This is a genomic window from Verrucomicrobiota bacterium, assembly GCA_038744685.1.
Classification (GTDB): domain Bacteria; phylum Verrucomicrobiota; class Verrucomicrobiia; order Opitutales; family Puniceicoccaceae; genus Puniceicoccus.
This window is the reverse complement of the sequence record JBCDMB010000005.1, coordinates 1-57,671: the sequence shown is the minus strand read 5'-3', so window position 1 is coordinate 57,671 and position 57,671 is coordinate 1. Positions and strand designations below refer to the sequence as shown.

Genomic DNA, 57,671 nt, shown 5'->3' with positions numbered 1-57,671 from the left:
GAAACGACCGTCGAGCCATACGATGGCCCGCTGGTTGTCGTTCAGGTCAATGAAACTGGCGTGATCGTCGATCCCGCTGGTTTCGCGAAGCTGCCGGAGCTGCGCCTTGGAAGCTTCGATCCACGGCTCACCCTGCCAAACAATGTTGACAGCAATGCGGCCGAACGGATCGAAGATCCATTGACGCCCTGCCTCGAGCAGTTCGACGAATTGACCATCACGGAATTTCAAACCTACATGCTCATACGGAATGTAGATGCGTTTGATGATGCGCATGATGTTTCCTTCGTTGTGGTTGTGGTTGATGCGCCGATGAGTCCATCAGCGCGTGAGAGTGTTACTACCTCGACATTGCACGAGGTGTTGAAAAGAGGTGCCCGCAGGGATTTCAGACGAGACGATCAACCACACAAACCGGCCACGGGGAAGAGCTTGAGGAGCTGGGCAGATGAGTCTGCATCTTCCCGAGGGCATGCCAAAGGCTCGCACCGAAGTGCAAAGTCCAAGGCAAATCCCCCGCTCCGAGCAGGTCTCATCCTTCCAGAACCGGTATCCACAATTCCGCAGGTGGTGTTTATGCTGAAGTTCCGGAACCGACGGGAGTCGGTCCGGCCCTTCGGGTTGTCACGAGTCGCCCTCAATCCCTTTGGGCGGTTTGGTCTAGCGTTGGAGGCTAGGAGGCCTTTAAGGCGGGCCAGGCCATGATCAGTGGGAGTCGAACCCACACGCCCTTGCGGGCATCGGTTCCTGAGACCGGTGCGTATACCTTTTCGCCATGATCGCTACTGTCCGGGAGTTGAACCCGGGACTAGTTGATTATCAGTCAACAGCTCTACCCATCTGAGCTAACAGTAAGGCGCAACCAGCCGGATTCGAACCGGCGTTCTCCTGTCTAGCAGGATGCTGTGTCCACTCAGCTATGATTGCGTGGATTTCCGTTTAGAACGTCGATGCGGAACGCGAAAACCCAACAGGAAGCCTGGGGTTCCCGCGCCGCCGACCGGAAAGTCTGATGTGGGTGTGGGAGGACTCGAACCTCCATCCTGTCCTTCGTAAAGACAGATGCTTCCTTTACACCACACACCCATCGAAAATTGCGGGAAAAGGACTCGAACCTTTTCCGGCGGAGTCAAAGTCCGCAGTGCCCCCCTTACACCATCCCGCAGGTAAGATTACCCGCAGCCGGACTTGCACCGGCGCCATCGCGTAGAAAGCGCGATATCCTAGCTGCTAGACGATACGGGCATAAATAGAGTCGCAGAGGTGGGAATCGCACCCACAACCTCGGGCGTATGAGACCCGTGCTCTCACTCATTGAGCTACTCTGCTGAAACTGGTGACCAAGAGAGGACTCGAACCTCTACTACGCTGTTTCTGGGACAGCCGCCTCTGCCAATTGGGCTACTTGGTCAAAATGGTGCCGCATCCCGGGTTCGAACCAGGCTCTACCGGGTAAAAACCGGTTGTTCTTCCTAATGAACTAATGAGGCAATCCGATTGTATGGTGGGAGCACATGGAATCGCACCATGACCTCCTGATCTTCAATCAAGCGTGCAGACTCCCTACACTATACTCCCCGTAAATTGGCTCAGCGGGCAGGCTCCGACCCTGCAACATTAGCCTTAACAGGGCTACGTTCTACCAGTTGAACTACCGCTGAAGAAATGCGCCCCTGACGGGAATCAAACCCGCATCCCCCAATCGACAATCGGGAATCCTATCATTGGAAGACAGAGGCAAAAGAATGGGGTAAATGGTATTCGGCTACACGGAGACGGCGAAAGACCAGATTGTAGCATTGGTCGTCAGACCGATGACTCGACCTGGCCGACCGGCGCAAACCCTGAAGTTTTTCATCCGCTTCACGGACTTCAGCTCTTCGACAGGCTCAGGGCCGTGAGCTTCGTCGAACCGCGAGCTCAGTCGAGTCCCGTGATGCTACCAGTCTCAGCCCTTTAGTGAGCCTTTAGGAAAGCGATGGTTACCATAAATAATCTTGTTTCCACCATACCGCGTTTTTCGCCCCTCTCATAAAACTGGTTTTATGGTTTGGACGCCATTTACGTGACGTTTCACCTTCACTTGCGGCTGAAGGGAGACCAAGGGACTGTCGATTGGTGGAAACAAAAAACCCAGGTGCTGGATTCGCGGCCTGGGTTTCGTGAAAGAGTGTTCGGTCCTTCATTTAGATCGGGTGATCTCTATGCGCATCTGAGTGCGGGAAGAACTTTCGCTGATTCACAACCCCTGCCGAATTCTCCGAGCAGAGCGGGTGATCGCCTGTCTTGAAAACCGGAAGATTATCTGAGCCGTTCGGCATCAAAAATCGGCTTCTCCAATTCCAAGAGGGCTGAAAAGTCTGTTGAGTGATTGTTTGCATGGTTTTTAACGATGAATAGTCGAAGCATTCCTTTAGCGAATCGAAAAGTCAAATAAAAAATTACATAAATTATTGTATAACAATATTTTATGAATCAATAAATATTTGGCTAAGCTCCGCCCGAGCACAGGCTTTTGAACGTTTCATCTGCCTGCACCTCTTAAGCGTGCGAACAAAAAAACCCGGACGCATGTCACTATCCGGGCTCATTCGAAATGGTTATTACGGTTTCTATTTATCGTGGTTTTTTCGTTGGAATGAATCGTCCCCATATACCATGAGCCTCGGATCTTGGAGCACAAAAGGCTCCTGTCGGATCTTCATTTCTGAGATCCAACATCAACCGGGTACTTATCTGGATTGTATAGGACATAGTAGGAATGTGCAGGACGGTGATCTCGGACGAGCAGGGATCTGTCAACCGATTATTGCTGCCAAGGTGTCACTTTATGTCCGGGGTTCTTTCTTAATCCTAATCGTGCTCATAATCTTAATCGGAGCAGTGGAAATAGGATTTTGATTTAGATTCAACTACAGCCAACCTTGTTGAGGAATGCGCCTTCGATTCATATGCTGGGGAATACAAGCCATCATCTTCCTCACGCTGAACTGTGGAGCCGCCGACAAAACCCCGTTAATGCCCTCTGGTCGGCGACTGAAGTCACCGCTCCTTTTCTGGTTTTTTTATCCCCGAGGGAACACCTTCCCATTCGCCAGTGACTCCTTAGAATCAGTCAGAAGACGACTGCTCTTCCGGGAAGAGTAATTTCGCCAAATAAGTAAACTCCAAAGCGGTTCGCCTCGCTCGTTCCAATTGGTTCGCAGCGGCAGAATGCCCGCCATCAATGTTTTCGTAGTAGTAGAAGGGTAACTCCGCGTCCTCGAAGAGCTTTGCCATCTTTCGTGCATGCCCCGGGTGAACCCGGTCGTCCTTGGTAGAGGTCACGAAGAACGGGACCGGGTATTCCTGTTCATCCGGACGAAAGTTGTGATAGGGGGAAATCCCTTCCAAAAACGATCGCTCCTCCGGGTCGTCCGGGGAGCCGTATTCATCCACCCATGACGCACCTGCGAGGAGCAGGTGATAGCGCAACATATCGAGCAAGGGCACTTGAACGACAGCCGCTTTCCATAAATCCGGACGCTGATTGAGCATGACTCCCATGAGAAGACCCCCATTGGATCCTCCTATAATTCCGAGATGACTCGGGCTGGTCAATCCACTGTCGATCAAGTCTTCGGCGACGGCGATGAAATCGTCGTAGATCCGTTGTCGATCGGTCTTCAATCCCGCCTGATGCCAAGCCGGACCAAACTCCCCGCCACCACGGATATTGGCCAAGACGAAAGCTCCGCCATTTTCGAGCCAAAGCTTGCCCGTGGTGCTCCGGTAACCGGGCAGCAATGGAATCGCAAACCCTCCATAGCCATTGAGCAGAGTTGGAATAGAACCGTCGAAAGCGACATCGTTGCGCCGAACGACAAAATAAGGAACTTCCGTGCCGTCTTTCGATTCTGCAAACCGCTGTTCGACCACTAATCCTTCTGGATCGAACTTTTCGGGCAAGCTCTTGAGCGTATCTATTCGGTTAGTTCCCGAATCGTAAAGAAGGAGCGAGTCGGGAGTCAGGAAATTCTCGTAAGTGAGAAAAACCAGTGGCTCTGTGCGACGGGCAAAAGCGATTCCGGCACGACCATTTTCAGGAAGATCCAGTTCCTCCATTTCCCAAGTGACTCGTCCGTCCTCCACCTCGGTTGGTTCAAGACGAAGAATCTTCGTAGTCACATTGTCATTGATCGATAGCAACGCGGCCCCTTTCGCAACCGACACCCAATTCACTGCCTGACGAGCGTTGGGGCGAAAGACCAAATGAACCGGAGGCAGTTCTCGCGTTTCCAAAAACTCGCTCAATCGGAAGGCAACCAGATCACCGTTTACAAACGTTTCCCCCTGCCCCTCCGGTTGCCAGTCCTGCTCGAGAGTTACAAACATCCAGTCACGGAAGTGAGAGCCGAAACTCGACTTCGGCGGCAGAGGCCACTGCACCGCCTCCTCTTCGCCGTCAGGAAACCACCAATCCTGTGACGTGAAAAATGTATCCGCCTCGCTGGCACAGGCCAGAACGGACCCATCGTCCATCTCGATACCGAATGGACGAACCAATACGTCCTGAGGTTGACCACGAATCAGTTCACGGGCTTCCGATAATGGCGTTCCCCGTTTCCAGCTCTTCACGACAAAAGGATAGCCGGACTCGGTCAAGGTGTTCGGACCAAAATCGGTTGCTACCATCAAGTGGTTTTCGTCAATCCATGCCGTATACTGTTTGGCCTCGGGCAGAAAAAAGCCGTCTTCGACAAACTCTCTCTTCTCGATATCGAACTCCCTGACGGTAACCGCGTCTTTACCTCCATCGGAAATACGAACGAGGCACACGTAGCCCCCGCCGCTCTCGATCTCTTTTACACTTACTCCTTTGAATACCCAGTTTCTACCTTCCGCCTCCGCCAGTTCATCAAAATCGATCAACACTTCCCATTCCGGGTTCTCCGTCTGGTAACTTTCGAGTTTCGCGCGTCTCCAAAGGCCACGGACATGAACTTCATCCTGCCAGAAATTATACACCCAGCCATCCCGGATCGAGCCGTAGGGAATGCGTTCTTTGGAGGTCAGTAACTCAATCGCTTCCTCCTCAAAAACAGCGTAGCGAGGGTCCGATTGGAGTTCCTGGAGGGTTGTTTTGTTCTGTTCCCGCACCCAATTTAGGGCCCGCTCACCCTCAATCTCTTCCAGCCAAAGATGAGAATCACCGTCTGCAGCAGATATAGTCATGCTCAGACTCACTCCTGCTATTGAGGCCCACTGATGTAGCTTGTGCAAACGCATAGGCATGACTGGGTTAATACCAAATTCAAGGAGGATTGATAGTTCTGGCGGGATGGAGGATGAGTCTGACCTCTTCTTACTTGATTTGGGTGATCAAGGGAACAAGGTCATTCAAGGTCCCACCGATACGGTTACCCGTGAAAATATGCGTAACGATCACGAGGGACTCTCTGCTGGGGATATCGACGCTTTCCTGAACAACTTTGCTGATGGGTTCCTCTTTCACTGGAAAGATCGCCGCCGGTTTCTCGGAGGAGTCGCCGGTTGGAGGCTGTTTCATCAGTTCGACTAACTGGGCGAAAGCTCCATTGATGCGGGCATCAAGATCTTTGACCGTGGTGCGGATTGCCGTTGGAAGATCATCTAGGCTAAGTAGTTGGCGCCCGGATTCGAACAAGCCAATATAGGATACAAGAACATCGAGGAGAGACAGAGTCTCGGAGATATTTCTGCGTCGTTCGCCTGCAGACATTTGCTCCGCTTCAATTTCCGGCGCTTCGTCGACTATCGCCTGCAGTCTGGTGGCAAGAGGTACGGAAAAAGTACTGTGCTTCGTGTTTGTTCCGGAGATCTGCTTGAACGCCTCAGCTGTGTCTTTCAAGAACGCGGATAGTTTTCTGTGCAGGAAATCCGAGGTAAAGGTAGGGACGATCAGTAGTGTGGCGAGCAACGCAACGCCGACTCCAATGAAGGTCTCGTAGATCCGAGCGAACATGGTAGCGATGTCCGCTCCAAGAGCGAAATGAACGAGGAGCGGGACCAGTATCCCGATTCCTGTTGAGGCAATACCGTATTTCGTCTGGAGGGTCACTATCGTCAGGACCAGCGCAATCATGATCATAATGACCTGCGGCACGATTGCGCTTCCGAACACGTAGACAACCGCGATTGCTATTACAACACCTATGGCTGTGCCCAGCGCACGGCGCCCGGTGCGCAGAATCGTTTGCCCGACGGTGGCAGTGAGCACATACGCGACGGTGAGGGTCGCCCAATACGCGTGGTTTAGGTCAAACAGAAACTGAAGACTGGTCGTGATCGTGGTTGCGACCAAGGCCTGCAATCCGAGGCGGGTAGCGGCTCTGGCGGCATCCCGCTTCGTCTCGTCTTTGAACTCAGTGGCTTTATCGTGAATCGCAGCGTTCTCGATCTCTGAATGGCCTCGAAAGTAGTCATTGAGGGCTTTCTCAAACCGTTGTAGACCAATGACGATCCGCATGGGCTGGAGCTTTTGATCGGGTGGTGAGACTTGGTCGGTCAACACCTCGTCGAGCAAGGCTTCGAGCTGCGGGTCGGCAGCCGATTCGGACGGGAAGCCAATTGTGACTGGATGGGAGAGTTTGTCGCGAATCCTGTCGAGAGTGTTCAGGAGCCGGTCAGCACCTGCCCAGTCCTTAAATGCATTAGGGCCAAGCTGGGAAAAAGCGTCAGACATGACTTCAAAGGCCATGACCATCCGGTAGAGCGCGACCACTTGCGCCCGTAGTCTGGACTCGAGTTTCGGACTCTCGAGGGTCGCTTGCTCGAGAGAAGCCTGGACGAGGTGCCAATCATGACGGAGTTTAGGGTTCAAGGCCTTGAAAACCTCGCTGGCATTCGAAGCTTTCTTTTGGCCGTCTCCAACGGCGGTCGACCGCGTCCGAAAGTGGTCGTCGGAAACGGTTGCCAGAGCTTCATTCAGTGACCCGAGAAACCGGTTGGAAAGAACCCGAAAGGCATTGACTGCAGATGGGCGGAGAATCAGGAAGCGAAAGAAAAAGGTCACTAGGGCCGCGATAAGGATTGTCGGGGCGAACCAGAGTCCCTCTGCTTTTGTTGGGTTTAGGATGACCGCAAACAGGCCCATATTTACGACAATAATCCCGAAGGAGCCTGCTGTTGGGCCCCACCTGCGAAGGTAGAGGCCAAAGCCGATCAGAGGCACCCAGAGAATGGTTAACACTTGCCCGCCATAGCTGAAGTCGCCGGGACCGATCAGAGAGACAGGAAAGAGGACCGCAAGGGAGATCGCAGCCGCAATGCACACTCGGCGGAACTCCAACGCCCACCCGGCTCCTTGGACGAGAAAGAAATAATTCAGGGTCATTCCCGCTCCGAGGATAGTGAGGGTGGTGGGTAAGCCTTTGGCCTCCCGAGCGGCCTCAAACGTCTTGGAAAACCATGGGATACTCTTGGCAAAGTCTGGCAGCGACAATGAAGGAACCAAACTTCCGAAGCCGTAGCACAAAAACCCCGTGACGACGACCGCGACGATGGTTTTTGCAGCAAGAGCAAACTTTATCCCGCCCGGATCCAGATCAACCAAGGCACCAAACCATCGGGAAGCGAGCGAGACAAACAAACCGCGGTTTCTCTCTCCCTTGGGCTGGGTCTTTACTTTGGGCACTTCGAAAATCGTGGATGTGTATGTTGGTTCGCTAGCAAAGATTGTCTGATTTCAAAGACCTAACCGTCAAGACCCCACAGTTACACCGAATGATTTCCAACAGATCCCCTTAGTGGAAAAATCCGTTGTCCACTCCCATTTGAGAGAATGCACGTCAGGTGTTCGACCTTTCCATTGGTGTCTCGCCTCGTAGATAAAGGTCGACTGCAGAGTGAATTTTCGGAACTCTTTTTGGAACACGGGCAGTGATCGATGGCAAGGATGTGCTAAATCCCTGACAAACCGTGGACACACCCAGAAATAACATGCAAGTGATTCGACTAATGATCGAGATTCCATCAACTGAGGGGCCGTGCCCGGAGCCTCGGAGACCATTGATGGTCGATCCGGAATCTCAGGAACTGAATTTCCACCCCCAAAGGTGTCTCCGAAAAGAACGTCATCAACAATCAAGACAGCGCAGCTTCGATCTATGATACAACCACCTGACTGGACTTACGATCAATCAAAGGGAATTCTAGGAGCCCTTTGCAGCATTGCTTCGCTGCATGCAACGGCACCGATTTCCCCTGCGGAAAAGGAACTCATTGAGGGTGTTCGAATCATTATTCTCGGACATCCGGAAATCGAGCACGATGACGAGGAAGTTCATATCAAACCAGCTGAACTGGCGGCACTTTTTTCAGACAGCGACCACAAGGCCCGTGCTGCCGAGTTGATTGCGATGATGCCTTATGTCGTTCGACCGTTTTCCGACTCAAAGACCTACATTTCTGAGAAGTTCCTCGAGCAACTTGGCGAAAACACGCACCGGATCGAAGATTTTCTTGGCGCCCGCGAAAAACACATGCGCAACCAAGAATACTGTGCTCTGAGAAAGCTCGGACGGGATGTATTTCCCTATGAGGATCCCGAGGGCCGATACAAAGAGGTTTTGAAACTTCTCAAAGAGGCGGAAGGTGACCCCGAAGAACTTGAGCGCTACCAATCGCTCGAATCCTATCCAGCTGGATCGCTGGGGCGGGGTTACTTCGATTTCTATGCCCAGTTTGATTGGCCACTCCCCGGCGACCCACTTTGGATCAGTGAAGATCTTACGGTCCGTCATGACCTGGTTCATGTCCTCGGACCCTATGACATCTCAATCAACGGAGAATTCCAAGTGGCCGGTTTCTCTGCTGGCAATAGCACGACTTTCAACTGGATGGTCGCGATGCTAGGCTTCTGCCCTCCTTATGTTTCAACGGGACAACAGTGTTGTCCTCAGGATTTTGTAGAAGCCTATCTCCGCGGAAAAAACGCTAAGGCCAGCTTCGTCGACCAATGGGATTTTTGGCCCTACATGGAACAACAAATAAGCGATATCCAAAACGAATTCGGAATCTAGTCCTCCAGCATCATACGGATCTGTGGATCTTCTGGCACTCAATCCACTTGCCTCAAACACCTCCAGAATTGACTAAAAGCGACAAAAAATGACTGACGAAGAAAGAACTTTCTTACTCGCGGCGGTGAAAAAGGCCAGCGAGCAATGGAAAACTGCATTCAACTCAGGCGATGCTCCAGGTTGTGCCTCGCACTACGAAGCGGAAGCCGTCATGACTGCCGAACCGTTTGGTGAGTTTCGCGGGAAAGAAACGATTCAAGCCTTTTGGCAGAAACTCATAGAAGATGGATTTTCCGATGTGGAGTATGTGGATCCACGTATAGACGTGATCGACCCAAAGAGCGCCGTCTTGGAGTCCGCGTGGAAAATGAATAAAGCCAAAGGCGTCATCTACCGCGAGCTATGGGTGCTCCAGGACGATCGTTCGGTGAAGCTAAGAGAAGACCACTTTGCCGCGCTGTAGAGCAAGCACTTTGCGATTGGGTTGAAACCTCAGCAATCCCGTGGAAGGCTTTTCCGGCGAGCCGTAAACAACGGCAGCTTGGCTTGCATAAAATCATAAAATCTGATTTTATGATTTTATGGACACAAAACTATCTGTCACGGAGGGAAGCCGGAACTTTTCGGATTTGGTCAATCGCATCGTGTATCGAGGCGAAACCGCGGTTTTGACCCGAGGAGGCCGAGAAGTGGTTCGGCTCACCCCTATCCATTCGCTATCAGTCACCGGCGAAGCACTTGCGAAAAAGATTCGTTCCCGACAAACGCATTTGGCAGCTGATGAGGCAGAACTTTTCGCTAACGAATTGACCAGAATCAGGTCTGCAGGCAATCGGGCGGAAAAGGATCCTTGGGCAGAGTGATAGGAGTGCTTCTCGATACATCGGTTCTCATCGCCGATGAACGAAAAATATGGGATCTCGCTGCTTTTTTGGAAAAGCACGTAAGAAAAGCCCAAGTCGGAATATCTGCTATTACAGCCTCAGAATTTGAAGAAGGGGTTCACCGAGCACCCCCCGGGAAACGCCGGGAACAAAGACGTGAGTTCTACAAGTTTATCGTCGAGAATTATCCTGTAATGCCTTTCGACCTCGAAACGGCCTCGACTCATGCACAGCTACGCCCTGAGTTGAGAAAGACCGGAATTCTGATTGGCCCTCACGATTTGATGATTGCTGCTACGGCACTACATCTCGGCTGGGAGATAGCTACGCTGAATACCTCAGAGTTCTCCCGAGTTCCGGGCTTAACACTTTCGCCAGTCGAACCTTATTGGGTCTAAAATCTGGATCGTTTCCGCGTTAAAGCAGGAAAACCTATATTCTCTCTCCCATCACTAACCAGCTCTTCTATCCCGCTGCCTTCTCATCCAATGCGGACGGTCGTCCAGGTCTTTAGGCTCTACCGCCGAGACGCGAAGGCCGACGACTCCGGGGTGCTTGCGTAGCTTATGGATCAACGGCCAGCTCGGTGGCAAACGTAGACTTTCTGAAACGGTTGCGAGGAAGGCTCTTTCCTCCTCGGCGAGAACTGCTATGCAAACCTCGATGCCACTCTCGTCAAAGGTCAATTCATTGCGAAGGGTCGTAAGAAAGGAAGTTCCCTCTGCAGTCGGCCGGATCACCCACGAAATTTTTTTGAGGAGACGAGGCAGAGCACTCTCCAGTGACCGAACAGACATTCCATGAAGGTCGACGCCTTCGTCGCGGCGAGCCGCCCGCCCTTCGACGACGACGATGCTATTGGCCAAGATGGCATTGCGACACTTCTCAAAATTTTTGGGAAAGACAGTCACCGGAAGACTCTGGGAGCGGGTGAGTAGACTAAACTTTGCCCAGGGCTCACCGCTCTTGCGGGTCATCCGCTGTTCGAGGCCGGAGACTACACCAACCAGCCGGAAGGTTTCGTCATCGTCCAGCTGCTGGTACTCCGCCGGATCCAGGGAGAGGATGGCGTCTGCCAATAAACCGTATTCATCCAGTGGATGCCCGGAAAGATAGAAGCCCAGCAGTTCTTTTTCGTGGGTCAGCATCTCCTTGCGGCCCATAGGACTGACCGCGATCCTCGCCGTCCCATTCGTGGAAGGTTCGCCTTTCTCTGGTTCCGCCATCAGATCGAAGAGTGATTTCTGTCCCGCTTCGCGGTCCTTCCGCTCGGCTTGAGCAACGCTAAGCAGCGAATCTAGATTAGCCAACAAGCCTGCCCGCTCTTCCCCAAACGAATCAAACGTTCCGGTCCGGATCAGATTCTCCAGGGTGCGGCGGTTGACGGCCTTAAGGTCAGTGCGTGCGACAAAATCTGTGAAGTCTTTATAAGGTCCGTTTTTATCCCGCTCTTCGACAATGGTTGCGGTGGCTGCATCCCCAACTCCCTTGATGGCACTCATCCCGAAACGGATTCGCCCGGCGTCACCTGCATTTTCTCCTGGCACCGGTGTAAAATTGTGGCGAGACTCATTGATGTCCGGTCCAAGGACGGGAATTCCGAGAGAGAGTGCCTCGGTGACGTAGTGCGCTACCTTGTCGGCATTGCCCAGCTCGGCAGAGAGGAGAGCTGCCATGAACTCCACTGGAAAGTTCGCTTTCAGGTAGGCGGTCCGGTAACTGATCATCGCATAAGCCGCAGAGTGCGACTTATTGAATCCGTACTCCGCAAACTTCTCGAGGATCGCAAAAATTTCTTCCGCCTCCCGGCTGGAGATCCCGTTCGTTTTCTTGGCTCCGTCGATAAAGGCGACCTTCTGCTGCGCCATGACGTCCTTTTTCTTTTTACCCATCGCCCGGCGAAGGATGTCCGCGTTGCCAAGCGTAAACCCTGCGATGATCCTCGCTGCCTGCATTACCTGCTCCTGATAAACGAGAACCCCGTAGGTTTCCTCGACTAATTCCTTCAGCAATGGATGCGGGACGAGGATTTTAGACGGGTCTTTTTTGCCCTCGATGAACTGCGGGATGAACTGCATCGGTCCCGGTCGGTAGAGGGCAATGAGAGCGATGATTTCCTCGAACGAGCTTAGACCGATCTGGCGCGAAAGCCCCTGCATCCCATCCGATTCCAGCTGGAAGACGCCGATAGTCTTCCCGTCGTTGAGCAGATCAAAGGTCGCCTGGTCGTCTAGGGGAACCCCTTCGATGGAAAAGTCCGGCAGCTCGCGGGAGGTCCGGATAAACTCCTCGGCGTCCGCAATTACCGTGAGGTTCTTCAACCCGAGAAAGTCCATCTTAAGAAGACCGAGATCTTCGACAGGGCCTTTAGCGTACTGCGTAGTGAGATCGCCTTCCTGCAAACAGACGGGGACGAGGTCGGTCAAACGGCGGTCAGAGATGATAATTCCACAGGCATGTTTACCCGTATTGCGGACCATACCCTCGATCACCTTCCCTTGGTCCACGATCTTGCGCGCGATAGCATCAGTCTTAATCGCCTCCTGCAGCTCGGGAGACTTCTTAATCGCATCCTTCATCGTGATGCCAAGATCGTCCGGAACCATCTTCGCCAGACGATCGGCATCCTTGTATTCCACTCCGTTTACCCTCGCCAGATCCCGAACCACCATCTTTGGACCAAACTTACCGTAGGTCACGATGTTCGCTACGGAGTCCGAGCCATACTTCTCGCGCACGTAGTTCACCACTTCGTCCCTGCGCCTCATGCAGAAATCGACGTCGAAATCTGGAGGCGACACCCGCTCGAGGTTCAGCATCCGCTCGAAGAGAAGGCCGAAGCGGAGCGGATCGATATCCGTAATTTTCAGGACATAGGCGACGACGCAGCCCGCGCCCGAACCCCGGCCCGGCCCAACCGGAATCCCCCGCTGCCGCGCCCAATCAATAAAGTCCCAGACAATCAGGAAGTAGTCGGCAAACCCTGCTCCGGAAATGATCGCCAACTCGTAATCGAGCTGACGACAGACCTTTTCGGCATAGTCCTTTGCCTGACCGGGGCCCGGCACAAAACTGGCGGGATCGTCATAGTCGATTCCATAACGCTCCCTGATCCCCTTTTTGCAGAGATCATAAAGCACCTGACCATTTACCTTGAGCTCCTTCCGTTTCTCCGCAGGAAGCACCTCACCGACTTCGACCTCGTTCTGCCGATTCACCTTTTCCTGCTCTTCGACGAAGATATCGAGAATCGCGTCAAAGTCGTCTGCCTTCGTTTCGATCACGAGCGTTTCGGGTTTTTCGAAAACCGGGTAGTGATTCACTCCAAAGTGAAGCTGCAAATCCACCCGATCCGCAACTTCTAGAGTGTTGGTGAGGCTCTCTGGAATCTCTTTAAACACCTGCGCCATCTCCGCCTCGCTTTTCAAGTAGAACTGGCGTGATGGGTAGCGCATTCGGTTTTCGTCAGCGATGACCTTTCCCGTCTGGATGCAAAGCAGGGCATCATGGGTTTCCCAATCTTCTTTCCGGACATAGTGCACGTCGTTTGCGCAGACCACCTTCAGGTCGAACTCCTTCGCAATCTTAAGAAGACCGGGGATGATCCGCCGCTGCGCCGGCATGCCATGGTCCTGAATCTCAATGAAATAGTCGTCCTTGCCAAAAATATCGACGAACTCGGCGGTCGCCTCGCGGGCTTTCGCGTAATCCGAGTAAATCAGGTATTGAGAAGCCACGCCATTGATGCAGCCGGAGAGCCCGATAATTCCTTCGGAGTGTTTCGCCAACTGCTCCATGTCGGTTCGCGGACGGTAATAAGTACCTCGCGTATGGGCATCCGAGACCAGTTTCACGAGGTTCTGGTATCCCGTGAAATTTTTGGCGATGAGGGTTTTGTGGTGAATCTGATACTTCGGAAAATTCTCCGGCCCCAGCTCCTCTTCGGGCACATCGACCATGTCATCCGACCGCTTTCGCTCCCGTTTGGGTCGTTCGTCCATGGTATGGTCATGAACAAGGTAAATCTCGCAGCCGATCAGCGGCTTGACCCCGACTTTGGTCATCTGCCGGTAGAATTCGATCGCCCCAAACAGGTTGCCGTGGTCGGTCATGGCGATTGCTGGCATATTCAACTCCGCCGCCCGTGCGGCAAGAGAGTCTATCCGACAGCAACCATCGAGGAGACTTCGGTCGGTATGGACGTGCAAATGGACAAAAGGATTCTGCACGTCGGACATGGTTTTGAGATTCGGGGCAAAGATTCACCCGTGCAAGAACTGATCGTGAAAAATGCTGTCGAGGGACGGAAACGGTCGATTCGGTTTCTCGGACCAACTGCCGAAACGGATCCGCCAAGAAACAAATCGTCGTCGAAATTCCTCCACAGGGAGCCTCTGTGCGGAGCGGCGACTTCAGTCGCCGAAGGACCCAATTGAGGTGTGGGAAGAACCTAATCAATCAGTTCCCAGTCCAAGCCCGCATATCGGGAAAAACCCTTATCGAAGGTAGACAGCCGGTATTCCCCCGCCGATGCAAAGGCCGCAAGGTAAGCATCGGTCTCGGCACACTGGCCTGCAGGCAAGGAACTAGTGGTTTCACGCCAGACAACCTCCAAGCGACTGGGCTCGGGGACTGAAAAAAACCTGCCGTCCTCCATTAGCACCGACCATCCTTTCCAGAAATCTGCGGGTGCGAGAACATCCTCTCCCATAATCGAGGGACGAGTAAGAATCCGCAAAACCCCCATCTGAACGATCCGCGCAATGGCTACTGAATCATTCGATTCGCGATTCCCGAGCCAAGCCGTCGCCTCCTCCGAAAAAAGATGGCGTTCGTGGAGAAGGGCCAGAAGGACGTTTACGTCAACGAGTGAGACCGTCTTGGCTTTCATCTTCCTCGCGTTCGGCTTCCCGGACCACTTCCGGTGTCAGAAGGCCCTTTGCCTTTGACTGGAAAATGGGGAACTGCGCCCGACGAACCGGATGCTCCGGTGTGTGGATCAATTCCCGGTTCAAGGCTCTGACCACTATTTCGCGTAAAGTGATGCCCCGCTCAACCGCAGCAATCTTCGCCTTACGGAAGGTTTCATCTGGGATATCCAAGGTGGTTCTCATAAAACCATAAAAACATATTTATTATATCAGCGCAATCATTATCTCTTCGTCTACTCATTGGAGACCTCCCAATCCGAGCCGTCGCAGAAATCGCTGTCGCAATTCCTCCGCTGGTAGCCTCTGTGCTGAACGGCGATTTCAGTCGCCGATGCGTTTCTGCAATCCAACAACTAACCTCTCCATCTCCAAAAATCCGGCCTCCTCCAAAACTTCACGCAACAACCGTAGTGCCTCCGGAATTTTCTCCCGGAAAAACGCTACTTCCCCACCGATTCCAAACCTACCAAATGCCCCAAGCGCCTGCATCAGTCGTTGCGCGCTGGCGGAGAGATAGGCACTCCGCACCTCCTTGGGGTCTTTCTCAGACCTCCGGCAGTAGTAACAGTAGTGGTCCTCCCGTTCCTCGCGGGGCAGACCGACGTAGGGGTCGAAAAGAAGACTCCCAAGATCGTAAAAGCAATTCCCCAGCCGGATCCCCTGATAATCTACGATTCGGATTTCCTCTTTCGCATCGATCATCAAGTTTTTGCTCTGATAATCCCGATGAACCCAAGACTGGTGATTTTCGAGAAGAATCCTACTCAGATGATCTCCCTCCTCCTCAAGCTCTGGGTAAGGCTTCCAGTCCGAATCCACCCGCGCTACTAGCTCTTTCAGAAAGTACTGTCGCTCAAACAGGTAGAGATCAGCGTCAAATGCAGGCAAGGTCTCTGTTTCTGCCTCAAAAAACACCGTCTGCGACAGACTCTGGATGTGCAGGAGTTCGTCGATGGCTTTCCGGTAAAATGAGCGTCTTTGACCGGGACTGTCGCGCATCGAGAACAAATCCTTATCGCCCAGATCTTCGAGCCAGATCAAACCTTTGCTAGGATCATCTCGCAAGATACGGGGAACCGGAACACAAGCATCCCGGAGAGCTCTGCCTATCGGTGCAAAGAGCCCATTTTCCGCCGGTGTGGGAGGATAAGCCATCAGGATGCGGGTGCGATTCGGACGGAGGATTCGAAAAAAGCGACGCCCCGAAGCACCGGCAGGAACAGTCTCGACGCGCACCGGGCCCGGATCATCTTCGTAGGCAGTGGAATCCACCCGCGCTGCCTCTTCCTTAGTCAGTGAAGCGGCTGGGTTTTCCGGGCCCAACGGCCTTTCCAGCAAAAGAGCTGCTGAGGAGAACCCAATTTCGCGCGATGCCTCGTAAGCCTCTATCGTTCCGATATCCTGCCACTTCCCCTTCGTAACTTCGGCCACACGAATTGCGCCCGGACAGTCTGCAAGAGCTCGTCTCCAGCCCTCAACCACCGACTCCGGTTCATCCTTCTGGAGGAAGTCCATCAATCGCGATTCAACGACTGCAATTCCGAGAAATTGAAACCGCATCTCGTCACCCAGAGCAGAATCGCGGTCCACCTTGAGGAGACGCCCCATCAAATCGACCACCAAATGCTGCGCTGGCCCATTTCGCGAAGCGGCAAGAGTCGCCACAGGCCTTCCAAAATCCCGATGGGTCCGAATCAACTCATCCAGAGGAAGGTCGGTGAGAATATCGCTATTATAGATCAGGAGACTTTCGGCTTTATCGAGAAGAGGCTCGATGTTCTTTAAACCGGCTCCCGTCTCTAACCGAAGAAACTCATGAACCAGATGGACTGGCAGACCCTCCCACTCTCCATTAGGGAAAGTGCTCTCAAAAAGTCCTGGCAGATGATGGGTATTTATGATGAACCGCTTGATCCCTGCGTCGCGGCAATGCCGCATCACATGAAAGATCATCGGTTCTCCCCGGACTGGGAGAAGAGGCTTGGGAAGAGTTTCCGTCAGAGGCCTTAGACGCGACCCGAGTCCAGCAGAGGGCAAAAAGGCCGTTCGGATCACCTAGAGCGAACTAGATTTGGAAGTCTTGCCCACCCGTCAACTCGTGCAGGCCACACTCCCTTTTCCTGCCACCGAACCGGGTAGCTTCCTCGGAAAGTCCTTCAGTCAACTTTGCCGAACTATGCCAGTCCCCTACCGTGGCATATCCCTGCTCCCAGAGTGGATGGTAAGGGAGATCGTGCTCAGTGAGGTATTGATAGATATCCCGATCCGTCCAATCGAGGATCGGATAGATTTTGTAGGTCTTATTCTGAAGCTCGACAAAAGAACGCTTGCTCCGATCTTCACTTTGGGCACGACGGAGGCCTGAGATCCAAGCACTAGCCCCGAGCTCGCGAAGCGCCCGATTCATCGGTTCAATTTTAGTATCTTTATTATAGGCGTCTAAATCATCAAGGCTTCCCTCCCAACGCTTCCCAAATAGGGCTTCCTGCTGGGCAGCCGTAGCAACCGGTGTGTAGGTGCGCAGGTCCAGATCCAGTTCTCTGGTCAACCGATCTGCGAACCGGTAGGTTTCCGGGAAAAGGTATCCCGTATCCACAAAAACGACCGGGACCTTCGGCACCCGTGTCCCGACCATGTGAAGCAAGACTGCTGATTGAACGCCGAAACTAGTCGAGAGAATGACTTCCCCCGGAAACTGGGCAACCGCCCAGTCAACCCGCTCTTCGGCCGACAGGTCTGCCAAATCCAAGCCCGTGCTTTCAAGTAGAAGTTCATTCATGGTCGGGAGGAGGATGCAGCAGAATCACCTAAGATCAACCTTCGTGTGAGTGCCAAAGGACGTCTCCCAGCACTGCCCACGACGTTCACCAGCCAGAGGGGAATATTCGAAAACGGTTGGCATGGCACGTGCTCAACCGTCTCCCGTTCGAAAAAAATCCGGACCGGTCCAGGTCGCACGCTTGGATTCGCATCTTCTACCAAACTATCCAAACCATAGATATGAAAAACAAACTCAAGAAACTAGGACTCTCCTGGATGTCTGTCGCGCTGTTTGCGGGCATCGCTGGGTTCGCCGGGGTGGTATCCGCTCAGGACGAAGACTCGGTTGAGACCGCCATTGAGGCGACAGCAGAGGGAATTCCTTTCGAAGATGGATATGCCGCGTTTTTGGAAACCGGAGACGCTACCTCTTTCTTCACAATCAGTAACCTGTGGCTACTACTTGCTGCTGCCCTCGTGTTTGTAATGCACCTAGGCTTCGCAACTCTGGAGTCGGGACTTACCCAGTCGAAGAACACAGTGAACGTTTTGTTCAAAAACGTGTTCATCATCACGATGGGTATTCTCACCTACGCATTTTATGGCTTCAATGCCATGTATCCTGCGGAGTGGACCGCCGAAGGCATTTTCGCATTTGGATCGTGGTTCGACTCTGACGGCGCAACCGTCGGGCTAATGACTGCAGAATATAACAGCTACACATGGTATACCGACTTTATCTTCCAGGCGATGTTTGCTGCAACCGCCGCGACCATCGTTTCCGGTGCAGTTGCTGAACGTGTCAAGCTTCCAAGCTTCATGATCTTTGCAACGCTTCTCGTGTGCTTTGCCTACCCAGTCACCGGTTCGTGGCAGTGGGGCGGAGGATGGCTCGCAGAGCGGGGCTTCTACGATTTCGCAGGTTCGTCCCTCGTTCACGGCTTTGGTGGTTTCGCCGCACTTGGCTGTGTGATCATTCTCGGCGCCCGCCGTGGAAAGTATGTGGACGGTAAGATCAAACCGATCCTTCCCCACAGCGTTCCGCTGGCAACGATAGGGGTCTTCCTCCTCTTCCTCGGGTGGTTCGGATTCAACGGAGGTTCGGTTCTGAATGCTGATCCATATCTCGTGTCTTTGGTGTTTGTGACCACAGCACTCTCCGCCGCCGCTGGAGCTATCGGAGCTATCTTCCTGTCATGGGTTCTCCTACGGAAGCCTGACATCACGATGGCACTCAACGGCATCTTGGCCGGACTAGTCGGTATCACAGCTGGTGCAGACTCAATTATGCCAGCCCAGTCAATCATCGTCGGGTTTATCTCCGGGCTCATCGTTGTCGTCTCCATTATCATCTTCGACAAAATCAAGGTGGACGACCCCGTTGGCGCGATCTCTGTCCACGGAGTCTGCGGTATCTTCGGAACGCTCGCCGTTGCACTTTTCAGCACAGCGGCTCCGTTCGGGATCCAGCTGATTGGAACTCTCTCGATCTGCGCCTTTGCGTTCGTCGTCTCGGTGATCGTTTTCGGCATTCTGAAGTTCACCATTGGTGTCAGAGTTTCCGCAGAGGAAGAAGAAGTCGGACTGGACATCGGCGAACACGGGCAGGATTCCTACGCAATCAAGCCTGGCTCACTAGTTCCTTGATCTGACGTCCTGAAACCATCATCCTAAGTATAAGGAAAAATCTATGAAACTCATCAAAGCCATCATCAAGCCCTTCAAACTGGAAGAGGTGAAGGAAGCTCTGGCCGAAATCGGCATCGAAGGCATGACCGTGACTGAAGTGAAAGGCTTTGGTCGTCAGAAGGGTCACACTGAAATCTATCGCGGTAGCGAGTATACAGTGGACTTCCTTCCCAAGGTTGAGCTCGAGGTAGCAGTAGCCGAGGAACTCGCACCCAAGACGGTCGAAACCATCGTCAAGGCAGCCAAAACCGGTAAGATCGGTGACGGTAAAGTCTTCGTCATACCGATCGAAGAGTGCGTTCGGATCCGAACTGACGAGACCGGCGAAGCTGCTCTCTAGGTCCTGACCAGTTACTTGAATTCAGGCGCCTCCCGGGACACTCCGGGAGGCGCTTCTTTTTATTTCACGATAGTCCGCGGGTTCATTCGGAGCCAACAATTCGTATCCGAACCGGATCGAGGTCTGGATTCCCCAGATCAAGGCTCTCTCCATAGCGGAAAAAGAGAGGCTCGGGAGTGATCGGCTCGAAATTGCGATTGAGGCGACTAGCGTTTAGAGCGGCCAGCGCGTAGCGGTCGAGCAGAAGCGGGTCGCTGCTGAGGAGCAGCTCCGGCCGTGACTCTGTGTAGTGTTCGTTGTACCGGGGACCTCCAATAAACTGAAACTTCTCCAGACTGAGAAGGGAGAAGAGCCATGTGCGCTGGAGCTCTGGGATCGCGGCGATCTCGACTGCAGAACTGGCGGCGCTTACCGGTCGCGTAAAGAAGCGCGATTGATTGCTGACCGCCCAGACTCCAGCATTTGCCAACGCACCACTGATTCCCAGAATTGGATGCTCGACGGCTACCGGCAGATTGATCCAAAAATCCAGGTCGAATAGGAGCGGTGTTGGAAGAAAGCTTTTGCGATCCTCATCTCCCTCCAAAAGTTCGCGACTTGCTTCCGTTTCCCCTACGCCGAGAAGAGGATCGGGCGGCAAAGGGCTTTCATAAAACCAATCGGCTAGATGCTTTGAAGGATCGTCGAGAGCGATCACAGGGATTCCCTGAAAGAGATCCCCACCCTCGCTCAGCGGCGGCAAGTAACCAGCCGCTCGCAAACGCCTTCTATCAAGGTCGGCAATCGCCAAATTCTCCCTCAGAAATCCCCGATCTTCCAAAGCTTCTGCGAGTGCGAGAACCAACCCCTGAGGCGTGCGGAGTCCAAGCCCAGAATTCGTGTATACTTTCATGACTACTTTTCCAGTTGGACCCGGCTGTATGGGTCCATAGGCCTCCTCCCATTCCGCAAGAAGGAGCGGAACCGCGGTTTGGTAATCCAGCTTCTGGGAGTCCTCTTCGCCCACGTAAAGAAAAGCCTCCTCTGAGACGGAAAGTGTGGAGGATAGTGAAACCGGGACCGAAGCAACTGTTAGAGCGCTGCAAAGAACAGCTTTGCCTATCGAAATCACAACACACCGGTAGCAAGCCCAATCAATTCTGTCGATAGCAGGGATTCGAGAACCGATTGTCTTTCACGAAGGCAAGCCCTCCCTTTTAAAAACAATCTCACCCCGCGTGAAGCTTGCAAAGCCTCGGGAAGCGTCCAAGCATAGCCCACCATGTCGCCGAATTCCCGCACCACCCTTTCTCTGTGGATCGGTTTGTGCCTCTTTCTGGGCGGCTGTGCTGATCCTGAAGCTCAGTTCCTTCGAAGCGTCGAAAACGCTCAAACCCTGATCGATCAAGGAAGTTACGAAGAGGCTATTGAAATCCTCAATCAACTGAACCTCGATTTCCCTGACCGCGGGGTTGTTTTATTCGAGATCGGCCGAGCTTACGAGGGCGCGGAAAACGGATTCTTCGCAGCCCTTTTCTACGAGCAGGCTGGACAGACCGATCCGCAATTTGCGGAAGCCCTTTACCCCGCAGCCGTTTTTTTTGTTGCAGAGGGTGAAGCGGAACGGGCACTCCGCGTCCTGAATGAGTATCTCGAGTTGTATCCAGATGACGAAGACGCTTGGCGTTTGTCTGCCGATCTGCTTGCGCAAGCCAATCGATTCCAGTCCGCTCTCAGTGCCCACTTGCGGGCAGAAGGACTAGACGGGCCCTCGCGTAATCCCGAGTTCGCGGCTTCGGTCGGAGAACTTTACTGGGAGGCCGGTAACGCAGCACAAGCTGAAATTTATTTCGAAACCGCACTCGAAGAATCTCCCGAAGATCGTTTCCGCGCCTTAATGGGATTACTACTCGTCACCTACAGCAGCGAAGATTACGAATCGGCAGAAGAAATTCTCAACACTCTCGATGAAGAGTTTCCCGGTGCTGTCGAAGCGAGCCGCGTTGCCGCCGCAAGGGAGCAAATTCTTCTGTGGCGAGCGACTCAGGATGCCCTCGCAGAACAAATCGCTATGCTGGAAAACCGTGCTGATCCAATCTTGGACGAGGCAAATGATTCAACTGATCTTGGAGAAGCTGGGGATCTTTCGGACGAGGCTGGCGAGGCGACCCAGGGAAGAGAATCAGGAGAAGACATGTCTGTCTCTGAGAAAGATGGAGAAGAACTAGTCGGTAACCAGCTTCTCGGAAAATTGTTGGCGATTGATCCGGTTGAAACATTCCTTCCAGAAGTTGATCCGCTTCCTCCTCCTCCGCCGCCACCACCGACAACGGCGGAAAAAGCTTTCGAAGCACGTCAAGCCGGAGTTCTAGAGGAAGCGATCCAGCTCTTTTGGATGGCTGTCCAAGAAGACTCTGAAGACGCAGAGCTTTGGGCAGAATTGTCAGCTACTTACCTGATGGCCAATCAGCCAGAGAATGCAGAGATTACCATTCTGGAAGCCCGGAGACGCGATCCAGATAGCTTGCAGTTCATTCTCTCCTATTTGGACGTCATCCAAAAATCCCGTTCGCGAGCCCGCTTTGTTGAAGAATTGGAGAACGCCTACCAACAGATTCCGAACAGTCCCGACATTGTCCTTTCACTCGCTAGGGTTTACGCCCAACCGGGAGGGAACCAAATGAATGCGGCCTATTTCTACAACGAATTCATCGAAATGGCTCCCGACCACCCAGAGGTTCCGGCCGCCCGCCGCGAGCTCAACGCCCTCCCCTAAACACCCGCATCATGCCGGTGATCGCGAGACACACGATCGACGAGGTGCGTCGACGGGCCAACTTGGTTGAAATTGCCGGACGCTACACAGCGCTGAAGCGAGCGGGTCGGGAATACAAAGGGTTGAGCCCCTTCACCGAGGAGAAAACCCCTTCCTTTTTTGTGAATCCGGAAAAGAACGTCTTCTACTGCTACAGCACCCAAGAGGCAGGAGACGTCTTTGGATTTGTGCAAAGACTCGAGAACCTGAACTTTCAGGAAGCGGTCGAGCACCTTGCTGAAAAAGCTGGAGTGGTGGTGGAATACGAAGCCGGAGGGCCAAGTCGCCGTGAAATGTCGATGCGCAAACAGCTTTTCGAGATCAATGCGCAGGCAGCGGCCTATTTCGCATTGCAATTCTCCGCCAACAACGATGCCGGCAAGGCAATTCGGCATTACTGGTCAGAGGAGCGGCAGTTTCGGCTCGAAACCGCGACCGATGTCGGGATTGGCCTAGCACCTACCGATCCAGAGAGTTTAATCGATGCGCTCCGAAAAAAAGGATTTGCCGAAGAGGTCCTCGATGCGTCGGGACTCTTCTACGACCGCCATGGCCCAAAGGCTCGTTTCTTCCCCCGATTCAGAGGGCGCCTAATGGTACCCGTCCGAGACATTCAGGACCGCGTCATAGGGTTCACCGCAAGGGTAACGCCGCTGCTCCCAAGCGATGATCGCACCGCGGATGCCAAGTATGTGAACTCTCCGGAAACACCTCTTTTCCAAAAACGGCGAATCGTTTTCGGGTTGGACCGAGCTGGATCCGTCGTGAGGGGCAGTGGCCAGTTTCTTCTGATGGAAGGGCAACTGGATGTCATCCGGTGCTGGGAAAACGGTGTCCGAGAGGCAATTGCTTTGCAGGGCACCGCAGCAGGAGAGGAACAGTTCCTTCTCCTCAAACGATTCTCTAACCGGGTAAATGTCCTTTTGGACGGAGACCGAGCTGGACGAGGTGCGGCTTACAAGCTTCTCCCTATCGGTTTCAGAACGGGTGTAGACTTGCAGTTCTCTCCTCTTCCCGAAGGCTCCGACCCCGATGACCTACTCCGCAAAGAAGGCCCTCAAGCTCTAGAAGCCATCCGAGAAAAAACCTATTCACCCATCCAATTCGCCCTGAGTCACGTTGCACCCAATCAAGGTCATATGGATGTATCCGCGAGAACCGCTGCGCTCGAAGAGATCTTCGGCCTTCTCCGGTTGCTTGAGTCAGAAGTGACGAGACGTGACTACCTTGACGAAGTCGCAAAGTATTTTCGAACGGACGCACAAGCAGTATCCAATGATTATGAACGGTTTACGCAAAAAGCGTATACTCCATTGGCCCGCGCAGAAGAAGGAAAGGCTCCCCCCTCTGATCTTCGGTTGACAGGGGACGTGGAGGTGCTACTGTTTCTGGCTTTGCAATTTCCAAATATCCGTGTTTTACTTACGCAAATATCTATCTGTGAATGGATTACAGAAGATTCAAGAGAGGCAAAAATCTTGCGTCGTCTTGCTTCTGAACTGTTCGAAGGCTCTTTCGAGACAATCGAAAGGTTTAAAGATGACTGTGAGGAAGACGAAGAACGAACGGTTATCGCACGACTTCTGGTCCATCCAGAGGAGCTGGAAGCACCAGAAAAACTCGCTCAGGACGCTTTCAACGGACTCGTCCGGAAGTTTGCCACTGCGGAGATTGCCCGTCTTGTAGACATCATCAACTCCCTCCCTGTCGGTGCTTCAGAAATACAAGCTTTGCAAGCCCGCAGGAGAGACCTCAGAAAACTCAGCCAACATCCACCTTCCCTCGCCACCACGCCCGATTAAACCTGATGCCAGCGAAAGCTTCACAAAAAAAGAGCGCTAAAAAAACGGCCGCCACTAAAAAGACTGCCAAAAAAGCGGCTTCGAAAAAAGTAGTCAAAAAAGCGACTGCCAAAAAAGCGGCGACTAAATCGAAAGCGGCCACCAAAGCTATCTCCAAAAAAGCGCCTAGCCCCAAAAAGGCCACGAAGGGCTCGGTCAAAACTACATCCCGAAAAGTAGTAGCAGCCAAAAAAGCGGCTAAAAAGGTCGACCTGGCCAAATCTGCCCGGGAAGCAGAGGTGTCTGCAGCCGTCAAGGAGATGAAAAAGCAAAGCGCCTCCGGCAACATTGATCCGACTGAGAAGGGTGAACTCAATGACCGGATTCGCGAGTTAATCGGCAAGGGAAGAAGCCAAGGTTACCTCACCTACAAGAACTTGAATGAGGGACTTCCGGAAAGCCTGAACAACCCGGAAGAAATCGACAATGTGATCCAAATCCTCGCCAACCTTGAGATCGAAATTCTGGATAACGAGGAAGTTGAGAAGTTTAAGGAGAGGAAAGAAAAGAACGAAACGACTGAGGCCCGCGAATCACAATACGACATTCTTGACGACCCGGTTCGTATGTATCTCAAGCAGATGGGGCAGGTGCCGCTGCTCACCCGCGAAGAGGAAGTTGCCATTTCGAAACGAATTGAGAACGCCGAGCAGAAAGCACAGGAACTTCTTTTCGCTACCGGGCTTTCCAACTCTTTCCAGATTCGTCTTGCCGAGAGGCTCCTTTCCCGGGAAGAGCGATTCGACCAAATCGTGCTGGATAAACGAATCGATAGCCGTGAGAACTATTTCAAAGGCCTACCCAACTGGATCGAGAAAGCGAAGAATTTGGACAACAAGCTCGACCGCTCCTGGGTTGACTCGTTCACCGGAAGCACCCCGGCAAACTGCAAACGTGCCCGCACCCGCTTCAAAAAATATCTGGCCGAGCTAAAACCGTTTCATCGGAAATTCTGCTTCAAACTGAAGGTATTTGAAGAGTTTCTCAAAGACATCGAACCAGCTGTTCGCGAAGCAGAAGATCTGATCGAGAGCATTGAAGTCGCTGAAAGATCTACGATCCGCAGAAAGAAGGCTGTCGATTTCAGCAAGGTAGAAAAACGGCTGGACGAGATCTCAAGAGAGCGCCGAATTGAGGCTCGCGATCTTGTGACCGAGATTTCGGCCGTCCGAAAAGCTGTCCGCGAAGCACACAAAGCGAAAACCGAGATGGTCGAGGCGAACCTCAGACTCGTCATCAGCATAGCGAAAAAATATACCAATCGGGGCCTCTCCTTTCTGGACTTAATTCAGGAAGGCAACATGGGCCTGATGAAAGCCGTTGAGAAATTCGAGTATCGCCGCGGTTACAAGTTTTCGACCTACGCGACGTGGTGGATTCGTCAGGCAATCACGCGGTCAATCGCTGACCAGGCGAGGACTATCCGAATCCCGGTCCATATGATCGAGACTCTGAACAAAGTGCTGCAGATTCAAAAGCTCCTCCTCCAGGACCTTGGGCACGAACCGACTCCTGAGGAAGTGGCTTCAGAAATGAATATGCCCGTAGAAAAGGTGAGCCAAATTCTGAAGATGGCTCAGCAACCCGTCAGTCTTCAAAGCCCGGTCGGGGACTCTGACGATACAAATTTCGGGGATTTCATTGAAGATAAAACGGCGGAGAATCCTTATGACCAGACCGCTTACTCACTCCTCCGCGAGAAAATCGTCGATGTGCTCGACAGTTTGAGCGAGCGGGAGAAAAAGGTCCTATCACTACGCTTTGGATTGGTCGATGGCTACAGCCGCACTCTGGAGGAAGTGGGACGCCAGTTCGAGGTGACCCGAGAGCGGATTCGTCAGATCGAGGCCAAAGCGCTGAGAAAGATGCGGCATCCGACCCGAATCCGTCAGCTCCACGGATTCTTCGATTCCGATCAGGCTCAGGAAGGATCGGGCACGAACGAGTTTATGGTGGGAGCCGAACAAGACGCCCGCGGGCAATGATCCGAAAAGATCGAATCCTGCGGACTCTCCGATCCGGCTCGATTCTACTCGGCCTCTCGGTGATTCTTGCAGGATGTTTCGGACGTGGTGACTCCCCAGAGTCGGCTGAACCTGAACCATTGGGAATCAACTCGGCGGGTTTACAGTTCAATCCAAACGTTAGAATCGGGGAAGTAATCTGGCTCAACGAACGGCAAGACTTTGCCGTCGTGCGAATGGACGCTCCCCGCCCTGCCTTCGAGCCGGCTTTTCTTTTGGCCCTCGATCCTACTGGAACTCAATTGAACGGCGTTCTGATCGGCGGTGGCGAAATTGAAGGTCGTTCCTTCGGAGCACGGGTCGTAGAAGGCTCGATTCCCTTGAACGCGGAAGTGCGTATCCCAGGCCCTGAATGGACCGAGTATCTCTTCAATCGCTACAACCAAGCGGAGAGGCTCCCCCCGCAATAACCCCCCCTGGGCATTCTACGTTGATCCGGGAGCGCCACGTTTGGAGTGATACCGAATCAGCTCCTTCGAAAGTCTAAAAAAAGGAGAAATTTAGCTTGCGAAACCTTCCTTCTTCCTACTTCATGAGAATGAGTCTCACAAATATTCATTTCGAGCTATGCCAAATGTAAACCTAATTACCCGGACGGTTGTTCAAACAGCCAATCTGGGCCACTGCACGAAAATGGGTGCTCGTTATTTCGCTTTGGGAGGGAATACCACCCACCGGGAGGGGGAAGCAGCTTAGTATCAGTTGCCAACCGAAGGCTCTCCGGCGATGGACTCAGGGGTGTGACTGTTGTCGGAGCCTTCTCCCGGGAATCCTCTTTCCGCTCTGCGGAAAGGGGATTTTTTTTTAATCTCCTTCCAAAGCGCTCAGGACAATACCCGGGGTGAGGGTTTCAGGAAGAACGGCAGGCTCGGTCTCTCCAGGGAGGTAGACCACATTGACCGGGACCGCTGCTTTCCCCAGCTCCGCTAACCGCCGAGTGATCGCCGGATCTTCGTTCGTCCAATCCGCAGTTACCAAGGCAACGTTGTTGTCGGCTATAAAGTTGAGAACCTCGCTTGAGGAAAACACCACAGCCTTGTTGACTTGGCAGGTCGCGCACCAGCGGGCGGTGAAATCGACATAGATGATCCGTTCTTCTTCACGCAGTGCTTCAATTTTCTCCGGTGACCACGTCAACCACTCGATCTTACTTTCACGCGGGTAGCCGTAAGCAGCGGCACCCGCAAGGAGAAGGAGAGAGACTACCCATCCAACTCGTTTTGTCGTAGCGCTCTTGTGTGGAGCCCCGTACCTCCCGTAGACCCAGGCAGCCAAGGCCAAAACGGTGAAGGACAACAAAATGCGAAGAAATACGGATCCCTCTACCTGACCTGCTAGCACGTAGATCAGCCAACCCACTGTCGCATACAATGGGAACGCCATTAACTGCTTGAACGATTCCATCCAAGCACCGGGTTTGGGCAGTTTCTTAAGCAGGCTGGGGAAAAGACTGAGCACCAGGTAAGGCGCCGCAAGACCCAGAGCGATGAACGTGAACGTCAGAAACGATTCCAAGGCCGGTAAAGTCAATGCTCCCGCAAGGGCTGTCGCCAAGAACGGGGCCGAACAAGGAGTCGCTACGACAGTCGCAAGCACCCCGGAAAAGAACGACCCGAGAGGACCCTCTCCTTTCTCTGCTCTTGCACCAGCAGCCGCGATTTTAAACCCGACCTCAAAGACTCCACTCAGATTCAAGGCAAACAGCAGGAGAAACGCGGCCATTCCAAAAACAAAAACCGGGCTCTGGAGCTGGAAACCCCAACCAAGTTCGGCACCACTGGCTCGTAAACCAATCAGCACTCCTGCAAGGACCCAAAACGAAACCAGCACTCCCACCGTGAAAAGCAGCCCGTGGCCAACGATCTTGTTCCGATCACTCCCCGCTTTCTCGACAAAGCCCATGATCTTCAGTCCCAGGACAGGAAAGACACAGGGCATCAGATTGAGAATGGCTCCACCAACAAATGCTACAAGAAGCAATCCTCCTAAACCGCTTCCACCACCTGTGGAACCCGTCGTTCCCGTGGCAAGAATCCGGTCTTCCGAGGCTACCGCTAAAACCGAGAGGGCTTTCAAGCCGTCCAGTTCTTCCCATCCGGACTCCTTCACCATCACGAGCTCGGCCGTTTCAGGAATCGCCGAAGCATAGGGAGACTTTTCAAAATTCCCGACTAAACGATTGTCATCGAGAAACCATGAGAACGCTCCACCGGGAGCGATAAACGGATCGACCGGGTATAACTGAAGGCCTTCGATCTCCTCATCGGCCACATCGACTCCCGTAACGACCACTTGAATACGGTCACCCGAATGACGGACCTCTGCTGAGACCTCATCCGCCGGGGCCGGCCACCGCTCAACCGTATCTTCATAGGCCTCTTTCTCCGCCGGATCCACAATTGACTCACTCCCGACAGGAATTGAAAGAGAGAGACTTGCCTTTCCGGGAATACAAATCTCTTCGCACATCAACCAATCCGTTTCGACCTCAACAGGGAAAACGCGACCCACCTCCCAATTCTCAGGAATCGTTAAAGTAGTATACAGTGTGACGGTATCAAAATAGACATAGTCGACGAGGTGAGCGTTGCGATAGGTGACTGGATAGGGCCATTCCAACTCTCCTGCCTCTACCCCGTCTGGAAGCATCCACTCAATGTAGATCGGCAACCCTGTATCCCCTGAGTTTCTCCAATAAGTATGCCATTTCTCGTCTAGGTCATAACGAACGCCGATCGTTATTTCTTGACCGGGAGCGACCTCAGAAAACGGGGTTACGATCTGGGCCGCCACCTGCCCGTCGCGGACTTGCTCACCAACCGCGCCGAATGCCTGTGTGGCGAGCCATGCGAAAAGAAAAGAAATACAGAAAAGCTTCATTGGAATGGGATAAGGTTACGACTGGCGTCGCGACGGGTCAACTCGTGGACAGGCCAACTTCGTGGGGAGTACATATTGGGAGCGGCTACCTTAGCTGCCGACCTGGCTAAGCCGGTCGCAGTCGGGGCGCATGGCTTCGGCGGCTGAAGCCGCCGCTCCTTCTCTCCCACATCATCGCAATCCAGAAAGATTGCCCGGACATCGATTCACTTTCAGTCGAACAAGTTACTTCGCACTGCCGTCACTAGCCAAAAAACCACCTCAATCTGTCGGATTGATTTCAGCGCAAAAATCCGGCGAAATGGCGCAATGGGTGAGAATAAACAGGCGACATGGGGCGGACGGTTTACCGGCGGTCCTTCGGAACGGATGCAAGCATTCAGCGAATCCGTATCCTTTGACGCGGAGTTAGCACCCTTTGACATCGAAGGCAGCCTCGCACATGCCGCGATGCTGGCATCCGTTGGTATCCTCACCGAGGAAGAGAACGAGGCAATCGCGAAAGGCCTCAAAGACATTGGAGATGCAATTGCGCTGGGAGAGTTTGAATGGGATCCCGCTTTGGAAGATGTTCATATGAACATCGAACAGGCTCTTTCTGCCAAAGTTCCGGTAGCGGCAAAACTCCACACTGCGCGAAGCAGGAATGACCAGGTGGCTACGGACGTTAGGCTCTACCTCCGGGCCGCAGCTGACAGTCTCGACAAGTCATTTGCAACTCTACTTCACTCGCTCGTCGACGTATCCGAACAGACGGTCGATCTGCTCCTTCCCGGTTACACCCATCTTCAACGGGGCCAGCCAGTTTCGGCGGCTCACCATTTTCTCGCATACGCCGAAATGTTTGGTCGGGATCGTGAAAGGTTTTCTCTCTTCCGGGAAAGGATCAACGTCCTGCCTCTTGGCTCGGGTGCTCTGGCCGGGACAACTCTTCCGATTGATCGGGCGCATGTTGCAAAAAGTCTCGGTTTCGTGGACGAGGCCGGTTCGCCCCGGCTTTCTGCAAACAGCTTGGATGCGGTGTCCGATCGGGACGCACCTTTGGAGTTCTGCTTCCATGCGTCACTTGCCGGACTCCACCTTTCGCGGATCGCTGAGGATTTGATCCTCTGGAACAGCGCCGAATTCGGCTTTGTCAGCCTCCCGGACGCCTACACCACGGGATCAAGCCTGATGCCTCAGAAGAAAAATCCAGATGCGTTGGAACTGATCCGAGGTAAGGCCGCTCGATTACAAGGCAACCTGGCCACCCTGCAGGCAATGGTGAAAAACCTTCCGCTGACCTACAATCGCGACCTCCAGGAGGATAAGCTTCCGCTCTTTGATTCTTTCCACACGCTACAGGATTGCCTGGAAGTGCTCGCCGACTTGCTTCCGGGCATTCGATTCAACGAGAACAGGTGTGCTGAAGCCGTTGCTGATCCTCTCCTCTTGGCCACCGACCTCGCCGACTTTCTCGTAGAAAAAGGCGTTCCGTTCCGGGCCGCCCATCATCAAGTCGGTAGCCTCGTTGCGTTGTCCGAAAAAATGGAAATCCCCATCCATGAACTTCCGGAAGAAGAAGCACGAAAAGCCGCTGAAGGTTTGACGGATGGATGGCGGGAAGTCTTCGATTTGCAGAGAGCTATGGCCAAACGGTCCGGGGTAGGCATGCCCGGGCCGGAACCGGTGAGAGACCAGATTGAAAGCTGGATCCGAAGGCTAAAGGGCTAGTCGGTTCTTTGAGAGATCTTGTTTTAGTGCACTACTAGATCGATTGAAGAATCTTCAAAGGAACGGCTGCTTCAGCTGCCGACATCGGTTCCCATGATGTCACCTACTCCGGCGACTGAAGTCGCCGCTCCTTACCAAGCGCACAGCTAAGTCAGCTTCGCGATCAGTTCCTTGGATTGCCCTGTAATTTCGAAAATGCTTCGACAGGCCAAGTCTCTTTGCGGGAACACTGGGGAATCCGGTTAAGTTGAATAGTTACCTCGTGTGGCGACAGGTCATTAACCTCCAACATGGACTTTGAGTGTTTCACTAAATCCACCATCACCCCGTTCAGACTACGGTCACCCACCTTTGACGACGAAGCCTTCCTCATATTCGGTGCTATCACAGCCTCGTAGACAAATCCAAACCCATACTCTAGGAGACAATCACGAATAGCCGAGTTTGCGCTATCTAGGAATTTAGAAAAATCCGTCACCCCGCGGCCCCGAAAGACACACGAGAGCAAAGTTGATCGGTGTGTTAGCAGAACATACTGGGAACCTCCTCCGAAAAAACAGGTCGCACCCCAATCTAAAAACTCGTTTGCCGTGGGAGGGAGTACTTGAACGGGACTTTCGTAGATCTTTTTGGCCAGCTTGGTAGTTAAGCGATAGATCATAAACTCATAGAGATGTAACCGTAGGTCTTTTTACAAAATATCCCCAGGTCGGTAGTCTCTCCACGATTTGTCCTTGTCCGACAAATACGAATCTACCTCTGCAGCAAAAGCCTTCACCTGTTCTTTCGCCTGACCGGTGAGATCCGGAGCTTTGGCGATGACTGCCTCGACGGCGACCTGATCCAACGGGAAATCCGGGTCAGAGCCGAGGCGTTTCGCAAAATCATTCTCCGTCTGTTTTCCGGAGCGCAGGTCGTTGACCGTAGCAATCGCATGTCTCTTGATTGCTTCGTGGGCTGATTCGCGTCCCGCGCCCGCGCGAACCGCCTCCATGAGCAACGTGGTGGAGCTGAGGAACGGAAAGTAGGTAGCGTTCTCACGGTCGATCACCGCTGGATAAACCTCCATCTGTCCGAGGACGGTGAGGAACGTCTCGAAGAGCCCATCAATCGCAAAGAAGGCATCCGGTAGCGCTACTCTACGCACTACCGAACAGGAAACATCTCCCTCATGCCATTGGTCGCCTGCGAGTGCGGCAGCCATCGTTTCATAGCCGCGGAGTAGCACAAGAAAGCCGTTCACGCGTTCACAGGAACGGGAATTCATCTTATGCGGCATGGCCGAAGAACCCGTTTGCCCAGGGGCAAAACCCTCAGAGGCGGTTTCGTGACCCGCCATCAAACGCAAACTTCGGGCGAGGTTGGAGGGCGCAGCAGCGACACCCACCAGTGCACTGACCACTTCATGATCTAAACTTCGTGGATAGACCTGGCCTACCGTTTTGAACCTATTCGTAAATCCAAGATGATGAACGAGGCGTTCTTCCAGCTCTTTCACCTTCGCTGAGTTCCCATCAAAAAGAGTCTGAAGATCCAGCTGCGTACCCACCGCACCCTTCAAACCTCGGACCGGATAAGCGTCCGCTACCCTTTCAAAAGAACGGATCGCTACCAGCAATTCCTCGCCATACATCGCCAGCCTTTTCCCGAAAGTAGTCGGCTGGGCAGGCACGTTATGAGTGCGCCCTGGGAAAACGAGGTCTGAAAACTCTACGGCCCGTTGCTGAATCCGGGCGAGGGTCGTACAGGCTTTCTTCCTGACCACTTCCAGGGATTGGGCTACTTGGAGCTGTTCAACATTCTCCGTTAGATCCCGGCTGGTCATCCCACGGTGGATTTCTTCAAATCCAGCGAGCGCACAAAACTCCTCGATCCTTGCCTTCACATCATGACGGGTCTCGACTTCGCGCCTCTTGATGGAATCGAGGTCTACCTGTTCAACCACCGCTTCGTAGGCTTCGATGGCTCCCTCGGATACCGGAAGCCCAAGATCTTTCTGGGCCCGCAGCACTGCTACCCAAAGCTGTCTTTCAAAAATAACTTTACCTGCAGGCGACCAGATCTCCCTCATCGCGGGTGACGCATATCGTTCGGCTAATATATTTGGAATCATGGGGAGAATATCGGTGAAAGAAACCCGAGACTACGCAAGGAATGTGAACTTCCAAGACCTAACCGTGACGACTACCGAGAGGGACAAGCTCCCAGCCTACGCCGAGGTTTCAGCGGACAGGCCGTCTCGGCCGCATAGAAAAACCACTTCGAGATCTAATCAAGATACTCCGATATGCCTACTGACCCACGGACGGGTCGGAGCCCGTCCCTCCCTTATCATGCAAACTATGCTCCCCGAAAAAACCCAATCGATTTGGAGGGACCACGGCCTCGTGGTCCGGGGCACATTTGTAGTTGAAACCCGTCACTAATACACCACCCAGAGGACAGAACCCGTCCCTCCCAGACATTTCTCACGCTGCCACCCCTACCCCTTTCCCGCCGGAGCCAAGCAACGAACCGCAAGCTCGCGGAAGACACCCTCATGATCGGCTGGCCGATTCACGAGTTCGCGAAAAGCGCCAACAAAGGCTGTTTGAAAGTCAAAGAGTTTCCGAAGAGGAACCCGCCGGGCCGCTTCGGCGAGATTTCCGAGATAAAATGGGTTTTGGGCGAAAACGTTGACCGGATTCTTCTGACCGGTTGGACCATACCAAGGCTCCACCCGATCTGCTACCTCCTTCAGCGATGCCGCATCAATCCGCCTTCCGCTGAGCCGCACTTCTCCACTATCTACCAACACCTTTAGCTGAATCATAAGCCGGTTTCGATTGAGTAGGTTAGTGAGGAGAGGCCGCCCCTCTTTCTGGGAAAAGAAGTGACGCCGAATGGCTTCGAGTGCATGCCCAAGATCTCCCTGAAAAAACCGATCGGCAGCTTCAAAAAACTCCGCTTCGCCAAACTCGGGAACCTCTTCAGCCACCTGAGTTTCCGTGATCCTGTTCTCTCCGTCAGGCAAGGCGGTGATCAACTTCCGGATTTCTTCTGCTCCCATCCGAATCTCTCCGTTCAGTTTGGCCCGTAGAATCTCCAAAGCCATCCGCGAGATCGTTACATCGGCCATTTTGCATTCGGACTCAATGACCTGTTGAAAGGCAGCCGGACCTGCTTTCCTCGCATCAATTCCTTCAAACCCTGATTGGGACGAAGCCCACTTAAAAAACGTCCGTCGACGATCAACCGGAGCACCCGACACCAACACTCTGCCACTTTCGGGAGTCAGGTTTTCCAGCAACTCCTTCAGTCTTTCCACTTCACTCTTAGCTCCCGCACTTTGGCCGAGTCGCCCTTCCCCAAGAAAGGAGAGATTGCGAAGCCAGACCGTCTTTGCCCCGCCCCCGAAAAGGGAATCCATCTGAACCGCTTCGGTAAACCTCGAGATGAGAGCCGACACCTCATCCACGGTTTGGACTCTCCCATCCAAAATCTCTACAGAATACTCGTCTACAGCCGCCTCTTTCCAAGGTCCAAAAATTTCACCCGCCCGTCGGTCCACGAGAAACTCATCATCCCCCAGGATGAGGCAAAGTGATTCCGTCATGAGCCCTTGCAGAGAAGGTCGGTTGCGGCAGAAAGAATATCCTCTAGTGCAGCGAGGCGACCCTTTCCCTCGTAACCGCAGGCCAACATTCCTTCGCCTGGTTCAACAAACGAGTGCCCGCGCTCTTCGAGGGTCTTTAGGTTTTTCTGCGTAGCGGGATGAGCGAGCATTTTTCCATTCATGGCCGGCGCAATCAGGACGGGTGCCTCGGTTGCCAAATAGAGCGAAGTAAGAAGATCCGGAGCCAAACCGTTCGCGAAACAGGCAAGAGTGTGAGCGGTTGCCGGTGCAACCAACAGCAGATCCGCGTTGTCGGCCAGCTCAATGTGGCCCGGCTGCCATTCTTCCTCCTCACGCCAGAGATCTACCGCGACAGGATTTCGGGAAAGGGTTTTAAGGGTCAAAGGAGCAATCAATCGGGTAGCTTCTTCGGTCATCACCGGGAAAACGGACGCACCCCGCTGGGTCAACTGGCTTGCGATGTCTGCAGCGCGATACGCAGCAATGCTTCCGGTTACGCCGAGCACAACCGTCTTATCGCCCAGCGAAGGGAGTGAGTCTGGCTTCTCTGCTGACATCTTGACGGAAATGGTAGGGTGAGGAAGGCGGCAGGATCAACGCGCATTGTGCCCAATTTGCGTTTTTCCGGAAAACCAATTTCGCTTTTCAAATGCGAACGGCTTTCCTAGCGATCTGCGGCGGTGTTCTAGTCGCTATCCTCGTCTCATTTTTCACTACCCGAACTATGAACACTGAATCCTGCGAAGACGGAGCTTGTGGGCTCCCTACTGGCAACTCTGCTGAAGGGCGGGGAGCCCTAGTTAACCTTACTGAAGCGCAATGGAAAGAGATTCTGACGCCAGAGCAATTTTACGTAATGAGGGAGGACGGCACTGAACGCCCCTTCCGCAACGAATACTGGGATGAAAAGAGGCCAGGTATCTTTGTCTGTCCAGCGACCGAGGTGCCTCTTTTCTCAAGCGAAGACAAATACGACTCAGGCACTGGCTGGCCAAGCTTCACCAAACCCATCTCCCCCGATGTAGTTGGAGAGGAACTAGATTCCTCCTACGGAATGCGTCGTACCGAGACCGTCAACGTCGCCTGCGGGAGCCACCTCGGGCATGTGTTTGAAGACGGTCCCCCTCCCACTGGCCTCCGCTACTGCATGAACTCAACAGCGCTGAAGTTCATTCCTGCAGAGTCAGCCGAGGCAATCCCGGAGCTCATCGAGAAACAAAAGCTAGTCGCGGAGAAACGAATTGCTGAACTGCAGGCTATGAGCGAGTCTGGATCGTAGGCTCGGAAGAGCTCCTTCAGCGCAGGTCTCTTGGAGCGGCTGCTTTCGCTGCCGAGAGTAGCCGAGGGACCGAACTGACGGCAGCTAAAACAGCCGCTCCCGTTCTCTGCAGATTGCACGGTCACAAGGACTCTGAGACCTCTATCTCCGCACGCTTCCGCCTTGCGTCTACAATCGATCAAGGGCACTACAAAAGCCCAAAACACCGATCCTTTTCTTTCCACCCATTCCATGTTCATCCCGCGCCCATCCCGCGAAGAGTTCCGCAAACTCACCAGCCAAGGAAACCTGATTCCTGTCCTAGCTGACTTCTTTGCCGATTGGGAGACTCCTGTTTCCGTCTACGCGAAGCTATCGGGTTCGAAGCCAGCTTTTCTGCTCGAGTCAGTAGAAGGGGGGGAGAACGCGAGTCGCTACTGTTTTATCGGATGTAATCCTCGCAAGATTTTCGAATCCAAGGAAGAGACCACGATAATTCGGGAAAGAGATGGCTCCGAACGGACGATTCCCACGCCGAAAGATCCACTTTCTTTGATCGAAGAAGAAATCGCTCGCTTCGATCCGGTTGTGCTGGAGGGGCTTCCACCGTTTGTTGGAGGAGCGGTCGGGTTCCTCTCCTACGAGTACATCCACAGGATCGAACCCACAGTTCCGAGGGCTGAGGAAGACGTTCTCGGAACTCCAGTGAGCTATTACGCGATGATCGACTCCCTGGTCATCTTTGACCGTGCTCACCAAAAACTCCAGCTCTGCGCTTCCGTTATTGTCGGGGAAAACGAGGATCCCGATTCTGCCTACGATCGAGCCTTGGGAGAGATTAGGGCGATGGCTACCCTACTGGAAGCACCTGCTCCCAAGGCCCTCCGCTCCGTTCCCGATAAAACCGATATTCCGGTTCCAAAGGGGAATTTCGAGCAAGCAACCTTTGAACAAGCCGTGTCTGACTGCCGGGAATACGTGCATGCGGGTGATGTGGTTCAAGTCGTTCTCTCTCAGCGCTTTGAGAAGAAGTACCAGCACACGCCCATCGACCTCTATCGGACCTTGCGCACGATTAACCCCTCTCCGTACATGTTTATCCTCGAAACGGAGAATTTTGCCCTGGTAGGTGCTTCTCCAGAGGTGCATGTGCGACTCACAGGAGATCGAGTCGAGATTCGGCCCATCGCGGGAACCCGACCCAGGGGCAAAAGCTCTGAGGAGGATATGCAAATGGAGGAAGACCTCTTGGCCGACCCGAAAGAGCGGGCAGAGCATCTGATGCTTGTCGACCTGGCGCGCAACGACATAGGTCGCGTCTGCAAGGCAGGCTCGGTCCACGTCCCGGATTTCATGACCATTGAGCGCTACTCCCACGTCATGCACATCGTTTCGCAGGTAGAGGGGAGGATCTCTCCGGATCGCACCGCCTTTGATCTTCTGCGAGCTACCTTCCCTGCCGGAACGGTGAGCGGAGCGCCCAAGGTGCGGGCGATGCAGATTATCGCTGAGAAGGAGAAGACCACGCGAGGCCCTTATTCAGGCGCCCTCGGCTACTTTTCTTACGACGGGAACCACGACTCCTGTATAGCCATTCGGTCTGCTCTGATTCAGTCTGGGAAGGTTTTCGTCCAATCCGGGGCGGGTCTCGTGGCCGATTCGGTGCCCAAAACCGAATTTGAAGAAACCATAAATAAAGCACGTGGCCTCTTGAAAGCCGTGGAGATTTCGGAAATAGTGCACGATGAAAGCGAATCTCCTCCAGCCGAAGAACCGATTCACGACTAATTTCCCAATGCCACCATCTTCGAAAAAACGAGCTTCTAACTCCGACAAGGAAGATCGCGGTGACTTTCAGGTCCGGAGGTCTGTGGAGACCTATGAGGACAAGGTGGAAGACGTCAGGGATTTGCCGTCGTCGGAAAAGAGCGCCCTCAAGCTCTATCTACAGGAAATCGGGCGCACCCCTCTGCTAACTCCCGAGGAAGAAGTAACGCTCGCTCGCAGAATCCAAAAGGGAGACGAAGAAGCCCGGAACCACATGGTCCAGGCCAACCTTCGCCTAGTCGTCAAAATTGCCCACGACTACAATAATTTTGGGCTCCCGCTTCTCGACCTCATCAGCGAGGGGAACATTGGTTTGGTCAAGGCCGTGGAACGGTTTGATCCAGATAAAGGTGGGAAGTTGAGCACCTACGCAGCGTGGTGGATCAAGCAGTCGATCAAGCGGGCACTGGCGAATCAGAGTAAAACCATCCGCCTCCCCGTCCATCTGGTGGACCGTATTGCAAAGATGCGGAAGATTACCGCTGCTCTCGCTGATGAATTCGGACGTGAGCCCAACGACGACGAAATCGCCGCGGAGATGGGTATCCCTGTCAACAAAGTGGCCCACCTCAAAACCGTGAGCGTCCGGCCCACCTCTCTCGACGCGCCGATCGGCGACGATGAAAACACGAGCTTTGGACAGTTGGTCGGTGACGAAAATGCCATCAACCCATTCGACAACCTGCGCACCAAATCGCAGATGATCGACCTGGATGAAATTCTCGATGATTTGGAAGATCGCGAGGCCCAGATCATCCGCCTACGTTTTGGGATTGGAAACGAGGGTCCTCTTACTTTGGAAGAGGTTGGTGAGAAGTTTGAGATTACCCGCGAGCGGGTACGTCAGCTCCAGAACATTGCGATCAGCAAAATGCGCCGTAACATGATGGGCCGCGAACGCCAGCGCTCCGCCGAAGAGATCCAAGAGGAGACTCTCGAGAAAAAACGGATGCAGGTGCTTCACGAGTTCTACGAGAAAACGATGTCGCAGCAGGAGCAGTGAGCGAAGCGAGCGCGTCTGACCCTCCCTCATTTCTGCGCGAGCTCCTCGACGCTCGTTCTCCATCCGGCTACGAGCAGGAGATCCAAGCGGTAGTCGACCGGACGATGGGTCCGATTTCCGAGACCTACCGGAAGGATACCATCGGCAACCGAATGGCCTCCATCGGGGACGGTAACGATCCCACCCTAATGCTGGCCGGGCATATGGATGAGCTTGGGATGATCGTCAGCTACGTTGACGACAAGGGTTTCGTTTATTTTCAGCCAGTAGGAGGCCATGACCGCATCATGATCCCAGGCAGGAGGGTCACGATCATCGCCAAAGCGGGAGACGTGAGAGGAGTCACTGGCAAGCGCGCCATCCATTTAATGACTCCAGAAGACCGAAAGAAGATTCCGCAAATTCACGAAATGTGGATCGATATCGGAGCCACATCTAAAGAGGAGGCATTGGAGAGGATTTCACTCGGGGACCCGATCGTATATACCCATGGTTTTGAACCGCTTCATGGGTCGGTCGGAATCGCACGCGGGTTCGACAACAAATCGGGGTGCTACGTAGTCAATGAAGTCGTTAGGCGTCTGGCTGAAACTAAGTCTGACCTGCAGGCGAACGTCGTTGCAGTCTCGACTAGCCAGGAAGAGATCGGAACACGCGGCGCAATCCCTTCGGCCTTCTCGGTCAACCCTCACTTCGGCATCGCTGTTGATGTCGGCCATGCGACCGACCATCCCGACTGCGATGCGCGAAAGGTGGGTAAGTTTACACTGGGTGGCGGACCAATCGTTTACCGCGGGGCAAATATAAATCCGGTTGTTTTCGAAAAGCTTCTTGCCGCTGCGGAGTCCGCCAATATCCCGGTTCAAGTCAAGGCCGAGGCTGGGCCGACCCCTACGGACGCGCGAGCGTTGCAAATGGCACGCGCGGGAGTGGCCACTGGTTTGGTAGCCATTCCGCTTCGCTACATGCACACTCCGAGCGAAGTCGTTGATCTCAACGACGTCGAAGCCTGCGTAGAATTGATCCGCCATTTTGCATTGTCTCTTGAGGCGGGGGGACGCGGAGACTGGTAGTCAAATACGGGAGGGACAAGCTCCGTCTTGTCCGAGAAAGCTCCTGCAGAAGAACTCCACCCATGGACTCAGCAAGATATGCAAACCTGCCTACCTACCCACGGACGAGGCGGAGCTCGTCCCTCCCTTAAATCACCAGATAGAACTCGACCTTCCGTCTCTCTCAAAGCCACATTAGGCCCATGAACAGCATGACCGGATATGGAAGCGGCGCCGCTTCCAACGAGACACATTTCCTCGAGGTGGAAATCCATTCCGTCAATCAAAGAGGGTTGGTTGTCGCCGTTCATGCCCCCCGCGAATGGGGCGGGCTTGAAACCGAAATCTCCACCTTCCTTCGTCCGAAAGTAGCTCGGGGCAAGATATCGGTACAGTTGCGGATTGGCCGCGAAAGTGGTGATAAGGAAGAAGAACCCGCTGATTGGTCTGAGGTGGATCGCCGAGTAGCCACCCTGAAGAAGGCACTCGATCGTTTTGGCTCAGATTCTCCGATTTCTGCCGAAGTCCTTTACCGAATCCTCTCCGATTGCGAGCGCGACGCTACAGCCCCTTCCTGGGAAGAGGTAAAAGAGATTGCCTACGAGGCTTTGGATTCAGCTCTCGAAGGGTTTTTACAAATGCGCTCTGAGGAAGGTGCTCGGCTTTTGGAGGAATTTATCAATCGCACAACTCTTCTCCGCGAGATCTTACAGACCATCAAAGAGCTCGACGAGAACAGGATTCCTCAACACAAAGACGCTCTTCTGGCTCGATTGCAGCAAATGGATCTACCGCTGGATTCTTCGGATGAACGGGTTGCCAAGGAGGTTGCTTTTCTTGCCGATCGCAGCGACGTGACCGAGGAGCTTACCCGGATCGACAGTCACCTCACCGCTCTGGAGGAGTCCTTCTCTTCAAATGACCCAATTGGACGAAAGCTGGAATTCATCTTGCAGGAACTACACCGGGAGTGGAACACCATCGGCTCCAAGGCGAGCCTTGCGGAAATCTCAGCGAAGGTGATCGAGGCCAAGCAGGAACTGGAAAAACTCCGGGAGCAGGCCGCCAACGTGGAGTGAGGATCGACCTATTCTGTAGGAGAGGGTTTATCCCTCGACCGTTCGGTCATCGGTTGAGGACTCGTATCGAGGCATAAAGCCTCTTCCTACGGAAACGTATTTTTCGGCTAGGTCCGGAATTTTACTTTCCGCTGGTCAGGGGTAAACGGACGCCCTACGTTCTCCGAAATGCCTGAGTTCTCTCTCGTTGATGCGCTTCAGCTTTTTCTGATCCTCCTGGCCAGCCTTTCGGTTCACGAATGGGCGCATGCATGGACCGCGGAGAAACTCGGAGACTCGACTGCGCGAATGATGGGGAGGGTTACCTTCAATCCCATCCCGCACATCGACCCTATTGGAACGATTATTGTGCCCGCTTTTTTTCTTCTATTTTCCGGAGGGGGAGCTTTCTTCGCCTGGGCGAAACCAGTCCCCGTAAATTCATCCAATTTCCGCAATCCAAAGAGAGACGATATCCTGGTTGCGATGGCAGGCCCCGCATCCAACTTCGTGATCGCTCTGGTAGTAGCTGTGGCCTTCGGAATCGCAGCAAGGTTCACCGATCCCGCAAACATTTATCCGCTCGCCAGTCAGATTATCCTGATCAACGCGCTCCTCATGGTCTTCAATCTGATCCCCGTGCCACCACTCGACGGATCGCATGTGCTCCGGCACTTAGTGGGAATGCGAGATGAGACCTACATAAAGTTTTCCCAATATGGATTCTTTATTCTCATTGCTCTTCTCTTCCTCACTCCAGCCCACCATATCCTTTGGGCAGGGATCCTCTCTGTCGCACACGTTGCCCTGAGTTTAATGCAGGCAATCGCCGGGTAAGGGAAAGCAGGCAGTTTGCCGAATGGATCCAGGTTCAGAATGCGGACTCCGGAAAACCCTATGACCGGTCTCACACCGAATTTAGGAAGGTTTCATTGGATGAACTCGGCGTAGATAAATCCTCCGGACATCACCACGAAGAAGACAATCCCCAGCCAGCTCAACGTCTTCAGTAGCACCCCGGGCCGGTATCTTTCAGGAACGTTGTCGCCAGACATCACCCAAAAGTTAATCGCTGCCAAGACCGGTGTCGTCAGAAACGAGATGATCGCCGCAAACCCCAACAACTGGAGAAGGTTCTGCACGAAAAGTAGTAGAATGGTCGAGGACCCTCCGACGACGGCCAGAATCCAAATACGCTGCAGAACCGTAAAATTGGGGCGCAAAGAAGGCTCTATCAAGACCGTGCATGCGGATAGCGCCCTCGGATAGCCGTCAATGCAAGTCAACGATGTGCTGAGCATCGTTATAAATGCTGCCGAAAGGATCAGGTAAAATGACCACTGTCCGATATTGTCCGAGTACAACTCTACCAGTTGGCGAGAGAAAACAATTCCGCTGGATGAAAACGTCTCTCCGCTTCCATACATCACCAACGCGCCCAACCCAAGGAAGACCACAGCCAGAACCACCGCCACTCCATACCCCAAGTGGAAATCGATCATCGTCTCACGAACCGTCGCGGTATGCCCGGTCTGCTTCTCCCGCGAGAACATCCATAGGGAAGACCAGGCCGACAAATCGAGCGGCGCAGGCATCCACCCCATAAACATGATCAGAAAACCGAAAGAGGCCCATGTCCATGGAGAAGCGGACTCGAATCCCGCCGGTGCGACCGGCCCCTCACGCAGAGCGAGAAAAAGTGCCACCAAGGTAGAAATCGAGAGGACAATAATCACTACCTTCGCAGCCGCATCCAGCAGTTGATACCGTCCGATGACGATGAAAATCCCGCACCCTACCATGATGATTACCGTCAGGTCGGGAAGTTCCAGCTGAACCAAGCCAAAGCCTCCTAGTAGAGCGGCCGTAAGCATCGAAACACCCGCGACATTGATCATCCCGGTGAGAACGTTGATCACCAGAAAGACGTAAACAAAGAAGATCCCTTTCCTTTTGTAGCCATCCAGCAACGACTCACCCGAGGCGGCCGCATACAATTGGCCGTAGAGGAAAAACGGATACTTGAACAAGTTCGCTACGAGAAGTAAACCAACGAGTTGCCAGCCAAAGTTTGCGCCGGCCCGCGTTGACCACACCAAATGGGACCCACCAATCGCTGCACAGGCTACAAGGATACCCGGTCCGATCGCCTTTAAGAGGTTCTTCGAGGAGGATTCGGTCATGAAAAACCCAAAGTCTCTCCAAGATTTCGGTAAAAACGCAAGCTTCCCGGGAGGGACGGGCTCTGTTCCGTTCAGAAGCGGATTATAGATTAAAACACCGTTCGTGATTCTGATACACACGCTCTTGTAGAGATGCTGCGGACGAGCCAGCCTGTCCGCCATAGCTTTAGCGAAGGCCGGTAGCTCGTCTCTCCCGTTATGAGAATCGCTTTACCAGAACTCTCGTATACTGTTCGAATCTATGCCTCCAGAAGATCTTCCAGACCGTAGAAGGCCTATCCATCTACCCAATCTCGAAAAAGGGAATCGTTCCACTATTCAATTCGTGACCGTTTGTACAAAAGACAGACAGTCCATTCTAACAGAAACCTCCGCCCACCATGCCCTAAGGAATCTCTGGCAAGACAGGTCTGTCTTCAGGGTAGGCCGATACGTTCTCATGCCAGATCACATTCATCTTTTTTGCCAACCAACAAGATTTCCTGCAGAACCGCTCAGCAAATGGATTCGTTTCTGGAAATCTCGCTTTTCGGCGACTTGGAAAAACCGACCGCAAGGCCCCATATGGCAAAGGGACTTTTGGGACCGAGAACTTCGTAGTGGCGAGAGTTACACCGCCAAATGGAAGTATGTTGTCGAAAACCCTGTCCGAGCGGGATTGGTTGACCATTCAGAGGACTGGCCCTTCCAAGGCGAAATCCACCAATTACCGTGGCGCGATTAACCAGGGAGGGACGGGCTCCGTTCCGTCCGTAAGCGGGTCATAGATTAAAACACCTTTCGTGATTCTGATACACACGCTTTTGTAGAGATGCTAAGGACGAGGCAGAGCCCGTCCCTCCCGTTACCCTCACGTCCCGAAAAGCCGGTCTCCAAAATCTCCAAGGCCTGGGCGGATGTAGCTGTTCTCGTCCAAGCCACGGTCCACTGCTGCCGTTACAATCTCTACGTCTGGATGCTCCGCCTGAACCGTTTTTACTCCTTCAGGTGATGCGAGAATCGAGACCAAGATTAAACGGGCAACGCCCTTATCCTTTAAAACACTAAGAGCCGCACAAGCGGATCCGCCCGATGCGAGCATCGGATCGATTACAAACGTCCACGAACCCTCCATGACCGGCAGCTTGCAATAATACTCGCAAGCTCGGGCCGTTGATTTCTCTCGTTCGAGACCAATGTAACCCACACTAGAATCCGGAAAGAGCTTGAGAAACGACGAGAGCATACCGAGCCCAGCCCGTAGGATGGGAACAACTACTACGGGTGCGTACAGCGCTTTCACCTCGGTCGCTTCAAGCGGAGTCTCAATGCTATGTTCTACCAAAGGAAGTGTGCGCGAAGCTTCTAAAGCCAACGCCAGAGATATGCGGTCACAAAGAACCCGGTAAGACTCTTTTCCCGTCTCCCGATCCCTCAATTTGCCGAGTAGGTCCTCTACCAGCGGATGATTCAGACAAATCACCTCGCTCATAGAATCCCTTTTTCTACTTTCCTACGAAGCGCCTCCTCAATCCGGACCAACTGGGCATCATGGCCTCCAACGAACCCCGGCATTCTTGCCAGCCAATCGTATATCGTCTCCGCCTGCTCCGGCGGCAGGATTGGAGGTTGAGCGGAAACGATTCCGAAGGCCTCGACAATACGACCCGCGATATCAGCAAGCATAGCCCTTGTTCTCCGACCGCTGAGGCCACTCTCTAGATAATCTTCCGGCCCCTCATTCTCCTCCGGCCGAAACGCATTCTGGTAGATGTGCATGGAGTCGAGCAGAACGACCTCGGTCCTCGGATAGTAACTCACCATTAGATTCCACGGATGTAGCTCCTGATCACCCTTTGCCCGAAAGTCGGATCGAATCACCACCGAAGGAACATCCGCAAACTTCGCGAACATGAACTCCACGACCGTCCCGGAATCCAGCTCAGAACCGTCAAAGTGGAAGAGGGCCAGATCACAATCGAGAAGACAAAGGATGTCGTTGTCCCGTATGCTGTGCGCCGAAGTTTCTCTCTGCTCGAGATTTTGGGGAAGAACCGGCAGGAGACTCTTACCCGACTCTTCATAGATCGCCTCTGCAAGAAACGCATTCCCAGCAAGGTGCTTGGAGTCAAAAAGGTCTCCAGCAAAGTAAAAGGTGCTTTTTTTCATCTGGGTAACTGCATGAATTCGCGTTCGGGTTCCAATCCTATCGTCTCGTTGAAATCAAATGCTCCTGCTCGCACTGCCACCGCAGATCCTGCCTGCAACTCCTGTTTCAGAACCCCGTCAATTCGAGCAATTAAGTCTTCCCTTCCAGGTCGAAAGAGAAACCTGTCGCTCACTAATTCGTTTCTGACCTGCCTCAATAATTCGTTCCGCGGGATCCTTCCGCTCATTAAAGCTTGGGCGTGTCGGAAGTAGTCCAGACTACCCGGATCCTCGCTCTCAAGACCCAGAAGCAGTTCCAGGATTTTCTGACTGTTGGGGTACACCTCTAATCCGCGCAAAAGCACGGTGCTCCCGGTGTCCTTCAAGCCCAATTTCAAAAAGCCCTCCCCTATTGTTCCGAAGACCGCTTCGTCAGTTCCATCCGAAAGGAGAAACTCTTGCAAAAATAGTTGCGATACGTCCGATTCGCCAATGGCCTCATGGGCCATCGCCTTAATCCCGGAAACGCGTAATGGATACTCGGCTACTTCTTCTTCCGAGAGAGAATCCAAGAGCATTAGTGCATTACCGGACTGGCCCGAGAGACAGAGAACCAAACAGCCAACTACAACATGCTGTGTTTCCAATACTCCAATTCTTTGTGCCTTATCCAAAGTCGGTATCACGAGGTCAGGTCTTTCCGCATCACTGGCAAACTGCAAAATCCGGAACACCGCTTCCTCGGACCCAAACTTGGAAAGGATGCTGTTCGCCGCTTCTTCTACTTCTTCATCCCGGCCCAAGCCGTCGAGAGCGTAGAGACGGTAAACTGCTGTCGAAAGAGAGTCAGGATTCAGCACTCCTCGGAACCCACTGTAACTCAGGAGATCTTCCCACATCCCTTCTTTACTGAGGAAACGGAAGTAATGCTCTGCATGCTTATCGCTTTTCGGAAAAAGTTCGGCACCCCGCGAGTATATGGAGCCTGCACGCCCCGACATTCCGAGATTTTCGAAAATACTCCCCATCAAGAGCAACCCGCTGGGATTACCCAACAGCTGAGCTCTCGAAAGCCTTCGAATGGCGTCATCGTATCTCCCCAACTGTGATTCGGCTAGGGCAGCATCCAGCTGGAGAATTCCCCTTGCCCCCGGATCCTCAATTTCTCCCAGAAGACGATCTGCTAACTGGACCCGTTCTTCGTCCCTTTCTTCGATCTGCAACAGAAACAAAAGAGGTCGCAGATAGCCCACCTCATAAAACCGGGGATCCCGGTCTCCATACCGTAACCCTTTTTGAAGGGCTTCGATCGCAAGGCGGTTATCCTTCAATCCATCCCGAAAGAGTCGCGCCACCAGCAATCGCGCTTCTATATTGGCCGGCGAGCGGGCCAAACCAGCCCTCAGGTGATGAAAACCGGTCCGCGCATTGCCGTCCCGAATCTCTTCGATCCCTCTCTCAATAAAAAACTCCCCCATTTCTTGGCGGTGTCCATCCAGCCGTAGAGGCAGGATGAGCATCTTCCAGTAGGAGACCTCTTCATAGTCCCGGTGATGCTTGAAGTAGTAGTATAAAGCCCCGCCGCAAACAAACCAACCCATGACCGCAAGGACGCACAAAAAAACAAACACCCGCTTCCAATAGAACCGAATTTGAACGAGGGGTTTTTTGCCCTGGCGCTTGACCTTCTCCTTACGAGCCAGTCCGAAAAGGATGTTTCCCTTTTCGAGCCGCTGCCGACTGCTTGGAGATGGATCGTCTAACTCCTCGTCTTCCCAATCTTCCCCCTTGTCGCTCATAGGTCTGGTCTACTGGATAAGGAACTCTCTTACCCAGACTTCACGGCCTCAAGGACCCGTGACGCCTCCTGCACATCCTTATCACCCCTGCCACTCAAATTCGCACAGAGGATCTGGTCCTTGCCCATTTCAGGAGCGCGGCTAATTGCGTAGGCGAGCCCGTGGGCCGTTTCAAGCGCTGGGATAATCCCTTCTTTTTCACTGAGGAGTTGGAAGGCATTGAGACAGTCCGCATCACTGGCACTCGCGTAGTCCGTCCGTCCGAGGGAGCGGTAGTATGCATGCTCGGGACCAACCGCTGCATAATCGAGACCGGCCGAGACCGAATGTGTCTTCTCGATCTGTCCATCTTCGTCCTGGAGAAGCCAGGTCTTGCACCCTTGGAGCACTCCCAGACGGCCGCCGGAAAAACGTGCTGCATGTTCCCCAGGCGCAATCTTGCGACCACCAGCCTCGACCCCTACAAGGCGAACCGTTTCGTCCTGAAGAAAAGCATGAAAAAAGCCGATGGCGTTACTACCACCGCCCACGCAGGCCGACATCTCATCGGGAAGCCGCCCGGTCTGCTCGAGGATTTGACTCCTTGTTTCCGCGCCAATCACCCGGTGAAAGTCCCGGACCATCATCGGATAGGGGTGAGCTCCCAGGGCTGAACCCAGAATGTAATGAGTGTCTCGCGAATTGGTCACCCAGTCACGCATTGCCTCATTCACCGCGTCTTTCAGAGTCCGCTGCCCAGCATCGACTCCACGGACCTCAGCACCGCACAGTTTCATCCGGTATACGTTGAGGGCCTGGCGACGCATATCCTCCTCTCCCATGTAGATCACGCAGTCCAAACCAAAACGCGCGCATCCCGCGGCGGTGGCTATCCCGTGTTGCCCTGCACCGGTTTCCGCAATTACGCGCGTCTTGCCCATCCGACGCGCCAGCAAAAGTTGACCCACCACATTATTGATCTTGTGGGCACCGGTATGGAGAAGATCCTCCCGCTTCAAGTAGATGCGGGCGCCGCCCAAATAGGAAGTCAGCCGCTCTGCGAAGTAGAGGGGAGTTGGTCTCCCGGCGAACTCTCTCAACTCACGATCCAAATCGTCATGAAACACCGGATCAGCCATCGCTTCCGCATAGGCATCCTTCAACTCTTCCAGAGGCGTGACCAACGTTTCGGGAACGTAGGACCCTCCAAACTCTCCAAAGTGACCAGAGGCATCGGGCACATCCTGTGGATCGGGAAGGACTTCAGGTTCAGAGAGGCTGGCCGTGGATTCAGACATTTTCATTCCGCAGTTTCGTGAGTTTTGCTGCCCGGTCAACCCGGTAGACCGCGGGCTTAGTTCGGCAGGCTCACTACAAGGCCGGCAAGCCGGGCGTTTCTGAAAAACAGAGCCGCGATTTAGTTTACTACCGGATCCCTAAGAAAGACCAAACGAAAGGGCCCGGTGAAAACCCCTAAACACCGGGCCAAAACAAGGGATTCAAGTCCCTGATACTCAATCCTGCACGATTGATTGAGAGCTTGAAAGCATCGGCCATGCCAATTCTTTCAGTAGATAGCCTTTTCACGAAGAAGCGGAAAGGTCGTTTTTCGGTGCCAGCCGGGAGGGACAAGCTCCGCCTTGTCCGCGAAAGAACCTGCAGAAGAACCCCACTCATAGGCGTAGCAAGATAGGCCACCTGACTAACAACCCCCGGACGGGGCGGAGCCCATCCCTCCCAAAAGGTTCTAGCAACGAAAAACTCTGACTACCGTAGGAATAAGCGGGAGGGACAAGCTCCGCCTTGTCCGTGCCGTTTGCAAAGAAGAGCGCCCACTGAACTATGACAGGCATATCGATCAACGCACCCACGGTCCGAGCGGAGTCGGACCCTCCCAAAATCCCTCAAGGCACTCTTCTCCCGCACAGCTACGGAATGCTAGGATGAATTTTCACCGCAGGCGATGAGAATCGTACCCTTCCGTATCTTTGAACCCTTCTTTTGATTTGTAATGCCTGCCCTACCCTTCCAACCTCACCGTTTACCCAAATTACATTATGGCAGAAGAACTAAACGGAAATTGTCTGATTGCTCAGTCAGGTGGCCCAACAGCGGTCATCAATTCCAGCTTGGCTGGTGCGATTAGCGAGGCTCTTAACCACCCCTGTATCGAGGAGATCTACGGTGCCCGCAACGGCGTCATTGGGATCCTCCAGGAAGATTTGATCGATCTGGCAGAAGAGTCGCAACAGGTCATCCGCGGGCTTCGCACGACTCCTGCATCCGCCTTGGGCACCTGCCGCTACAAGTTGCGCAAGCAGGAGGATTTTGAGCGAATTCTTCAGGTTTTTGAGACCCACAACATCCGCTATTTTTTCTACATTGGTGGAAATGACTCGCAGGACTCCGCAGATCGCATCGCCGCTCTCGCCACCGAGCGGGGCTACGACCTACGCGTAATCGGAATCCCCAAGACCGTCGACAACGACCTCGTCGCCACCGACCATTGCCCAGGGTATGGCAGTGCGGTTAAATACCTGTGCACCACCGTCCAGGAAATGGCCTGCGACGCGCGCTCCATGGGCAACCACGATTACGTGGGGATTCTGGAAGTCATGGGACGCAACGCCGGATGGCTCGCCGCTGGTACTTCTCTCGTCAAGAGAAAGGACCGTCCCGACGATCCTCCTCACATCATTCTTCTCCCTGAAGTGCCGCTTTCCCAGCAAAAGCTTATGGAGGACATCCAACGGATCCTTCAGAAAGAGCGCTATTGTCTCATCGTCGCCAGTGAAGGACTGGTCGATGAAGACGGAAACTACCTGACCACTTCCGGCGGATCGACGGACGCCTTTGGCCACGCCCAGCTTGGAGGCGTCGGCGAGTATCTCCGCAATCTCATCGAAGAGCAGTTTGGCCTTCGCTCCCGCGCCGCCAAGCTCGGGCACGCCCAGCGAGCCGGGGCTCACTGCGCATCGGAAGCCGACAACGAAGAAGCCTTCCTCGCCGGACGGGCTGCGGTCGAGGCAGCCGTCGGAGGCGAGAGCGGGAAAATGGTGACGCTCCTCCGCGCCGAAAAAGAAACCTACGAATGCGTGACTGGTCTCGCGCCACTTTCCGAGGTGGCCAATGGCGTGAAAAAACTGCCCGAAGACTGGATCAACGAAAACGGCGTCAGCATGAACCACCAGTTCATCAAGTATGCCCAGCCGCTTATCCAAGGGGAAAGTTCGCCGGATTACGAAGAAGGGCTGCCCAGCTTCGTGAGGATTCGTGGCCGCCGGGTAGAAAGAAATCTTGAGCCCTACGAGGTCGAGTAAACCGCGGGCTTCCGGGAGGACTCCGCTTTTCGCTTGGCCGGACCATCGCAAGAGTGGTGTCCTTCTACATCCCACGTCACTGCCGGGAGATACCGGCATCGGCACCCTCGGTGGAGAAGCCTACCGCTTTGTTGATTTCCTGCAGGAGGCAGGATTCTCCCTCTGGCAAACCTGCCCTCTCGGGCCGACCAGTTTCGGGGACTCTCCCTACCAATGCCTCTCCGCGTTTGCCGGAAATCCCTACCTGATCGATCTGGATGAGCTCGTCCGCCTCGGGCTCCTTTACGAAGACGAAGTCGAACCCTCCAGGACCCCTCCCGGATGTGCCGTGGATTACGGGGCTCTCTGGCATCTGCGCCCCAGGCTGCTCCACTTGGCATCGGAGCGGTTCGCTACGGTTCGCGAGAAAGTGGAAGACTATTACGGACCGCTCCGGGATTTTGCGGAGAAGCAATCCGGCTGGTTACAGCCTTACGCTTTATTCCGTGCCCTGAAAGAATACTTTGACTATCGCCCATGGTTCGATTGGCCGGAAACCTACCGTTCCTACGAACGGGCGACCGAGCAGGACCTCGATCCCTCCGTCCATGCGGGCGTAGACGAGCATACGTTTGTCCAATACCTCTTCTTTTCCCAATGGAAGCGGCTGAAAAGCTATGCAGAGAACAAAAGGATCGAGCTGGTGGGTGACATCCCGATCTTTGTGGCGCTGGATGGGGCGGACGTCTGGCAACACCCCTCTTACTTTCGACTCGACGAAAAGCTTCGGCCCAAAGCGGTAGCCGGAGTACCGCCCGATTACTTTTCGGAAACCGGTCAACTCTGGGGCAACCCGCTCTACAATTGGAAAGCCCTCAAAGAAGATTCCTTCGGCTGGTGGATGGATCGGTTCAAACTGAACTTTGAACTCTTCGACTGGGTGCGAATCGATCACTTTCGGGGTTTCGAAGCCGCCTACAGCATTCCGGCGACAGCGAAAGACGCCCGCAAGGGCAAGTGGGAGAAGGGTCCGGGTCTTCCCTTCTTCAAAGAGCTTCAAAAGCACTTTCCTGACGCCAAGGTAATCCTCGAAGACCTCGGGGTCATCACTCCGGAAGTCGACGCGATTCGGGAAGCGACCGGACTACCCGGCATGTCGGTCCTCCATTTCGCTTTCGACAATCCCTCCAACCAGTATCTCCCACACAATCTTCAGCCAAAGACCGTCCTCTACCCCGGCTCCCACGACAACGATACGACCGTTGGCTGGTATGCCAGCGAGAATGAGAAGGTCCGCGATTACGTCCGCCGTTACCTCAGGGTTTCCGGGGACGAAATTTCCTGGGATCTCATCCGGGCGGGCTACGCCTCCGTCGCGCAAGTCTTTGTCATCCCCTTCCAGGACCTCCTGTCGCTCGGCACCGAAGCCCGCTTCAACCGCCCCGGCACCGCCGAAGGCAATTGGACCTGGCGGGCCTCTCCCGACATGCTGGATCAAGTGAGAAAAGAAAGCGCTGCCTACCTGAAAGAGCTATCCCAACTCTACTACCGAAACAGCTGAGTACGCCTCGCCAGTACGGTAAATCTACAGGGCGTCCAACGGACTCACGATCCCAAACGGCTTCTTCATCACGTGGGTGTAGATCTGGGTTGTTTCTACCGAAGCATGGCCCAACAGGTCCTGAACGGTGCGAATATCCGCACCACCTTCCAGCATGTGAGTCGCAAAACTGTGACGCAGCACGTGAGGAGTTACCCTTTTCTCGATTCCAGCCTTTCTAGCCGCTTCCCGAACCGCAGTTTGGTAAGAGTTTCCGAGAGCGTGGTGGCGAAGAAGATCCCCTGTTCTCGGGTCCTTTCCGAGGCGGCTATGGGGGAATAGGTACTGCCAGCTCAGCTCCGACCGTGCGATCTTGAATTTGCGACTCAGCGCGTCACTCATGCTCGCCCCCGCGAAACCGTTGGCTACGTCCTCCCCGTGGAGTTTCCTCACCTGTTCTACCTGTAGTTGAAGGGGCTCGACTAACGAACCTGGCAATACCGTCACGCGATCCTTATCGCCCTTTCCTCCGCGAATAACTATCTGACCGCGATCAAAATCCAAATCCTTTACGCGCAGACGGAGCAGCTCGTTGATTCGCAGGCCCGTGCCATACTGCAGTCGCCCCATCAATCGAAATCTGGTTGGAAGCAATTCGAGTAGACGAGTCACCTCTGGTTTGGAGAGCACCACTGGAACTCTTTGCCGTTTCGTAGCCCTCGTAGCCCCGTGAAAGTTCACCTCTGATTGATTGAGGACATGTCGAAAAAAGAAGAGAAGCGCATTGAAACACTGGTTCTGCCCAGAAGGTGAAATCTCTTCTTTCTCGGCCAAATGGCTGAGGAACTGGACGACCTCTGTAGCGTCTGCCTCTATCGCAGTCTTGGGGTAAAGAAATGCTTCAAACCGTCTGAGCCAGCTCATGTAGGATTTCTCCGTAGCATAGGCTACATGGCGGCGACGTAACGCCGACCGCATCGCCGGTCCAGCTCGATCCTTGGCAATCAACTCCTCGAAGTACCACTTCATGGCGGCCCCCCATTGATCCCTTTGCCACTCCTCGGGTTCAGAAGACATCACGGCATCACGCCAGAATATTAGTCCATTTTCGCGATTTGTGGGATCACCCAGTTCCTTCTTAGAGCAATAACCAAAATACCACTTCAGTGTGATCCACCAGCGCCGCCTCTCCTCAAGAGGAGCCTCTTTGTAGTCCTTTAAGTGCTTTCGAACCCATTCGTGCATGTCGTATATCAGCCAAGTGAAACCAACTATGGTTTTTCAATAAAATTATACGACATCAATCTGCCAACACTGATTCCCCTTTAAGCAGCTCAAATGGCCGTAATTGCCTCCAATAGCTGAACTTCTAGATTCTGATAGAGTTAAATCTTCTTTCCAAAACAGGCTAACTCCTATAACTTTGCCATCACCATAGGTGAAAAAAATCGTTTATACTAATAGTTCTACCATAGAAAATGAAAGTTTGCGGAATTCTACAGATATTCATGGCCGTAGGCATTCTTGGAGTTCTTTATTTCTTGATTCCCTTCTCTCTCGGCTTCGGAGGATTCTTCGGTTGGCTGATCGTTCTTGCGGCTATCCCTCCGTCTTTTGCGTTGGCCTTTTTCCTCTTCATCAGAGGAGTTTCTGCATGTCGCACCAAAACAGAACAAATTTAGAGAAGACGAATATCCTCAAGCGAATAAAACTGATCGATGCCCATAGGCCTAATAACCCCGAGTAGAACAAGACGGAGCAGGGCAACCCGATAACCATCCCGAAAAATCCTAAAAACCGCACGGACTAGGAACCCCCTTGGCGGGTTGCCTGTCCTCACCGTTCGAAGAAATGAAACATCACTTACTGCTAATCCTATCCTGTATTATCTCAAGTGGTGTGTTCGCCGGTACGCCGTTCACCGTTTTTACTCCAGGGGAGTACGACATATCGATAGATCTCAAACTCAACGACGACTTTGAAGAAATCAGAAACAAGAAACACACTGATCACCGAGCTGACAGTGTTGAGTGGCGTGAATCAATTATTCAAAGCAAACTAAAGCTCTCATGCACAGGCGAGATGACACCTTCAAATCACAACCCTACCGGAAGTGCTGAGTTTATTGCAGTGAAGGAAGAAAAGGAAAGCTGGGAGTATGGAGTTTGGAGGATTCACTTCAGCGGCGGTGAAGATGTAGTTGGATATTCGAGTCACTTTGGACGAGATGCGGTTGGCGGGTCTCCATTCCCGGAAAAATATGTGGTTTCATATCATTTCATCGGAAAAATTGAATCCGATTCAGAGGGTTTCAAGAAAAATTCCGATAGATTAAAAGGTAAGGCAGTGTTAATGATGAACTCGGTCATTATTGCCGAAGGTAGTTTTTCACTAATCAGAAAATGAATTCGAACAAATCGCTTCACAGAACGGCTTACAGCCGTCCGTGAGCTCGACGTTCTTTAAAATGAAAACTAACTGGAATACTAAATCATGGGATGAAGCGATGAGGTTATTTAAGAAGTTCTATCCTAATTCCTATTTTAGTCACCCAGAAGAAATTAATCTCGATTCTATATACTTATTCATGAAGATTTCCGATCAATCTCTGGAACGAAAACTTTATGATGAATCGAAAGATAGCGTAAGCTGTTTTAAAGAGATTTTAGGAAAATCATTAGCACAAGAACATAACAAAAGAGTGCTTATATTCCCAGATATAGGTTGTTCTCTTGAAGAGCCGTTCATATGTGCATCGAATAGGTTTTTTGAGAGAATAGAAGAAGGAAGGAAGAGATTAGCCCACCCGAAAGAGATGGAGTTTATTGATGGCTGTAGCGATATATTAATTATTTTTGAACATAGTAAGAAAATGATACTGATTGATCATGAAGGAGGTTATATAATTGTAAATCCAAACAAGAAAGAACAATCCGATGGAGCTAACCCGGATAAGTCCACGGCGTCATGATTCTAGCAGAGCATAGAAGTCATGCCGCAGTAGCCTTATCCGTGTAGCTCATCTCAGCGTTATACAAACGACAATATGACGGAGAAAAGACCGACACTTTTCAGTCCCGCAGTAGGCAGAAAGGGTATGACTACCTTGCACTATGCAGCCTACTGCGGTGATCTAAAAGCACTAAGAGCATGCTTAGAGTCCAGCAACGATATACATGAGAAGGATTCTTACCGTGGCTATAACGTTGCACATTGGGTTGCAGATATGTCCGCTACAAGCACTCACACGAGAGAAATGCTCAGGCTTTTGATCGAACATGGAATAGATCTTTCGGTCCCTAGTGATAACAATGAAACGGTATTAAGTCTGTTAAAAGAAGAGGAAACGAAAGAAACTGATGTCTTGGTCGACGAGCTCGAGAGAACCGGGACCATTTCTTAAACGCATAGTATAACCACACGGTGGTCTCAATTCCCTCCACGCTCCGCGCTACGGTCTTGAGACACCTCGACGTTCGACGGAAAGAAAATGAGAAGACAGAACTGGTCCATTCTAGCTACGCTTTGCTTTCTTTGTGCGAGCTGCACACATGTAACAGAAAAGGGCACCAAGAAAATAACGGTTCTTAATTCCGAAAATCTCATGCCAGCTGAAGGAGTTCCACTAGTCTATTATTATTCAAAAAGACCATATTGGATCGTAGGCGAAATTGCCGAGAGTGAGCCCTTTGTTACCAACGAGAACGGTTTTGCCTATGTTCCCAGTAGAAGAAGCATGTATATTGCAGAGGGCTCAATATGGCAATCTGGCTTTCTTCAAGAGCGTACGTTACATCCAGAGAAAGACACAAAAATTTACTATGCCTCCCCAAAGAAGGTCGAACAAGACGAGTAGTCAACCCGAGTTCCGCGCCTTGCCTTGTGCTTGAGCCCTCTGGCTCGGGTCACTACTCTCGACGTTCTCCGAAAAAATGAAGGATTTCATCTCAATTCTTTTGGTTATTTCGATTCTGAAGTCAGTGGTTGGCTGCTCAAAATCAGAAGATTATTTCGTCGTGAGATTTAGCTTTAAGGTTGAGCATGAGAATCAGGATATCGTGTCCACTTACGTCAGGTCAAAGCTTGGAAGCAAAGTGGTTCTCGGGTATGCCTACGATGACACAGAATCCGTTTTGGGGTTTGCTTCGAATCACATAACTGACGTGGAAATAATTGAAGAGTTTCCCGCATTAAAGCTCTCACTTTCAGAAAAAGAGAATGTGCTGATTGCTGGGATCAGCATCTCAGACCTTTCAGGTCTAAAAGAACTAAATGAGGAAGAGTAGAACCAAGCGGAGCAGGACAACCCGATAACCATCCCGAAAAATCCTAAAAATCAACCGGACTAGGAACCCCATTGGCGTGTTGCCTGTCCTCGACGTTCTGCGAAAAAATGAAATCGAAACTACTGTATGTTGAGCACAAGTCTGGATTCTCAGACGATGGGCCCGCATGGATAGGAAAAGGAACCTTCTCGAAGAGCGGACGGACCATCTACTTCAACGGTCAGGCATTTCAGTCGATGAAAGGCGGCGGAATCGGTGCAAATTATTACGATTTAGAGACTGCCGAAGAGTATTGGATATCTGGAGTGAAAAAGAATGAAACGAATCGGCACTGGGCGGGTTCGGGACCTATCCAGATAGATCGAGAAGTCGTTGAAGAGTTCTTGGTCCTAAGAAGAGAAAGAGAATTGAACCCGAAAGAATTCCGGATCACCGAACTTTCAAAAAATGACATAAAATCTAGGATCTACGAGGGGCAGAACCAAACGACGCAGACAACCAGTGAACCATCCCGCCAAACCTGAAAATCAACCGGACGACTGAGCCTAACAGGCTGGTTGTCTGGTCTCCACGTTAGCCGATAGATCCGTGAAACTAAGAGGGGCTCAGCTTGAGAACTTTTCCGTCCTATACGACAAGTCGAGACGGTCCAGAATAGTTTTACGCTACGAAAGACGCTTTGATTCTCTTGGAGGAGCCGATTTTCATTCGCTGGTTCTCCAGAATCGATTGATGGGATGCTGGATAAAGAAAACAGAGATTACAGCAGAAAAATTCAATTCTGGCTGTGAAGCAGAGAGGTGGATCAGGCGTCTACATAGCTTTGATGCAGAGAGATCAACAGCAATACTTCTAGTTGCAGAAGGCGACGCACCAAAGGGTTCGCCAAGGGTGCATTTCAACTACTCTTGGAGACGGTGGAACTTGGTCCAAAACAGAGAAGAAGAATACTATTTTGAATGCAGTACCCCTTTTGACCATTTTAGAGCACCTGAAGGCTAACAAAACGGCATAGGCAACCCGATGAACGCGCCCGTGAAATCGACACCCCACAGATCGCTGGACCTCTCAGGCCGGGTCGCCTAGCCTTCACGTTAGCTACGGAAATGACATGGATTTTTGTTTACGTTTTGTGGCCATTCTGGTTTTGGCTCCTTCCCACTTTTTCCGGAAATGAATGGGAAGGACGATTCCTGGTATTCTATGTAGCTTCTTCAGCTGTGCTACTGGTCTGGCTTCATATTGGCAGAGCGAGAAGTGAAGGTAGATATTCGAGTAAGAAGCGACTATGGATATGGATTATCAGAACTTTCCCCATTTTCAGTCCTTGGCTCCTTTGGGGTGTGTTTTACTTTATTTTCCTGCCACTATTCTACTATTGAAAGGAAGAGCTAACAAGACGAGTAGTCAACCCGAGGTATGCGCCGCCGAGTTGTGCTTGAGTCTCTTGGCTCGGGTCACTACTCTCGACGTTCGGAAAAAGAATGAGAAGAATCGAGAGGGAAAGAATCCTCTGAAGAGGCGGAAGAGAAACCACTCAGACGCTGAAAAGGAAACCGAATGGACGCTGAGAGAAAACCAGCAGGACGCACACACCACCACTCCTCCGAATCGGGTAGCGAGGGGGAATGACCCCCCCGCCCCCACACCACCGGCCATACGGGTCCGTAGCACGGCGGTTCCGAAGAATCAGTGACCGAGAATCAGAGCTTTGCTTGATCTCGGTATTTGAAGGTGATCCAGAGGT

At 53.0% G+C, this 57,671-nt stretch carries 45 protein-coding genes and 12 tRNA genes (1 of these 57 running past the window's edge); 25 read left to right on the top strand and 32 right to left on the bottom strand.

Translation table 11 applies throughout. The annotated features are described in order from the left end of the window. From AAGJ81_04840 to AAGJ81_04770, 15 genes are all read right to left on the bottom strand, one after another. Positions 1-276 carry the start of a slipin family protein gene (locus AAGJ81_04840; GenBank protein ID MEM0965456.1) on the bottom strand. The gene continues 840 nt to the left of window position 1, outside the view, so 276 of the gene's 1,116 nt are visible here — the first part of the coding sequence; its start codon is at positions 274-276; the stop codon falls past the left edge of the window. A 424-nt stretch (positions 277-700) separates the two neighbouring features. After that, positions 701-783 (bottom strand) — tRNA-Leu (locus AAGJ81_04835). Beyond that, positions 782-855: transfer RNA gene (locus AAGJ81_04830), tRNA-Ile, on the bottom strand. The genes AAGJ81_04835 and AAGJ81_04830 overlap by 2 nt, the downstream gene beginning before the upstream one ends. 2 nt (positions 856-857) lie before the next feature. Further along, positions 858-927, bottom strand: a tRNA-Leu gene (locus AAGJ81_04825). A gap of 88 nt (positions 928-1,015) precedes the next feature. After that, positions 1,016-1,086, bottom strand: a tRNA-Arg gene (locus tag AAGJ81_04820). A gap of 8 nt (positions 1,087-1,094) precedes the next feature. After that, positions 1,095-1,165 (bottom strand) — tRNA-Gln (locus AAGJ81_04815). A gap of 8 nt (positions 1,166-1,173) precedes the next feature. Further along, a tRNA-Glu gene (locus AAGJ81_04810) sits at positions 1,174-1,245 on the bottom strand. A 10-nt stretch (positions 1,246-1,255) separates the two neighbouring features. Next, positions 1,256-1,329 (bottom strand) — tRNA-Met (locus tag AAGJ81_04805). A 5-nt stretch (positions 1,330-1,334) separates the two neighbouring features. Further along, positions 1,335-1,411: transfer RNA gene (locus AAGJ81_04800), tRNA-Leu, on the bottom strand. A gap of 4 nt (positions 1,412-1,415) precedes the next feature. Continuing rightward, positions 1,416-1,490 (bottom strand) — tRNA-Lys (locus AAGJ81_04795). A gap of 12 nt (positions 1,491-1,502) precedes the next feature. Beyond that, positions 1,503-1,578, bottom strand: a tRNA-Phe gene (locus tag AAGJ81_04790). A gap of 7 nt (positions 1,579-1,585) precedes the next feature. Beyond that, positions 1,586-1,661, bottom strand: a tRNA-Asn gene (locus AAGJ81_04785). 7 nt (positions 1,662-1,668) lie between these two features. Next, positions 1,669-1,739: transfer RNA gene (locus tag AAGJ81_04780), tRNA-Asp, on the bottom strand. Positions 1,740-3,111: 1,372 nt separating this feature from the next. Continuing rightward, positions 3,112-5,214, bottom strand: a complete 2,103-nt coding sequence (locus AAGJ81_04775) for a prolyl oligopeptidase family serine peptidase (GenBank protein MEM0965455.1) — start codon at positions 5,212-5,214, stop codon at positions 3,112-3,114. A gap of 130 nt (positions 5,215-5,344) precedes the next feature. Next, positions 5,345-7,654 (bottom strand): FUSC family protein, encoded by a 2,310-nt coding sequence (locus AAGJ81_04770; GenBank protein ID MEM0965454.1) that lies wholly within the window; start codon positions 7,652-7,654, stop codon positions 5,345-5,347. 472 nt (positions 7,655-8,126) lie between these two features. On the opposite strand from AAGJ81_04770, the gene AAGJ81_04765 reads away from it, so the two are divergent. The 4 genes from AAGJ81_04765 to AAGJ81_04750 all read left to right on the top strand — a co-directional run bounded on the left by AAGJ81_04765 (position 8,127) and on the right by AAGJ81_04750 (position 10,323). Then, positions 8,127-9,041 carry a hypothetical protein gene (locus AAGJ81_04765; GenBank protein ID MEM0965453.1) on the top strand — a complete coding sequence of 305 codons (915 nt, stop codon included), beginning with the start codon at positions 8,127-8,129 and terminating at the stop codon, positions 9,039-9,041. A gap of 88 nt (positions 9,042-9,129) precedes the next feature. Continuing rightward, positions 9,130-9,504 (top strand): nuclear transport factor 2 family protein, encoded by a 375-nt coding sequence (locus AAGJ81_04760; protein ID MEM0965452.1) that lies wholly within the window; start codon positions 9,130-9,132, stop codon positions 9,502-9,504. 118 nt (positions 9,505-9,622) lie between these two features. Further along, a complete protein-coding gene (locus AAGJ81_04755; GenBank protein MEM0965451.1) occupies positions 9,623-9,904 on the top strand; it encodes a type II toxin-antitoxin system prevent-host-death family antitoxin in 282 nt (93 codons plus the stop codon). Beyond that, the gene (locus AAGJ81_04750) at positions 9,901-10,323 is read left to right on the top strand and encodes a PIN domain-containing protein (protein ID MEM0965450.1); all 423 of its coding nucleotides are present in this window, start codon (positions 9,901-9,903) and stop codon (positions 10,321-10,323) included. The genes AAGJ81_04755 and AAGJ81_04750 overlap by 4 nt, the downstream gene beginning before the upstream one ends. Positions 10,324-10,377: 54 nt before the next feature. On the opposite strand, the gene dnaE is transcribed toward AAGJ81_04750, so the two are convergent. From dnaE to AAGJ81_04725, 5 genes are all read right to left on the bottom strand, one after another. Continuing rightward, positions 10,378-14,163 (bottom strand): DNA polymerase III subunit alpha, encoded by a 3,786-nt coding sequence (gene dnaE / locus AAGJ81_04745; protein ID MEM0965449.1) that lies wholly within the window; start codon positions 14,161-14,163, stop codon positions 10,378-10,380. Positions 14,164-14,375: 212 nt separating this feature from the next. After that, complete coding sequence (locus tag AAGJ81_04740) at positions 14,376-14,816, bottom strand: TA system VapC family ribonuclease toxin (protein MEM0965448.1); 441 nt, start codon at positions 14,814-14,816, stop codon at positions 14,376-14,378. Then, complete coding sequence (locus AAGJ81_04735; protein ID MEM0965447.1) at positions 14,788-15,039, bottom strand: hypothetical protein; 252 nt, start codon at positions 15,037-15,039, stop codon at positions 14,788-14,790. The genes AAGJ81_04740 and AAGJ81_04735 overlap by 29 nt, the downstream gene beginning before the upstream one ends. Before the next feature lie 138 nt (positions 15,040-15,177). After that, a complete protein-coding gene (locus tag AAGJ81_04730) occupies positions 15,178-16,911 on the bottom strand; it encodes a phosphotransferase (protein MEM0965446.1) in 1,734 nt (577 codons plus the stop codon). A 10-nt stretch (positions 16,912-16,921) separates the two neighbouring features. After that, positions 16,922-17,635 (bottom strand): phosphoadenylyl-sulfate reductase, encoded by a 714-nt coding sequence (locus AAGJ81_04725; protein ID MEM0965445.1) that lies wholly within the window; start codon positions 17,633-17,635, stop codon positions 16,922-16,924. Positions 17,636-17,856: 221 nt separating this feature from the next. Here AAGJ81_04725 and AAGJ81_04720 point away from each other — a divergent pair, with 221 nt between their 5' ends. Together AAGJ81_04720 and AAGJ81_04715 are read left to right on the top strand one after the other, a co-directional pair. After that, the gene (locus tag AAGJ81_04720) at positions 17,857-19,263 is read left to right on the top strand and encodes an ammonium transporter (GenBank protein MEM0965444.1); all 1,407 of its coding nucleotides are present in this window, start codon (positions 17,857-17,859) and stop codon (positions 19,261-19,263) included. A 43-nt stretch (positions 19,264-19,306) separates the two neighbouring features. Then, complete coding sequence (locus AAGJ81_04715; GenBank protein ID MEM0965443.1) at positions 19,307-19,645, top strand: P-II family nitrogen regulator; 339 nt, start codon at positions 19,307-19,309, stop codon at positions 19,643-19,645. 82 nt (positions 19,646-19,727) lie between these two features. On the opposite strand, the gene AAGJ81_04710 is transcribed toward AAGJ81_04715, so the two are convergent. After that, the gene (locus AAGJ81_04710; GenBank protein ID MEM0965442.1) at positions 19,728-20,756 is read right to left on the bottom strand and encodes a DUF362 domain-containing protein; all 1,029 of its coding nucleotides are present in this window, start codon (positions 20,754-20,756) and stop codon (positions 19,728-19,730) included. A 150-nt stretch (positions 20,757-20,906) separates the two neighbouring features. On the opposite strand from AAGJ81_04710, the gene AAGJ81_04705 reads away from it, so the two are divergent. From AAGJ81_04705 to AAGJ81_04690, 4 genes are all read left to right on the top strand, one after another. Next, a complete protein-coding gene (locus tag AAGJ81_04705) occupies positions 20,907-22,400 on the top strand; it encodes a tetratricopeptide repeat protein (GenBank protein ID MEM0965441.1) in 1,494 nt (497 codons plus the stop codon). An 11-nt stretch (positions 22,401-22,411) separates the two neighbouring features. After that, a complete protein-coding gene (gene dnaG, locus AAGJ81_04700) occupies positions 22,412-24,241 on the top strand; it encodes a DNA primase (protein ID MEM0965440.1) in 1,830 nt (609 codons plus the stop codon). A 299-nt stretch (positions 24,242-24,540) separates the two neighbouring features. Beyond that, entirely contained in the window at positions 24,541-26,265 is a 1,725-nt protein-coding gene (gene rpoD / locus AAGJ81_04695; GenBank protein MEM0965439.1) for an RNA polymerase sigma factor RpoD, read from the top strand. Continuing rightward, a complete protein-coding gene (locus AAGJ81_04690; GenBank protein MEM0965438.1) occupies positions 26,262-26,714 on the top strand; it encodes a hypothetical protein in 453 nt (150 codons plus the stop codon). The genes rpoD and AAGJ81_04690 overlap by 4 nt, the downstream gene beginning before the upstream one ends. A gap of 394 nt (positions 26,715-27,108) precedes the next feature. Here AAGJ81_04690 and AAGJ81_04685 read toward each other — a convergent pair whose 3' ends face one another. Next, positions 27,109-29,184, bottom strand: a complete 2,076-nt coding sequence (locus AAGJ81_04685; GenBank protein MEM0965437.1) for a protein-disulfide reductase DsbD domain-containing protein — start codon at positions 29,182-29,184, stop codon at positions 27,109-27,111. Between the two features lie 309 nt (positions 29,185-29,493). Here AAGJ81_04685 and argH point away from each other — a divergent pair, with 309 nt between their 5' ends. Then, entirely contained in the window at positions 29,494-30,897 is a 1,404-nt protein-coding gene (gene argH, locus AAGJ81_04680; protein ID MEM0965436.1) for an argininosuccinate lyase, read from the top strand. A 691-nt stretch (positions 30,898-31,588) separates the two neighbouring features. Here the strand turns inward: argH and purB are convergent. From purB to AAGJ81_04665, 3 genes are all read right to left on the bottom strand, one after another. Continuing rightward, positions 31,589-33,010 carry an adenylosuccinate lyase gene (purB, locus tag AAGJ81_04675; protein ID MEM0965435.1) on the bottom strand — a complete coding sequence of 474 codons (1,422 nt, stop codon included), beginning with the start codon at positions 33,008-33,010 and terminating at the stop codon, positions 31,589-31,591. Between the two features lie 369 nt (positions 33,011-33,379). Then, on the bottom strand, positions 33,380-34,492 hold the full coding sequence (gene holA / locus AAGJ81_04670) for a DNA polymerase III subunit delta (GenBank protein MEM0965434.1): 1,113 nt from the start codon (positions 34,490-34,492) through the stop codon (positions 33,380-33,382). After that, a complete protein-coding gene (locus tag AAGJ81_04665) occupies positions 34,489-35,070 on the bottom strand; it encodes a flavoprotein (GenBank protein ID MEM0965433.1) in 582 nt (193 codons plus the stop codon). The genes holA and AAGJ81_04665 overlap by 4 nt, the downstream gene beginning before the upstream one ends. A gap of 167 nt (positions 35,071-35,237) precedes the next feature. On the opposite strand from AAGJ81_04665, the gene msrB reads away from it, so the two are divergent. From msrB to AAGJ81_04635, 6 genes are all read left to right on the top strand, one after another. Further along, positions 35,238-35,792 (top strand): peptide-methionine (R)-S-oxide reductase MsrB, encoded by a 555-nt coding sequence (gene msrB / locus AAGJ81_04660; protein MEM0965432.1) that lies wholly within the window; start codon positions 35,238-35,240, stop codon positions 35,790-35,792. Between the two features lie 231 nt (positions 35,793-36,023). Continuing rightward, positions 36,024-37,559, top strand: a complete 1,536-nt coding sequence (trpE, locus tag AAGJ81_04655; GenBank protein ID MEM0965431.1) for an anthranilate synthase component I — start codon at positions 36,024-36,026, stop codon at positions 37,557-37,559. Beyond that, entirely contained in the window at positions 37,516-38,601 is a 1,086-nt protein-coding gene (locus AAGJ81_04650) for a sigma-70 family RNA polymerase sigma factor (GenBank protein ID MEM0965430.1), read from the top strand. Before trpE ends, AAGJ81_04650 begins: the two co-directional genes overlap by 44 nt. Continuing rightward, on the top strand, positions 38,598-39,674 hold the full coding sequence (locus tag AAGJ81_04645) for a M20/M25/M40 family metallo-hydrolase (GenBank protein MEM0965429.1): 1,077 nt from the start codon (positions 38,598-38,600) through the stop codon (positions 39,672-39,674). Before AAGJ81_04650 ends, AAGJ81_04645 begins: the two co-directional genes overlap by 4 nt. A 182-nt stretch (positions 39,675-39,856) precedes the next feature. After that, entirely contained in the window at positions 39,857-40,732 is an 876-nt protein-coding gene (locus AAGJ81_04640) for a YicC/YloC family endoribonuclease (GenBank protein ID MEM0965428.1), read from the top strand. 168 nt (positions 40,733-40,900) lie between these two features. Beyond that, positions 40,901-41,548, top strand: a complete 648-nt coding sequence (locus AAGJ81_04635) for a site-2 protease family protein (GenBank protein ID MEM0965427.1) — start codon at positions 40,901-40,903, stop codon at positions 41,546-41,548. Between the two features lie 92 nt (positions 41,549-41,640). Here AAGJ81_04635 and AAGJ81_04630 read toward each other — a convergent pair whose 3' ends face one another. From AAGJ81_04630 to trpB, 5 genes are all read right to left on the bottom strand, one after another. Further along, a complete protein-coding gene (locus AAGJ81_04630) occupies positions 41,641-42,894 on the bottom strand; it encodes a divalent metal cation transporter (GenBank protein MEM0965426.1) in 1,254 nt (417 codons plus the stop codon). Positions 42,895-43,744: 850 nt separating this feature from the next. Further along, positions 43,745-44,365 (bottom strand): uracil phosphoribosyltransferase, encoded by a 621-nt coding sequence (gene upp / locus AAGJ81_04625; GenBank protein MEM0965425.1) that lies wholly within the window; start codon positions 44,363-44,365, stop codon positions 43,745-43,747. Next, the gene (locus AAGJ81_04620; GenBank protein ID MEM0965424.1) at positions 44,362-45,042 is read right to left on the bottom strand and encodes a nucleoside 2-deoxyribosyltransferase; all 681 of its coding nucleotides are present in this window, start codon (positions 45,040-45,042) and stop codon (positions 44,362-44,364) included. The genes upp and AAGJ81_04620 overlap by 4 nt, the downstream gene beginning before the upstream one ends. Further along, positions 45,039-46,820, bottom strand: coding sequence for a hypothetical protein (locus tag AAGJ81_04615; GenBank protein MEM0965423.1), 1,782 nt, complete (start codon positions 46,818-46,820; stop codon positions 45,039-45,041). The genes AAGJ81_04620 and AAGJ81_04615 overlap by 4 nt, the downstream gene beginning before the upstream one ends. A gap of 29 nt (positions 46,821-46,849) precedes the next feature. Continuing rightward, positions 46,850-48,097 carry a tryptophan synthase subunit beta gene (trpB, locus tag AAGJ81_04610; GenBank protein MEM0965422.1) on the bottom strand — a complete coding sequence of 416 codons (1,248 nt, stop codon included), beginning with the start codon at positions 48,095-48,097 and terminating at the stop codon, positions 46,850-46,852. Positions 48,098-48,856: 759 nt separating this feature from the next. On the opposite strand from trpB, the gene AAGJ81_04605 reads away from it, so the two are divergent. Together AAGJ81_04605 and malQ are read left to right on the top strand one after the other, a co-directional pair. Continuing rightward, the gene (locus AAGJ81_04605) at positions 48,857-50,119 is read left to right on the top strand and encodes a 6-phosphofructokinase (GenBank protein MEM0965421.1); all 1,263 of its coding nucleotides are present in this window, start codon (positions 48,857-48,859) and stop codon (positions 50,117-50,119) included. Continuing rightward, entirely contained in the window at positions 50,097-51,659 is a 1,563-nt protein-coding gene (malQ, locus tag AAGJ81_04600; protein ID MEM0965420.1) for a 4-alpha-glucanotransferase, read from the top strand. Before AAGJ81_04605 ends, malQ begins: the two co-directional genes overlap by 23 nt. Before the next feature lie 24 nt (positions 51,660-51,683). Here the strand turns inward: malQ and AAGJ81_04595 are convergent, their stop codons facing one another. Beyond that, entirely contained in the window at positions 51,684-52,883 is a 1,200-nt protein-coding gene (locus tag AAGJ81_04595; GenBank protein MEM0965419.1) for an integron integrase, read from the bottom strand. Positions 52,884-53,116: 233 nt separating this feature from the next. Between AAGJ81_04595 and AAGJ81_04590 the strand changes: the two genes are divergently transcribed. From AAGJ81_04590 to AAGJ81_04565, 6 genes are all read left to right on the top strand, one after another. Then, positions 53,117-53,320, top strand: coding sequence for a hypothetical protein (locus AAGJ81_04590; protein ID MEM0965418.1), 204 nt, complete (start codon positions 53,117-53,119; stop codon positions 53,318-53,320). Positions 53,321-53,489: 169 nt separating this feature from the next. Beyond that, positions 53,490-54,044 carry a hypothetical protein gene (locus AAGJ81_04585; GenBank protein MEM0965417.1) on the top strand — a complete coding sequence of 185 codons (555 nt, stop codon included), beginning with the start codon at positions 53,490-53,492 and terminating at the stop codon, positions 54,042-54,044. 61 nt (positions 54,045-54,105) lie between these two features. Continuing rightward, entirely contained in the window at positions 54,106-54,609 is a 504-nt protein-coding gene (locus tag AAGJ81_04580; protein MEM0965416.1) for a hypothetical protein, read from the top strand. 633 nt (positions 54,610-55,242) lie between these two features. After that, positions 55,243-55,494 (top strand): hypothetical protein, encoded by a 252-nt coding sequence (locus AAGJ81_04575; protein MEM0965415.1) that lies wholly within the window; start codon positions 55,243-55,245, stop codon positions 55,492-55,494. Between the two features lie 76 nt (positions 55,495-55,570). Then, on the top strand, positions 55,571-55,924 hold the full coding sequence (locus AAGJ81_04570) for a hypothetical protein (GenBank protein ID MEM0965414.1): 354 nt from the start codon (positions 55,571-55,573) through the stop codon (positions 55,922-55,924). Positions 55,925-56,031: 107 nt separating this feature from the next. Continuing rightward, positions 56,032-56,448, top strand: coding sequence for a hypothetical protein (locus AAGJ81_04565; protein ID MEM0965413.1), 417 nt, complete (start codon positions 56,032-56,034; stop codon positions 56,446-56,448). A 1,013-nt stretch (positions 56,449-57,461) separates the two neighbouring features. Here AAGJ81_04565 and AAGJ81_04560 read toward each other — a convergent pair. Next, positions 57,462-57,671, bottom strand: a 210-nt coding sequence (locus tag AAGJ81_04560) for a hypothetical protein (protein ID MEM0965412.1), incomplete at its 5' end; no start/stop codon positions are given.

Bases quoted from the DNA above. Each gene is read 5' to 3' on its own strand.
- AAGJ81_04585 (MEM0965417.1), top strand. From the start codon at position 53,490: ATGAAACATCACTTACTGCTAATCCTATCCTGTATTATCTCAAGTGGT.
- AAGJ81_04685 (MEM0965437.1), bottom strand. From the start codon at position 29,184: ATGAAGCTTTTCTGTATTTCTTTTCTTTTCGCATGGCTCGCCACACAG.
- upp (MEM0965425.1), bottom strand. From the start codon at position 44,365: ATGAGCGAGGTGATTTGTCTGAATCATCCGCTGGTAGAGGACCTACTC.
- argH (MEM0965436.1), top strand. From the start codon at position 29,494: ATGGGTGAGAATAAACAGGCGACATGGGGCGGACGGTTTACCGGCGGT.
- AAGJ81_04580 (MEM0965416.1), top strand. From the start codon at position 54,106: ATGAAAACTAACTGGAATACTAAATCATGGGATGAAGCGATGAGGTTA.
- AAGJ81_04665 (MEM0965433.1), bottom strand. From the start codon at position 35,070: ATGTCAGCAGAGAAGCCAGACTCACTCCCTTCGCTGGGCGATAAGACG.
- AAGJ81_04605 (MEM0965421.1), top strand. From the start codon at position 48,857: ATGGCAGAAGAACTAAACGGAAATTGTCTGATTGCTCAGTCAGGTGGC.
- AAGJ81_04635 (MEM0965427.1), top strand. From the start codon at position 40,901: ATGCCTGAGTTCTCTCTCGTTGATGCGCTTCAGCTTTTTCTGATCCTC.
- dnaE (MEM0965449.1), bottom strand. From the start codon at position 14,163: ATGTCCGACGTGCAGAATCCTTTTGTCCATTTGCACGTCCATACCGAC.
- AAGJ81_04715 (MEM0965443.1), top strand. From the start codon at position 19,307: ATGAAACTCATCAAAGCCATCATCAAGCCCTTCAAACTGGAAGAGGTG.
- holA (MEM0965434.1), bottom strand. From the start codon at position 34,492: ATGACGGAATCACTTTGCCTCATCCTGGGGGATGATGAGTTTCTCGTG.
- AAGJ81_04725 (MEM0965445.1), bottom strand. From the start codon at position 17,635: ATGAATGAACTTCTACTTGAAAGCACGGGCTTGGATTTGGCAGACCTG.
- AAGJ81_04570 (MEM0965414.1), top strand. From the start codon at position 55,571: ATGAAGGATTTCATCTCAATTCTTTTGGTTATTTCGATTCTGAAGTCA.
- AAGJ81_04595 (MEM0965419.1), bottom strand. From the start codon at position 52,883: ATGCACGAATGGGTTCGAAAGCACTTAAAGGACTACAAAGAGGCTCCT.
- AAGJ81_04565 (MEM0965413.1), top strand. From the start codon at position 56,032: ATGAAATCGAAACTACTGTATGTTGAGCACAAGTCTGGATTCTCAGAC.
- AAGJ81_04650 (MEM0965430.1), top strand. From the start codon at position 37,516: ATGAAAGCGAATCTCCTCCAGCCGAAGAACCGATTCACGACTAATTTC.
- dnaG (MEM0965440.1), top strand. From the start codon at position 22,412: ATGCCGGTGATCGCGAGACACACGATCGACGAGGTGCGTCGACGGGCC.
- AAGJ81_04765 (MEM0965453.1), top strand. From the start codon at position 8,127: ATGATACAACCACCTGACTGGACTTACGATCAATCAAAGGGAATTCTA.
- rpoD (MEM0965439.1), top strand. From the start codon at position 24,541: ATGAAAAAGCAAAGCGCCTCCGGCAACATTGATCCGACTGAGAAGGGT.
- AAGJ81_04620 (MEM0965424.1), bottom strand. From the start codon at position 45,042: ATGAAAAAAAGCACCTTTTACTTTGCTGGAGACCTTTTTGACTCCAAG.
- AAGJ81_04755 (MEM0965451.1), top strand. From the start codon at position 9,623: ATGGACACAAAACTATCTGTCACGGAGGGAAGCCGGAACTTTTCGGAT.
- AAGJ81_04690 (MEM0965438.1), top strand. From the start codon at position 26,262: ATGATCCGAAAAGATCGAATCCTGCGGACTCTCCGATCCGGCTCGATT.
- purB (MEM0965435.1), bottom strand. From the start codon at position 33,010: ATGATTCCAAATATATTAGCCGAACGATATGCGTCACCCGCGATGAGG.
- AAGJ81_04630 (MEM0965426.1), bottom strand. From the start codon at position 42,894: ATGACCGAATCCTCCTCGAAGAACCTCTTAAAGGCGATCGGACCGGGT.
- AAGJ81_04705 (MEM0965441.1), top strand. From the start codon at position 20,907: ATGTCGCCGAATTCCCGCACCACCCTTTCTCTGTGGATCGGTTTGTGC.
- msrB (MEM0965432.1), top strand. From the start codon at position 35,238: ATGAACACTGAATCCTGCGAAGACGGAGCTTGTGGGCTCCCTACTGGC.
- AAGJ81_04740 (MEM0965448.1), bottom strand. From the start codon at position 14,816: ATGAAAGCCAAGACGGTCTCACTCGTTGACGTAAACGTCCTTCTGGCC.
- AAGJ81_04775 (MEM0965455.1), bottom strand. From the start codon at position 5,214: ATGACTATATCTGCTGCAGACGGTGATTCTCATCTTTGGCTGGAAGAG.
- trpE (MEM0965431.1), top strand. From the start codon at position 36,024: ATGTTCATCCCGCGCCCATCCCGCGAAGAGTTCCGCAAACTCACCAGC.
- AAGJ81_04615 (MEM0965423.1), bottom strand. From the start codon at position 46,820: ATGAGCGACAAGGGGGAAGATTGGGAAGACGAGGAGTTAGACGATCCA.
- trpB (MEM0965422.1), bottom strand. From the start codon at position 48,097: ATGTCTGAATCCACGGCCAGCCTCTCTGAACCTGAAGTCCTTCCCGAT.
- AAGJ81_04640 (MEM0965428.1), top strand. From the start codon at position 39,857: ATGAACAGCATGACCGGATATGGAAGCGGCGCCGCTTCCAACGAGACA.
- AAGJ81_04590 (MEM0965418.1), top strand. From the start codon at position 53,117: ATGAAAGTTTGCGGAATTCTACAGATATTCATGGCCGTAGGCATTCTT.
- AAGJ81_04735 (MEM0965447.1), bottom strand. From the start codon at position 15,039: ATGAGAACCACCTTGGATATCCCAGATGAAACCTTCCGTAAGGCGAAG.
- AAGJ81_04760 (MEM0965452.1), top strand. From the start codon at position 9,130: ATGACTGACGAAGAAAGAACTTTCTTACTCGCGGCGGTGAAAAAGGCC.
- AAGJ81_04575 (MEM0965415.1), top strand. From the start codon at position 55,243: ATGCCAGCTGAAGGAGTTCCACTAGTCTATTATTATTCAAAAAGACCA.
- AAGJ81_04720 (MEM0965444.1), top strand. From the start codon at position 17,857: ATGAAAAACAAACTCAAGAAACTAGGACTCTCCTGGATGTCTGTCGCG.